Source organism: Gottfriedia sp. NPDC056225, from assembly GCF_042267765.1.
Taxonomy (GTDB): Bacteria; Bacillota; Bacilli; order Bacillales; family Bacillaceae_G; genus Gottfriedia.
In genome coordinates, this window is record NZ_JBHJTJ010000008.1 from 57,672 (window position 1) to 115,342 (window position 57,671).

55 protein-coding genes, 1 tRNA gene and 1 other annotated feature (2 of these 57 cut by a window edge) are annotated in these 57,671 nt (G+C 32.4%); of the genes, 20 read left to right on the top strand and 36 right to left on the bottom strand.

All coding sequences use genetic code 11. The features are described from left to right. From ACFCYN_RS07930 to ACFCYN_RS07965, 8 genes are all read right to left on the bottom strand, one after another. Positions 1–1,857, bottom strand: the beginning of a protein-coding gene (locus ACFCYN_RS07930; RefSeq protein ID WP_375948615.1) for an immunoglobulin-like domain-containing protein. It extends 5,358 nt beyond the left edge of the window; only the first 1,857 of its 7,215 coding nucleotides appear in the window; its start codon is at positions 1,855–1,857; its stop codon lies off the left edge, out of view. 750 nt (positions 1,858–2,607) lie between these two features. Next, positions 2,608–6,153 (bottom strand): S8 family serine peptidase, encoded by a 3,546-nt coding sequence (locus ACFCYN_RS07935; protein WP_375948617.1) that lies wholly within the window; start codon positions 6,151–6,153, stop codon positions 2,608–2,610. A 1,160-nt stretch (positions 6,154–7,313) separates the two neighbouring features. Then, positions 7,314–7,386 (bottom strand) — tRNA-Val (locus ACFCYN_RS07940). Between the two features lie 122 nt (positions 7,387–7,508). Then, entirely contained in the window at positions 7,509–7,703 is a 195-nt protein-coding gene (locus ACFCYN_RS07945) for a hypothetical protein (RefSeq protein ID WP_172445617.1), read from the bottom strand. A 281-nt stretch (positions 7,704–7,984) separates the two neighbouring features. Beyond that, positions 7,985–9,181, bottom strand: coding sequence for a DUF6944 family repetitive protein (locus tag ACFCYN_RS07950; RefSeq protein WP_375948619.1), 1,197 nt, complete (start codon positions 9,179–9,181; stop codon positions 7,985–7,987). Positions 9,182–9,282: 101 nt separating this feature from the next. Further along, positions 9,283–9,939 (bottom strand): potassium channel family protein, encoded by a 657-nt coding sequence (locus tag ACFCYN_RS07955; RefSeq protein WP_172445619.1) that lies wholly within the window; start codon positions 9,937–9,939, stop codon positions 9,283–9,285. Between the two features lie 14 nt (positions 9,940–9,953). Beyond that, positions 9,954–11,267 carry a potassium transporter TrkG gene (locus tag ACFCYN_RS07960; RefSeq protein ID WP_172445620.1) on the bottom strand — a complete coding sequence of 438 codons (1,314 nt, stop codon included), beginning with the start codon at positions 11,265–11,267 and terminating at the stop codon, positions 9,954–9,956. Positions 11,268–11,411: 144 nt separating this feature from the next. After that, positions 11,412–12,326, bottom strand: coding sequence for a DMT family transporter (locus tag ACFCYN_RS07965; protein ID WP_172445621.1), 915 nt, complete (start codon positions 12,324–12,326; stop codon positions 11,412–11,414). 115 nt (positions 12,327–12,441) lie between these two features. Between ACFCYN_RS07965 and ACFCYN_RS07970 the strand changes: the two genes are divergently transcribed. From ACFCYN_RS07970 to ACFCYN_RS07985, 4 genes are all read left to right on the top strand, one after another. Further along, complete coding sequence (locus ACFCYN_RS07970; RefSeq protein WP_172445622.1) at positions 12,442–13,170, top strand: alpha/beta hydrolase; 729 nt, start codon at positions 12,442–12,444, stop codon at positions 13,168–13,170. 113 nt (positions 13,171–13,283) lie between these two features. Then, positions 13,284–13,799 carry a YjcG family protein gene (locus ACFCYN_RS07975; RefSeq protein WP_172445623.1) on the top strand — a complete coding sequence of 172 codons (516 nt, stop codon included), beginning with the start codon at positions 13,284–13,286 and terminating at the stop codon, positions 13,797–13,799. After that, positions 13,796–14,224 (top strand): GNAT family N-acetyltransferase, encoded by a 429-nt coding sequence (locus ACFCYN_RS07980; RefSeq protein WP_216854214.1) that lies wholly within the window; start codon positions 13,796–13,798, stop codon positions 14,222–14,224. Before ACFCYN_RS07975 ends, ACFCYN_RS07980 begins: the two co-directional genes overlap by 4 nt. Positions 14,225–14,441: 217 nt before the next feature. Next, positions 14,442–16,739, top strand: a complete 2,298-nt coding sequence (locus ACFCYN_RS07985; RefSeq protein ID WP_375948623.1) for an ATP-dependent helicase — start codon at positions 14,442–14,444, stop codon at positions 16,737–16,739. 33 nt (positions 16,740–16,772) lie between these two features. Here ACFCYN_RS07985 and ACFCYN_RS07990 read toward each other — a convergent pair whose 3' ends face one another. Together ACFCYN_RS07990 and ACFCYN_RS07995 are read right to left on the bottom strand one after the other, a co-directional pair. Next, positions 16,773–16,967: a hypothetical protein gene (locus tag ACFCYN_RS07990; protein ID WP_172445625.1), complete on the bottom strand. Its 195-nt coding sequence runs from the start codon at positions 16,965–16,967 to the stop codon at positions 16,773–16,775. 68 nt (positions 16,968–17,035) lie between these two features. Further along, complete coding sequence (locus tag ACFCYN_RS07995; RefSeq protein ID WP_172447682.1) at positions 17,036–17,389, bottom strand: DUF1360 domain-containing protein; 354 nt, start codon at positions 17,387–17,389, stop codon at positions 17,036–17,038. 303 nt (positions 17,390–17,692) lie between these two features. On the opposite strand from ACFCYN_RS07995, the gene ACFCYN_RS08000 reads away from it, so the two are divergent. Beyond that, entirely contained in the window at positions 17,693–18,241 is a 549-nt protein-coding gene (locus tag ACFCYN_RS08000) for a CotY/CotZ family spore coat protein (RefSeq protein ID WP_172445626.1), read from the top strand. A 61-nt stretch (positions 18,242–18,302) separates the two neighbouring features. On the opposite strand, the gene ACFCYN_RS08005 is transcribed toward ACFCYN_RS08000, so the two are convergent. Next, complete coding sequence (locus tag ACFCYN_RS08005) at positions 18,303–18,779, bottom strand: CotO family spore coat protein (protein ID WP_375948626.1); 477 nt, start codon at positions 18,777–18,779, stop codon at positions 18,303–18,305. Between the two features lie 241 nt (positions 18,780–19,020). Between ACFCYN_RS08005 and ACFCYN_RS08010 the strand changes: the two genes are divergently transcribed. Both ACFCYN_RS08010 and ACFCYN_RS08015 read left to right on the top strand, forming a co-directional pair. Further along, positions 19,021–19,494: a hypothetical protein gene (locus tag ACFCYN_RS08010; RefSeq protein WP_375948628.1), complete on the top strand. Its 474-nt coding sequence runs from the start codon at positions 19,021–19,023 to the stop codon at positions 19,492–19,494. Between the two features lie 371 nt (positions 19,495–19,865). Then, positions 19,866–20,531: a DUF2642 domain-containing protein gene (locus tag ACFCYN_RS08015; RefSeq protein ID WP_098117250.1), complete on the top strand. Its 666-nt coding sequence runs from the start codon at positions 19,866–19,868 to the stop codon at positions 20,529–20,531. A gap of 129 nt (positions 20,532–20,660) precedes the next feature. Here the strand turns inward: ACFCYN_RS08015 and fabI are convergent, their stop codons facing one another. After that, complete coding sequence (gene fabI / locus ACFCYN_RS08020; RefSeq protein ID WP_375948630.1) at positions 20,661–21,431, bottom strand: enoyl-ACP reductase FabI; 771 nt, start codon at positions 21,429–21,431, stop codon at positions 20,661–20,663. A 382-nt stretch (positions 21,432–21,813) separates the two neighbouring features. Here fabI and ACFCYN_RS08025 point away from each other — a divergent pair, with 382 nt between their 5' ends. Beyond that, positions 21,814–22,977, top strand: a complete 1,164-nt coding sequence (locus ACFCYN_RS08025) for an FtsW/RodA/SpoVE family cell cycle protein (RefSeq protein ID WP_375948632.1) — start codon at positions 21,814–21,816, stop codon at positions 22,975–22,977. Positions 22,978–23,200: 223 nt separating this feature from the next. After that, entirely contained in the window at positions 23,201–23,956 is a 756-nt protein-coding gene (gene prpE / locus ACFCYN_RS08030) for a bis(5'-nucleosyl)-tetraphosphatase PrpE (protein WP_375948634.1), read from the top strand. A 223-nt stretch (positions 23,957–24,179) separates the two neighbouring features. Here prpE and ACFCYN_RS08035 read toward each other — a convergent pair whose 3' ends face one another. Genes ACFCYN_RS08035 through ACFCYN_RS08050 form a run of 4 tightly spaced genes read right to left on the bottom strand, consistent with a single transcriptional unit; the run spans position 24,180 to position 26,910 of the window. Beyond that, positions 24,180–25,067 carry an RluA family pseudouridine synthase gene (locus ACFCYN_RS08035; protein ID WP_375948635.1) on the bottom strand — a complete coding sequence of 296 codons (888 nt, stop codon included), beginning with the start codon at positions 25,065–25,067 and terminating at the stop codon, positions 24,180–24,182. Positions 25,068–25,078: 11 nt separating this feature from the next. Then, a complete protein-coding gene (locus tag ACFCYN_RS08040; RefSeq protein WP_098117245.1) occupies positions 25,079–25,873 on the bottom strand; it encodes an NAD kinase in 795 nt (264 codons plus the stop codon). Positions 25,874–25,888: 15 nt separating this feature from the next. Beyond that, a complete protein-coding gene (gene yjbM / locus ACFCYN_RS08045; RefSeq protein WP_098117244.1) occupies positions 25,889–26,512 on the bottom strand; it encodes a GTP diphosphokinase in 624 nt (207 codons plus the stop codon). 17 nt (positions 26,513–26,529) lie between these two features. After that, positions 26,530–26,910, bottom strand: a complete 381-nt coding sequence (locus tag ACFCYN_RS08050; protein ID WP_375948637.1) for a UPF0738 family protein — start codon at positions 26,908–26,910, stop codon at positions 26,530–26,532. Positions 26,911–27,040: 130 nt separating this feature from the next. Between ACFCYN_RS08050 and ACFCYN_RS08055 the strand changes: the two genes are divergently transcribed. Beyond that, complete coding sequence (locus ACFCYN_RS08055; RefSeq protein ID WP_375948639.1) at positions 27,041–27,631, top strand: CYTH domain-containing protein; 591 nt, start codon at positions 27,041–27,043, stop codon at positions 27,629–27,631. A 581-nt stretch (positions 27,632–28,212) separates the two neighbouring features. Beyond that, positions 28,213–29,085 carry a DsbA family protein gene (locus tag ACFCYN_RS08060; protein ID WP_375948641.1) on the top strand — a complete coding sequence of 291 codons (873 nt, stop codon included), beginning with the start codon at positions 28,213–28,215 and terminating at the stop codon, positions 29,083–29,085. A 343-nt stretch (positions 29,086–29,428) separates the two neighbouring features. On the opposite strand, the gene pepF is transcribed toward ACFCYN_RS08060, so the two are convergent. The 4 genes from pepF to mecA form a co-directional block, all read right to left on the bottom strand. After that, on the bottom strand, positions 29,429–31,246 hold the full coding sequence (pepF, locus tag ACFCYN_RS08065; RefSeq protein WP_172445636.1) for an oligoendopeptidase F: 1,818 nt from the start codon (positions 31,244–31,246) through the stop codon (positions 29,429–29,431). 54 nt (positions 31,247–31,300) lie between these two features. Continuing rightward, entirely contained in the window at positions 31,301–32,506 is a 1,206-nt protein-coding gene (locus tag ACFCYN_RS08070) for a competence protein CoiA (RefSeq protein WP_375948644.1), read from the bottom strand. Positions 32,507–32,714: 208 nt separating this feature from the next. Next, complete coding sequence (cls, locus tag ACFCYN_RS08075) at positions 32,715–34,262, bottom strand: cardiolipin synthase (RefSeq protein ID WP_172445638.1); 1,548 nt, start codon at positions 34,260–34,262, stop codon at positions 32,715–32,717. Between the two features lie 50 nt (positions 34,263–34,312). Further along, a complete protein-coding gene (mecA, locus tag ACFCYN_RS08080; RefSeq protein WP_172445639.1) occupies positions 34,313–34,984 on the bottom strand; it encodes an adaptor protein MecA in 672 nt (223 codons plus the stop codon). 315 nt (positions 34,985–35,299) lie between these two features. On the opposite strand from mecA, the gene ACFCYN_RS08085 reads away from it, so the two are divergent. Beyond that, positions 35,300–35,974 carry a TerC family protein gene (locus tag ACFCYN_RS08085; RefSeq protein WP_172447684.1) on the top strand — a complete coding sequence of 225 codons (675 nt, stop codon included), beginning with the start codon at positions 35,300–35,302 and terminating at the stop codon, positions 35,972–35,974. A 135-nt stretch (positions 35,975–36,109) separates the two neighbouring features. Here ACFCYN_RS08085 and spxA read toward each other — a convergent pair whose 3' ends face one another. Further along, positions 36,110–36,508, bottom strand: coding sequence for a transcriptional regulator SpxA (gene spxA / locus ACFCYN_RS08090; protein WP_056473638.1), 399 nt, complete (start codon positions 36,506–36,508; stop codon positions 36,110–36,112). A 310-nt stretch (positions 36,509–36,818) separates the two neighbouring features. Here spxA and ACFCYN_RS08095 point away from each other — a divergent pair, with 310 nt between their 5' ends. After that, positions 36,819–37,022 (top strand): hypothetical protein, encoded by a 204-nt coding sequence (locus tag ACFCYN_RS08095; protein WP_056473635.1) that lies wholly within the window; start codon positions 36,819–36,821, stop codon positions 37,020–37,022. A gap of 486 nt (positions 37,023–37,508) precedes the next feature. On the opposite strand, the gene ACFCYN_RS08100 is transcribed toward ACFCYN_RS08095, so the two are convergent. Genes ACFCYN_RS08100 through opp3b form a run of 4 tightly spaced genes read right to left on the bottom strand, consistent with a single transcriptional unit; the run spans position 37,509 to position 41,458 of the window. Beyond that, complete coding sequence (locus tag ACFCYN_RS08100) at positions 37,509–38,447, bottom strand: ABC transporter ATP-binding protein (RefSeq protein WP_098117236.1); 939 nt, start codon at positions 38,445–38,447, stop codon at positions 37,509–37,511. Next, the gene (locus ACFCYN_RS08105; protein ID WP_172445641.1) at positions 38,437–39,486 is read right to left on the bottom strand and encodes an ABC transporter ATP-binding protein; all 1,050 of its coding nucleotides are present in this window, start codon (positions 39,484–39,486) and stop codon (positions 38,437–38,439) included. The genes ACFCYN_RS08100 and ACFCYN_RS08105 overlap by 11 nt, the downstream gene beginning before the upstream one ends. A 20-nt stretch (positions 39,487–39,506) precedes the next feature. Next, positions 39,507–40,529: an oligopeptide ABC transporter permease gene (gene opp3C, locus ACFCYN_RS08110; protein WP_375948649.1), complete on the bottom strand. Its 1,023-nt coding sequence runs from the start codon at positions 40,527–40,529 to the stop codon at positions 39,507–39,509. 2 nt (positions 40,530–40,531) lie between these two features. Continuing rightward, entirely contained in the window at positions 40,532–41,458 is a 927-nt protein-coding gene (gene opp3b, locus ACFCYN_RS08115) for an oligopeptide ABC transporter permease (RefSeq protein WP_098117233.1), read from the bottom strand. Positions 41,459–42,236: 778 nt separating this feature from the next. Here opp3b and ACFCYN_RS08120 point away from each other — a divergent pair. Further along, positions 42,237–42,611, top strand: coding sequence for a DUF3899 domain-containing protein (locus ACFCYN_RS08120; protein WP_375948651.1), 375 nt, complete (start codon positions 42,237–42,239; stop codon positions 42,609–42,611). A gap of 58 nt (positions 42,612–42,669) precedes the next feature. After that, positions 42,670–42,892, top strand: a binding site (T-box leader). 62 nt (positions 42,893–42,954) lie between these two features. Then, the gene (gene trpS / locus ACFCYN_RS08125) at positions 42,955–43,953 is read left to right on the top strand and encodes a tryptophan--tRNA ligase (protein WP_375948653.1); all 999 of its coding nucleotides are present in this window, start codon (positions 42,955–42,957) and stop codon (positions 43,951–43,953) included. Positions 43,954–44,099: 146 nt separating this feature from the next. Here trpS and ACFCYN_RS08130 read toward each other — a convergent pair whose 3' ends face one another. From ACFCYN_RS08130 to ACFCYN_RS08155, 6 genes are all read right to left on the bottom strand, one after another. Further along, on the bottom strand, positions 44,100–44,852 hold the full coding sequence (locus ACFCYN_RS08130; protein ID WP_172445645.1) for a YjbA family protein: 753 nt from the start codon (positions 44,850–44,852) through the stop codon (positions 44,100–44,102). A 205-nt stretch (positions 44,853–45,057) separates the two neighbouring features. Then, positions 45,058–45,837 (bottom strand): DUF2268 domain-containing putative Zn-dependent protease, encoded by a 780-nt coding sequence (locus ACFCYN_RS08135; protein WP_172445646.1) that lies wholly within the window; start codon positions 45,835–45,837, stop codon positions 45,058–45,060. Positions 45,838–46,008: 171 nt separating this feature from the next. Continuing rightward, the gene (fabF, locus tag ACFCYN_RS08140; protein ID WP_172445647.1) at positions 46,009–47,247 is read right to left on the bottom strand and encodes a beta-ketoacyl-ACP synthase II; all 1,239 of its coding nucleotides are present in this window, start codon (positions 47,245–47,247) and stop codon (positions 46,009–46,011) included. Between the two features lie 26 nt (positions 47,248–47,273). Next, complete coding sequence (locus tag ACFCYN_RS08145; protein WP_172445648.1) at positions 47,274–48,209, bottom strand: beta-ketoacyl-ACP synthase III; 936 nt, start codon at positions 48,207–48,209, stop codon at positions 47,274–47,276. 352 nt (positions 48,210–48,561) lie between these two features. After that, a complete protein-coding gene (locus ACFCYN_RS08150) occupies positions 48,562–49,368 on the bottom strand; it encodes a hypothetical protein (RefSeq protein WP_375948656.1) in 807 nt (268 codons plus the stop codon). A gap of 44 nt (positions 49,369–49,412) precedes the next feature. After that, positions 49,413–50,138, bottom strand: a complete 726-nt coding sequence (locus ACFCYN_RS08155; RefSeq protein WP_172445650.1) for an alpha/beta hydrolase — start codon at positions 50,136–50,138, stop codon at positions 49,413–49,415. Between the two features lie 163 nt (positions 50,139–50,301). Between ACFCYN_RS08155 and ACFCYN_RS08160 the strand changes: the two genes are divergently transcribed. Continuing rightward, on the top strand, positions 50,302–50,490 hold the full coding sequence (locus tag ACFCYN_RS08160) for a YjzD family protein (protein ID WP_098117224.1): 189 nt from the start codon (positions 50,302–50,304) through the stop codon (positions 50,488–50,490). A 209-nt stretch (positions 50,491–50,699) separates the two neighbouring features. Here the strand turns inward: ACFCYN_RS08160 and ACFCYN_RS08165 are convergent, their stop codons facing one another. Then, complete coding sequence (locus ACFCYN_RS08165; protein ID WP_375948659.1) at positions 50,700–50,882, bottom strand: YjzC family protein; 183 nt, start codon at positions 50,880–50,882, stop codon at positions 50,700–50,702. Between the two features lie 153 nt (positions 50,883–51,035). Between ACFCYN_RS08165 and ACFCYN_RS08170 the strand changes: the two genes are divergently transcribed. Both ACFCYN_RS08170 and ACFCYN_RS08175 read left to right on the top strand, forming a co-directional pair. Next, complete coding sequence (locus ACFCYN_RS08170) at positions 51,036–51,851, top strand: Cof-type HAD-IIB family hydrolase (RefSeq protein ID WP_172445652.1); 816 nt, start codon at positions 51,036–51,038, stop codon at positions 51,849–51,851. A 184-nt stretch (positions 51,852–52,035) separates the two neighbouring features. Further along, a complete protein-coding gene (locus ACFCYN_RS08175; RefSeq protein WP_172445653.1) occupies positions 52,036–52,179 on the top strand; it encodes a hypothetical protein in 144 nt (47 codons plus the stop codon). Between the two features lie 72 nt (positions 52,180–52,251). Here ACFCYN_RS08175 and ACFCYN_RS08180 read toward each other — a convergent pair whose 3' ends face one another. Further along, the gene (locus ACFCYN_RS08180; protein WP_375948661.1) at positions 52,252–53,073 is read right to left on the bottom strand and encodes a BsuPI-related putative proteinase inhibitor; all 822 of its coding nucleotides are present in this window, start codon (positions 53,071–53,073) and stop codon (positions 52,252–52,254) included. Positions 53,074–53,338: 265 nt separating this feature from the next. Here ACFCYN_RS08180 and ACFCYN_RS08185 point away from each other — a divergent pair, with 265 nt between their 5' ends. Then, complete coding sequence (locus ACFCYN_RS08185) at positions 53,339–54,568, top strand: cytochrome P450 (RefSeq protein WP_375948662.1); 1,230 nt, start codon at positions 53,339–53,341, stop codon at positions 54,566–54,568. A 78-nt stretch (positions 54,569–54,646) separates the two neighbouring features. Here the strand turns inward: ACFCYN_RS08185 and ACFCYN_RS08190 are convergent, their stop codons facing one another. Next, complete coding sequence (locus tag ACFCYN_RS08190; RefSeq protein ID WP_172447685.1) at positions 54,647–55,456, bottom strand: YitT family protein; 810 nt, start codon at positions 55,454–55,456, stop codon at positions 54,647–54,649. 217 nt (positions 55,457–55,673) lie between these two features. Here ACFCYN_RS08190 and ACFCYN_RS08195 point away from each other — a divergent pair, with 217 nt between their 5' ends. Continuing rightward, positions 55,674–55,805, top strand: coding sequence for a DUF3941 domain-containing protein (locus tag ACFCYN_RS08195; RefSeq protein WP_098117220.1), 132 nt, complete (start codon positions 55,674–55,676; stop codon positions 55,803–55,805). Positions 55,806–56,053: 248 nt separating this feature from the next. Here ACFCYN_RS08195 and ACFCYN_RS08200 read toward each other — a convergent pair whose 3' ends face one another. Next, positions 56,054–56,905 carry a YitT family protein gene (locus tag ACFCYN_RS08200; protein WP_375948664.1) on the bottom strand — a complete coding sequence of 284 codons (852 nt, stop codon included), beginning with the start codon at positions 56,903–56,905 and terminating at the stop codon, positions 56,054–56,056. Positions 56,906–57,305: 400 nt separating this feature from the next. Then, positions 57,306–57,671: the final stretch of a CvfB family protein gene (locus ACFCYN_RS08205; RefSeq protein WP_172445656.1), read on the bottom strand. Its footprint extends 510 nt past the window's final position; the window shows 366 of its 876 coding nt (coding positions 511–876); its start codon lies off the right edge, out of view; it ends in the stop codon at positions 57,306–57,308.

The window sequence follows — 57,671 nt, forward strand, 5'->3', positions numbered from 1 at the left end:
TTCATTAATTTTAAACTTAATTGACTTTTGCGTGGTTGCATCTAGTGGTCCAATAACTGGTCCACCTCCACATGTGCTAAGTGGGCCAATAACAGGACCATCACCGCCACATGAAAGTATATCGTCTAATGCCTTTCCATCATCATAACTAATAAATGAAAATGGAATCGTTCCGAATCCTTGAGGATCTGGTGCTGGTTGAGAAGAACTTCCGTTATAAACGATTACTCCAGCAGCACCTTTTTCTTTCGCATTTGCTACCTTTTCTGCAAAACTTATTGTACCGCGTTTAATTAAAACAACTTTACCCGTCACATCTAATCCATCGTAATCTGATGGCACACCAATACGTTCATTTCCACTACTGTCTTTTCCTAGCGAAACTAATGTATACTCTTTGTTTTTGTCTGATGGCCAATTCCAGTCATCGAGACCTTCGCCAGAAATATCATTATCAACTTCGTCTGTATGAAATTTATAAGTATGTTTGGAAACAATATTATTTGCAGCTGCAACTGTAAATGAATCTGGATAAACACCTGGATTACCAATTTTATTTAAATCAGGAGTTTGTCCAATTTTTATTGTTTCACCCATACCACCAGATCGATCTGCATATGCATTAGACGCATTTCCAGCTGCCACTACGACCACATGCCCCTCATCTGTTGCATTTCGAATCGCAATTCCTAATGGATCATTAGGGTCTCTTGTATCGAAAGAAGAAGATGAGCCTAAACTCATGTTAATTACATCTGCTCCTAATGAAGAAGCATGGTCGATTCCTTTAATTATATCTTCTGTTAATGCACCGGCTTGATGATCAGAGAACACTTTTTCGGCAATAATTTGCGCTTCTGGTGCAACACCTTGTATAACAGGGCCAGACCCAGCTGCAATTCCTGCCACGTGCACACCATGTGAGCTAGTTGCATTATTTGGATCTTCCACTCGTGGGATGATATCATCATTTTGATCTGCCCAATTGTAGCCATCTACTACTTTTAGTGAGGTTGTGCCATCTAGACGTTTAAATTTCCCCTTTTTAATCCTTGCTTTACTCATATTTTTCGGATCTGGGAATACTTCATGTGTATAGTCAACGCCAGTATCAACTACTGCAATGACCATCCCTTCTCCTTTATAACCAATCGGTTTTCCTAAAGAAGAACCATTCCAAAGATTTTTAATTCCTGTCAAATCATGCTGTTGATTAACAGCTGGTGTAAATGTTTGTTGTAATGTAACAGCTTGTACATCTGGTAATGATTTAATATAATCTATATCTTCGAATTTGATATTATCAATACTAAACCCTTTAAATATATTTTCAAATTCGTGCTTAAACTCTAGTTTATTACTACTCTTCGTTTTACTATTTGATAATTCACTCATGATTTGGTTTTTTATCGTTTTAATATCTTCTTGGACACTAATTGAAGCATTGTTCACAGACATTTTATTGACTCCAACATGATTAGCTGCACTTATCTCAGAAACTGTTTGACCTTTAAGCTGAACAATGACCGAAACCTTCTCATCTGGCTTATGAGCTTCCATATCCGACAATTTCGCCAAATCTGCAAGATTCTTTTTCTTATCCCTTTCAATTGCAGCCTCAATGCTTTTTTTACCCTTCTCATTCAAGGCATCTAGATCTTTTTGAGACAAATTAGGTGAATTCAAGTTTCCTTTACCATTCGTAACAAATATTCCTGATTTTGGTTCGGATTCTTTTACTGTGAATGGATTTTTATGACTATTTTCCTCAGCAAATACAAAATTCATGTTTGACATGACAAGGCCGAAGACCGCCATATACGACATTTTTTTCAACAATCTTTTTCTATACTTCATGTTTCCTCCCCCGTTGACTGAACAATCTATTAGTGAAGTTCACTTGCTCAATCGAAATCCAAGTCATAAACCTTATTATTAAGAATTTTCTAAATAATACGACTTATTGTTTTCATTGTACTTAGTGCAATATTTGCTGTAAATTGGGGTTAATTTTTCATTGTTCATGCTGATTATTATAAGAGGAGACCAACAAAACTTCAGTTCTACGTTTAAATTTTGTAGAAAATTGTAGAAAATTGCAAAATTACGAAGTGAATAGAACATGCATAAAAAAAATTCTATTTTAAACTTGGGGGAATTCGCTAAATAAGATAGTGAAAAGTCATATTGTCAATTTACGATTTTTATAAATTATTTTAGTATAGATTTTGATTTTAATCCTTTTCGTTCATAACTTACTAGATAAACAAAATAGCAGGTAGTTGAATAGAGTATATAAGTAATAGAGTTTGTGCTTTTTCAGACGCGTTATTATTCATACGTGGAACAGACGATAACAGAGGTGTTATCTGCAAAAATATTCACCGATTATTGAAATATGGTTGATGATTTGTTCGATTCGATGTTCATTAGCACATACTTCTATTGATGTAAAAAACCTCTTTATTTCTCCTAATTTGGTGGCAAAGGCGCGGTGTATCAGTTTGTATGCGATGAATGCAAATTTCACGGTCAAATTGGAAGCATCGAATTACCAACAACAAAAAATACAAGCCTAGCTCATTGAAAGCTGGCTTGTACAAAAAATTAACGTTTTACTGTAATTTTTTCTGAATCTGTTGTAACTTTAAATCCATCCTTCGTGGTAACACCAGCAGAAATATAATAAGTTCCGTCTGGGACATTTGATTCAGGTGTCCATTTCATACGTAAAGTATGCTCGTTTAATATTTCTTTCGTTTCAACTATGTTGCCATTTTCATCTTTAACATAAATTTTCCAATCTACACGATTGTTTGCATAACCAGTTATTTGAGCCGGATTATTTTCGTTTACATTTGTTCCAGAAACATAAAACCAACTAAGAACCATATTGTAATCAATATATGATTCGTCACCCCAAACAGTATAGCTTTGATTGTATGCATAATCATAAGCCATTACTACAATACCTTTTGGTTCAGTTGGTACACTAAGCGATGTTTCTCCTTCGTTCGTTTCATAATACTCCCCATTTACAAATACAATGGCACCGTTGTATCCGCTACCACCGGCACTATCAACAGCATTAAATGATATTTCATATTTTCCATTTTTTGGTTGCACTTGAATATCTGATACTTTTACAGCCTTTGAATCAATCTTTACAGGCAGCTTTACATATTGTGGTTTCGCAGATTTATAATCCAAAGTTGATTTGATTACATAATTATAAGTACCATCTGGAACAAACTCACCCTTCTCATTTGTTTCGTTCCATGTATAATTAGGGGCAGAATATCGATCCAACATATAATAGAAATCACCATTAGCCATGTTATTTTTTGTGAATTTAAATGGTGAACCATCCGGTGTGAATTCACTAAGGTTTCCTAACCATTTAACTTTTTTCCCTTTTTGATCTTCAATATACATTTCAGTTTCTTTTAAATTTCGTAGTACTTGAAACGACGGGTAAACACCTGGAGCGAACGTGTTTGGTGAAATCGTCATATGATCTAAATTAAAACTATTTGTCATACGATCAAATCCCAATGGTGCATCAGATACATCATCCCAAAGTACAGTATATCCTACATATACATCATCATTCCACGGAGTAGGATCAATATTTTTTGGTTTCGTCCAATCACCTAAAAAGCCCATATATGGCATTGTTAAAGGAACTGATTTGTCTTTATTCGCACCAGTTGGTATAAGACGTACAAACCCTTCGATAAATGCATCTTTCTTTAAAGTTCTCGGAAGTCGAATTTCAATATTTAAATTTTTTTCTTGCCCTTGCTTAATCTTTAATGCAAGTCCTTGTGAGTTAGTTATCTTTTCACCGTTCACATAGACAGAAGCACCCTCTACACGTTTACTTTGTAACGTTAAATAGTCATTAGAATAATCCTTTTTCCCATCATTGTCGTAGTCAAATTCTTTCGTTTCAGTTCCATCCGTTAAAACGTCTACATATACAGCGTATTCTAAATCATCTTTTAGATTAAGGTTTTTAAATGCTTCCACATTCAAGTTGAAAATCGCTCGATCATTTTTAATTTCTTTTAAAGCTACTGCTCCAGCTTGCTCAAGTGGTGCCCCTTTTTGTGTAATAATTGCCGGGGTCGAAATTGCATTTTGAATTTGCATTAAACCAGATCCTTGAATTCGTGGTGAATAAGGTAATGTATTATTCGTATTAGGATCCATTATAATATTCGAAGTATTCATTAAAGCAATTTTTGATTTTAGTACAGTTTCCTCAGAATGGCTGAATCCTTTATTATATAATGACTGTAATAAAAGTGCTGCTCCTCCTGCTACATGCGGCGTTGCCATTGATGTACCGCTATAAACATCATATTGATTTCCAGGTACTGTCGAATATATATTTCCTCCAGGAGCAGAAATTTCAGGTTTAAAATCTAAAGTATAAGGTGCACCATAAGACGAGAATGAAGACATTTTGTTTTTATTTTGATTATCGACATATACTCCACTTGAGAGTTGCATACTTATTTTTTGCCCTTTAGATAATTTAGTTATTAATTCATCACCTACTACTTTTGATGTTGTAACAGAAGTTAAGAAATATGGTGAAAAATCGATATCAGGATAATCAGGTACATCTGAGGCTGGTACTTGGATTAGTGCAACTGCCCCTTTTTTAGCTGCTTCTTGTTGGAAAGTGACATTCCCTCTATAGCCTGTTGATGGAATTGGCTTTGTTACAACGATTTTACCATTTACATCTTTACCTGCGTAATCAGCAGCTCTTCCTTCACCAACGTAAACAAATTCATAATTTTTCCCTTTTTCTAAAACGTCAATAAGCTTCTTATCAGCTTGATTTTTATATGGAAAAATTTCACCAGTAGTTGATTTCATGGAATCCATATGCACTTTTGAATTTTCATAAGATGCCACAGATAAAGCAAAAGGACTGACACTAGGTGACCCTACTGTTCCGATATCTGGGTTCTCGGCAAATGGTTGTAAAGATCTTTCTAATAGATAATTTTTTGTACTATAAGCGGCATTTCCTCCTGCAACAACAACCAAAGTGCCCTGCTCAGTTGCTTGACGAATCGCTTTTTGTACTGGATCATCTTCTTCGCCAACCCACCCCGAATCACTTCCTAAGCTCATATTAATAACATCTGCACCCATCGTTACTGCGTGCTGAATTCCTGCAATAAGGTCATCCTCATATGCTCCACCACCATAATCCGAAAATACTTTTTCAGCTAACAATTGTACGCCAGGTGCAATCCCTTTTACTCCGTCATTTGTTTCATCTCCATTTGCACCAATTGTTCCTGACACGTGTGTACCATGTGGACTTCCATATTCTCCGGGAATAACATCTGTGTCGTCATCCGCCCAGTCATATCCTGTTGGAACTTTTTCGCTATACCAAATTTCATTCACATTTGTTTCTGCAAATTTTCCTTGAATCTTTTCTTTAGTCCACTTTTCTTGTTGTTTTCCTTTGTCAGTTATCCTCAAATCCTTATGTGTCCAGTCAATACCTGAGTCGATTACTCCAACTACTAAACCTTCTCCTTGATATCCATATGATTCCCAAACTTTTTGAGCTTGTACTAATTCTTTACTGGCAGCCATAGATGGTTGGAACACTTTAGCGATATGAATATTCTTAACGCCTTGAATCGATTTGATTTCATTCACATTTTTATATTCTGTTTCAGTACTAAATCCGTTGAACCCTGTAAAGAAACGATGTTTAACATGTATATTCTTTTTTGTTTTATTAAGGTTATTAATGACTTTATCTTGCTTTAACTTAAACTCTTTCTCTTTTGTTTTTTCAGACATGGTTGATGCATCTACTGGACTATCAACCTCAACTATTATTCTTACTTTCTCGTCTGGTTTAAACTTTTTAATTTGTTCTTTGTCTAAATCGTATAAGTTTTTATCTCCAACATGATTTTTGTCACCGAATCGATTTTGACTTTGTTCAGATAATAATCCTTTTTTTATGTAATCGCTTATATTACGAGTTACTTTTTCATTTGATGAATTATTATTAACTCCTTCAGCAAATACAGTTGTTGAAAATAGTAATACTGATAGACCAATTGAAGAAATTACCTTGTAAGGAAATAGCTTTCTTTTTTTCAAACTCTCCACCCTTTCAAACTATTAAATGATTAGCGGGTAGTCTTTACAAGAAAATTAGAGGATTAAATTGATGGAATACTTCTAAAATTAGTTGAAGTATACAGCGAGAGAGACAGACCCATTTAGCTAGTCAATTTGAGACTACTTTTCTTTTTAGATCTGGTACAAGATTAATTCACTTTAATCTTGTACAGTAAAAATAATGTTACTAAATAATAAAGATCTAAGACTTTCTTTAAACAAAAATATGTAACCCATTAATTCTACTACCTTATGTTTTGTTAAAAAATCTCCCCTTCCAAATTTCATACTCCCATTTCCAAAAAGGAACTTAATAGATATTAAATCAGTCAAAAATTATCAACAAGACAAATCTAATATTCTATCGATTTAGAATGGGAACTTAATTCATATTGTATTTGTACATACATTTACTGTAAATTGGGGGAATTATTTATTACTCAGTTACAAGAATCGACATTTTTCTCATTGTTAATTAACGAAATCCGAAGAATAAAATAGGTTTATGCGGAATATTCTTTAAGTATTTTATTAAAATAAGTAAATTAGGTTGCTAGAGATTGGGGGAAACGGTCCTTAAGACCTATAATATATTGACATTATTTTAATAAAATGGATTATTTAAATATGAACTTAGTCAATAGATTCTAAGTATATAATTTTAAAAACAATCCCCTTTGCAGGAAAATTTTACAAGAGATTTTTTTATGTGCTACTATCAAGAGAATTTAGACATCGGAAATAGTGATTTAGAGGTTTCAGCGATTGGTCTAGGTCTGATAGGAATGTCCCCATGAATTTACGGTACGATAAATGATGAAGAATCAATAAAAACCTACCTCCATTGATCAGATTGTTTCCTCCAATTCCAGTGAGAATGGGCGAGAACCCGAAGATCGTTAGCGAGAGAATGGGCCATTCAAGAGTTGAAACAACACTTGGTATTTAATTACATTCAAATGAAGAAATGCAGAAGAAAACAGCTAACCGATTTGATGAAAAATTTGGTTTAAATTAATAAGCTCGTGAAGTTTCTGTGCAGTCTTTGTGCAATGAATAATATTCATACAAAGAATAATAGAAAACAAAGAAAAAGCTCAAACCCTTGATATACTTAGGTTTGAGCCTTCTCATTTGTATGATCCCAACTGGACTTGAACCAGCGACCCCTACCCTGTCAAGGTAGTGCTCTCCCAGCTGAGCTATGGAATCGTAATATATAGTGAGATTTATCTCTCTGTAAACTCTATTATACTGTTTTCCCCCGTTTACTTCAACCAAATTTTAACAATAAATTTCGAACATGAAGTAATTAAATAGATTTTGATAAGCCGTCATTTATTCGATTTTGCTTCTAAGTTACTAATTGTGTGCATTAAATCTTTCCATCTCATATCGTGGTCACTTGGAATATTGCTTAATAAAATGCTACCAATTACAATTGTTAAGAATAATAATAGGACCCCAATGCCAAAGACAACTGTCTGCACATGATAGTTTTTTACGATTTTAATCATTCTGTTTTTCATAGGCTTCTCTCCTAGTTACTTATTAATATTCCTTAGTGATTGAAGTACACACTCTTTTAATATTAATATTTGCCAGTTTGCCTATTATGTAATCAAAATAATTTTGTAATCGTTAACTTATCTATTTTAGTAGCATTGTATATGCAGTATGATGTTCTTCTTCATATTATTGAAACGTTTTATGTGTTTAATTTTAAATTTTCCAGAGTACATTTTTATTTAATAAATCTCATTCCTATTCTATGTATCTAGAACTAACATTTTCACGTTCCCTTATTTTGTTAGCTCTTTTTCCTGAACACTGAGTACTCAGAAGTTGTATTTTTATTTTGATTAGATTCTAATGGAGTTTCGGAGTTTTTTTTCTTATTATTTCTAGTTCTTTTAGATTTTTTCTTACTATCTAAAGCCTTTTTTTCTTGCTCTTTTTGTTCAGATTTCACTTTTAGTAACTCTTTTTGCTCAGAATATACGGAAACGATTGATCCACCAGCTTGAATCCAACTACCGCTATATTTTAGTAGTAATGCTAGCTCTTCGTATTCCTTAACTAATGGGTTAGTTTCAGTTTCTTCTTCAAATTGTTGAAGTACATCAAAAATTACCCCATCTGATAAGTCACTAGGCATTCCTTGTTCGCTTAAGATTGGTTCTGCCGTTTGACTTGAAATCGATTCATCTGATGCTTCAATCGGTTCGTAATCTGGTATTCTACCAAAAAGCATTACTATTTCATTCATAGTTTCTTCATTAGTTATTACTGCTGTTTTATGATTATTCATTTCTCCATTTGATAGATCACTAGCTTCAGGCAGTCTACCTTGGTATTCTTGAACCTCATCAAATATAATTCCGTCAGAGAGTTCACTAGCCTCATGTTGGTGCGCAATTCCTGGATATTCTTGAAGTACGTCAAATATGACTCCATCTGATAAATCGCTAGGTGCTTCTACTTGCCCACTTTCTTCTAAATAGTCTTTTAAATCCTCAATTTCTAACTCTACTAAACCTCCCAATACTTGTAATGTATTTCCGATCGCTTGTAAAAAATTTCCCATGAAACCAGATACATCAAAATCCTCACTACTTACTTCTTCGAGAGCTGCAATTAGTCCCCCAAATGCTTGTTGTGCATTCCCTGTAATATTTAATTTTATCGCTCGATCTGGATTTTTTGCTTCTTCTATTTTTTCTTCCTCTGCTTCTGCAGCTAATAAACTGAATAATACAGTGACATTACCTGAAGCTTGGATAATTTCACCTGCATCTTCTAATACACTAGGTTCACCTAAGAAAGCTTCTATGATATTTCCGATTGCTTGAAAGGTATTCCCACCAAAATCTAGATGAAAACTTATATCTTCCCATCTTTTTCGGTTTTCTCCTTTTAATCCTCTCATGGGTGTACTACTTATTGCTGAACTGATTGTGCCAATTGCATTCACCCATGAACCAATAACCTCCATCACTTGGCTCATTATAGAAACACCAATCCTTGATTAGTCATTTAGGATTAGTATATTCATCTAAGGCGTTTAAACGTTCCAAATAGGTAAATATAATTAAGCCCGAAATGTATCTACCCAACTTTCTTCTTAAATAATTCAATTTTTGATTTTTCTCCTACAATAAAAATTAAATCGCCAGTTTGAAAAACAACGTCTCCGATTTGAGATACCATTGGCTCGCCATCACGGATGATAAGTACAACTGTTATACCGTACTTCACAGAAAAGTTCATTTCCCTTAATGATTTACCGACTAATTTTTCTGGGATGACCGTTTCTACACCTGCAACATTTTTTGTAATTTCAATGTATTCAATGATTCCGCTCATCGCTTCCATTCGTGCTGCTTTATGTCCTGCCTCCTCTTCCGGATAAATGACTAAGTCGGCACCTATACTTTCTAAAATTCCGCCTACTTCACGATTATTTGCTTTACATATAATTCTTTTTACCTTCCTCTCTTTCAATCTTCTCGTGATTAAAATAGAGGCTAACGAATCCGTTCCAATCGCAACAAATACTGCATCAAATTGACTTACGTTTAAGTCTTCTAGAATGGACTCCTCACGTAAGTCGCCAATTACTGCATATTCTGTGTACTCCTCTAATTGGTCTAATGTCTTTTTTTCTTTATCACAAACAACAACTTCGTGACCTAATCGATCTAATTCTTTTACAATCCCTCGACCAAATCGACCAGCACCAATTACTAAGTATTGCTTTGGCATTTTAACTTTCCTCCTTACCCAACTGCTAAATCTTTTTCAACATATTTCAACTTTTGTTTATCTACTCGAAGTACGAAATAAATCAGTGTGAAAATTCCAATTCTACCAATAAACATAAGTAAAATTATTATTATTTTTGAAATGCTATGTATATTTGTTGTAATCCCTAATGATAATCCAGTATTCGTAATTGCTGAGATCACTTCTAGTAAAATTAAATCTAATTGAAACGGTTCAAAAATCGAAATAATAATAGTTGCAATTGTAATCAAAATGATAAAACTCATCGCTATAACAAATGCACGGTCAACTACTTCTTTCTTTACACTTGTTCTAAAAATAATCGTATCGTCTCGTGACTTAATGACCGCAAACATTTTTGCTGCTAACACCGAAACTGTTGTTAAGCGTATCCCTCCAGCTGCACTCGAGGAAGCTCCACCGATATACATAAGCACTAAAAGAATCAATATTGCAGGTAATGTCAATTCCGCAATATCAAGAGGTGCATATCCTCCATTACGACTAGTAACCGATAAAAACATTGAGTTTGTTAGTTGATCTGAAAAATTTAAATGTTTAAAAGCATGCCCTCTTTCTAAAAGCCAAAAAATAATCGTTCCTATAATCATAAACGAAAAATGTAGTCGCATATTGATTCTCGTAAATAAAGATTTTTTCTTATTATATTTATAGACGTATTCCATTATAGTTGGATAGCCTAATCCACCTATAAAAATTAATGCCGCTGTTACAATTAAGACTAAGTTATTTTTTTGAAATGAGATTAAACTATTGCCAAATAAATCAAAGCCCGTGTTTGTAAAGCTTGCAATTGAATGAAATGCTGTAACTAATAATGTTTCAAATACGGTGTCATATTTCTCCCTAAATTGACTATAAAAAAATAAACCACCTATAAATTGAAAGATTAATGATGTAAATAAAACCGACAAACTTAATCGTTTAATTGACTTTATACTACTTTGATTTTGATCTTTTGATACGACTAATAAATTTGAAATTGTAATCCGAATACCAAGGATCATAAATCCATAGCTAATAAATACAACAATTCCGATTGCACCAATTTCCATTTGAATCATTAATAATATTTTGCCCCACACATTAAATGTCTCAACTAAGTTTACTGTTGTTAACCCAGTCACACTAATCGCACTAGTTGAAACAAATAGACTGTCTATATAGCTAATTGTAGAAATTCTCGTAAAAGGTAGATAGTATAAAAATGAAAATAAAAATGTAATTAATATATAGGAAATAAATATGTAGTGGAGAGGATTTTTTGCTTTCTTCTTTTTCTTCATAAGTAGCTCTTTTTCTCCTTTAAGTTCGGGATAAAAGTTCATGGAATTTTTTACTAATTGCTATTATCTATTCTACCTATTTTTAGTAAAAAAACAAAAAAACTTTCAAATCAATAGAAAGATTTGAAAGTCATGTAACGTTTTTTATGCTGATGAAGAATTATCCGATTTCACTTGTATCGATGAAACTTCTTTTTGTTGTTGATATAAATACAAGAATACACTTACGATTACGATTGTGCCTCCGATTAACTGAAATGATGATAGCATTTCATGAAGAAGGAATACTGCTAAAATAGATGCACCAACTGGTTCTCCAAGTATACTCATCGAGATCGTTGTAGCATTTACGTAATTTAATAAATAGTTATTAATAATATGAGCTAATGATGGAATAATGGCTGATGCAATAAAGATGATCCAATCTTTTGATTGATAATCAAAGAAATTATCCATTGTTACAATATTATAAATTGTTAAAAATGCCGCTGAAAATGCGAATACCCAAAAACTATACACCCAATGAGACGTATTTTTTACGGTTGTTTGTCCAACCATTAAATAGAGCACTGCAGCAATTACACTTAAAAACGAAAGAATATCACCTTTAAAAGCTGACATACTTAAACCAATATCACCGAATCCTATTAGACATACACCAATAATCGCGATAATCATACATATTTTAGATTGCATGGAAGTTCGTTCTTTAAAGACAAAATAACCAAGGATCATTGCTACAAGTGGTTGAAGAGCTAATATAATGGTTGAGCTTGCCACTGAAGTAAACACTAATGAACCGTACCATAAAATAAAATGAATCGCTAACATTAATCCACCTAAAGCGAATGACCTATAATGAGATTTTTTTAAAGCTTTTAACTCATTTTTTCGCTTCAATACAAATGGTAGCATCCATATACATGTAAACCAGAGGCGATACATGCTTAAAACAGATGGAGATGCATTCGTCCATTTAGCTAATATAGCTGAAGTTGAAATGGCAATAATGGACAATATTAATAATGACATCATTGCATTAGGTTGTTTTTTACTCATGTTTCACCTCATTATGACTTAATTTGTAAGCGTTTAACACTTTTTACTTTTCTAATTTTTTTATATAAAGTAACATCTAATTATATCATCCTAGGGAAAAGAAGAGGAGACATTTATGATTCAAACAAATGGTACAAGAGAAGAACATACATTATATAGTGAACACATTCAAAAAGAAGTTACATTTACAATATACTATTCAAGCAAGTACACTCCGTTAATAAAACATCACTTATTAATTACACAAGATGGTCAAGACTATTTTAATTTAGGAAAAGTACATAGAGTTATCGAAAAATTAACGAAAGAAGGATCAATTCAACCTACAATTGTAGTTGGAATTCCATATTCTTCACCAGAAGAACGTTTTAAGCTATATCATCCATCTCAACCTGGCCAAAAAAATTATATTCGATTTTTAGCTGAAGAATTACTACCTTATTTAGATGATCACCTACCACTGCTTGGTTTAGCACATAGTAGAACGTTAATAGGCGATTCATTAGGTGCCACGGTTTCACTACAAGCAGCATTTACATATCCAAATACATTTGGACAAATTATTATGCAGTCCCCTTTTGTTAATAATGATGTAATCGAGTTTTTAAAGAATTCAAAATTAAACTCGATTCTTTCAATTATTCAAACTGTTGGAAAACAAGAAGATAATGTTTTTACCCCAAGCAAACAATGGGTTAATTTTGTCGAAGGTGGATTACAGTTAAAAGAATATTTAGCCAACTTCCCAGTGGAATTACATTATGCTGAATATGAAGGAGACCATACTTGGACTAATTGGGAAAAGCAGTTAGAAGAATTGTTAAAAATTAGTTTGGAGAAATAATTCGCGAAACTTATCGATTTTCAAAAAATTTGGTATAATTAAAATTGGTAGTTTTTAAAATCGTTAATTTTTTAAATTAAAATAAAAAGTATCGAAAACAGGAGGTAATTTTTATGAAATGTGGCGTTGTTATTTTTCCATCTAATTTCGTTCAAGAAAAGGCAAATGAGTATAGAAAACGTTTTGATCCAGCTTATACGTTAATTTCTCCTCATGTTACATTAAGAAGTGGATTTGAGATTAATGAAGATCAACTTCCAAATATTATTTCACAATTAAATGAAATTGCGACTCAAATTGAACCATTTGAATTGGAAATTAATAAAGTTAGTTCTTTTGCACCCGTTAATAATGTCATCTATTTAAAAGTTAATCCTGTTGAAGCATTAAAAGAGCTTCATGAAAAAATGCACACTGGTACATTTCCTGAAACAAAGGAATATGCATTCGTACCGCATATTACAATTGGTCAGCAATTACAAGATGCTGAATTTGCAGATATTCTTGGCCAGTTACGCATGATTCAATTTAGTTATAATGAAGTAGTTGATAGCTTTAAATTAGTTTACCAATTAGAAAACGGTGCTTGGGAAGTATATGAAACATTTAAATTAGGAGCAAATAAATGACAATTCGTACGATCGTTGCAGCAACAGAAAAAGAAATACAAGATGCCCTAAAGGTTCGAGTTGAAGTTTTTGTTGTAGAGCAACAAATTTCAAAAGAGCTAGAATTCGATGGACTAGACGATGAATGTGTTCACTTCGTATCTTACGATGGAGAACAACCGATTGCTGCTGGTCGCCTAAGATTAATCGAATCGACAGGAAAAGTGCAACGAATCTGTGTTCTAGAAAACTATCGAGGAAAAAAAATTGGAAATGAAATCATGTACTTAATCCTTAAAACTGCAAAGGAAAAAGGCTTGAGCCAATTAGTTCTACACGCACAAGAATCTGCAATTCCTTTTTATGAAAAATTAGGTTACGCGATCACTTCCGAAATATTTTTCGAAGCTGGTATTCCACACGTAGAAATGAATCTAAAATTATAAGCTGGTAAAAGATCGGAGTTCTTATAGAGCTTCGATCTTTTTTTTGGAAATAGTTGGAATAATGAACGTTTATCGACATTAAAAGGATAGAAAAAATAACAAAAATAGCGGAAATAAGTCTATTAAATTCTTTTCTTTGAACCTCTTCCCTACCTTCCATTAACCCTGTCTTTCTGTTAACATAGATGAGTCTGCATTAAATTTAAGGGGGAAAATAATGAAAATTGCAAACTATCAAAACCAAACAATCTATTTACCAGAATTCCCTCGTTCAAGATATGAGGAAATATATCAAGCCAGTATTCGCGGTGAAGTGAAATGTGCTAGCTGTCAGCAAAATTTAAGCTTCACATTAACTATTTATGATATTCCTCATTTTTATCATATAAACAAAGATCAAAATCTAGCATGTAAAAACAAAACGATTGAATTAGAAGAAGCAATCATTGCTAGATCTGAAACAGCCGCTACAACTACTACTGAAAATTATCAAGATGGTACGATTAAATTACCTACTAATCGTTCAATCTCAAATACATCTACAATCGATAAAACAGATGAAAATCAATTTATAAATCGGCTACCCTTTTACCACATTCCTCCATATAAAAAAGTTGAGCAAAAAACGGATGACTATGTGATCAATCAAATTCCATTAGATGCACAACAATGGGATGCCGTTACACATACGGATTCTCCATTACTTGTACTTGCCGGAGCAGGAAGTGGTAAAACCCGTGTAATAACAACTAGAGCAATGTACTTAATGAATAAGGGGATACTCCCACACGAAATGATGCTAGTAACGTTTACATCAAAGGCATCGACAGAAATGAAAGAGCGCATGAAAAATCTTGGTTATCCTACGCAACAGATGGAAATTGGAACGTTTCATAGTATTTTCTATAAAATGCTTTTGCGCTTTGATCGTACAAAATGGGATTCAAGTCGATTAATTAAGTCAGATTTTCAAAAAGAAATCATGTTAAAGCAAATTGGACGACGACTTGAAATTGATGAAAAATCATTTGCATATGACCAAGCTATTCAGCAAATCGGCTTATGGAAAAACTCATGCGTTTATCCACATGAAATTAGGTCAAAAGATACTTGGGAAAATCAGGTCGCTTCACTCTATGAAGGATATGAATCATTAAAAAAGGAAAACGGACAATTTGATTTTGATGATATGTTACTTGGCTGCTTTGAAATGTTAAATGAAAATAATGAATTACTGCTGCATTATCAGAATCGATTTAAATGTTTATTAGTCGATGAGTTTCAAGATATTAATAAAATTCAATTTAATATTCTACAAGTTCTTTTTCAACATACAGAGAATATTACAGCAGTTGGAGACGATGACCAGTCAATCTATGCGTTTAGAGGAAGCGATCCTCGATTTATTTTAGACTTTAAGGAGCATTTCACAGGAGCTAAAATTTATCATTTAAGTGAAAATTATCGTTCCACTCACGGAATTGTTTCTTTGGCAAACGAAGTCATTAAACCTAATAAAAACCGTTTTGTAAAATCTATGCATGCACAATATGACTACGATAAGGTACCTTCTTTCTTCTTTCCGTATGATGAAGAAGAGGAAGCTACGATGATTATTAATGATATGAAAGAAAAAATTAATAATGGTGCAAATCCAGGACAGTTTGCCATCTTATATCGTACTAATACTGCCTCAAGGGCTGTTTTTGAGCGTTTAATTGGCACAAGTTTACCATTTACAATCGATCAAGACGGAGACTCATTTTATGATCGACCGATTATTCGAAAAATGATCTCTTTCTTATTGTTAATTGAAGATGAGGATCATCAGTCCGCTTTAAAAGAAATATTGCCTGTCTTTTTTCTAAAACAGCAAGCATTTCAAGATGCAAAAATGAACAGTGTATTGCAAAATCTAACATTCTTAGAAGCATTTACGACGATAAAAAGTGCTGCACCATTTCAAATTAAAAAAATTGAAAACCTAATTAAAATATTGCGTTATTTAAAAATCGCTTCACCATTAGAAGCGATTGAACGAATTGAAGAAAGTCCTGCATTTACAGACTATATAAAAAAGCGCGGAAATGAATCTAATAAAATAGAACGCCCTTCAGATGATTTAAGAGATTTAAAAGTCGTCAGCAAAAACTTTAAATCAATTCGAGAGTTTGTAGAACACGCATTTCATATTTCAGCTAAGTTTAAAGAGTACAAGCAGAAAAAAAACCAATCTTCACAAGGAAATATTTCGCTTTTAACGGCTCACCGCTCTAAAGGTTTAGAATATGATTATGTCTATATATTAGGAGTAGTAGACGGTGGCTTTCCACATGATTATGCTCTAGAGTCGTTAAAGAACGGCAACCTAGATCAATTAGAAGAAGAACGTCGCCTTTTATATGTTGCTTGTACAAGAGCTAGAAAGCAATTATACTTATCGCTTCTTCAAAGAAGACGAGGAAAAAAAGCTAATCCTTCACGATTAATAAAACGATTTATAAATAAAAAATAAAGGTGAGCAGCTAATGCTCACCTTTTTTATGGATTATCGTCTAGTCGTTCTACCACTACAGCCACAACCTGATTTTTTCACATAACCAGCTGGTGCTCCTTGATAATACGGGTTATAGTTTTCTTGATTCATTTGTTGTTGTTGCATTTGTTGTTGTTGCATTTGATACTGTTGTTGCTGTTGAAGTTGTTGCCATTGAAAAGGTGTCATTTGCCCTTGATTATACATTTCTTCCCTCCTAAATAAGTCTATTCATTTTAGTATATGAAAGGAATTTTCAATCGTTCTACCTAAAATTATGAATTCAATCTACTAACAATTGTTTCTATTACGCCTGCTGCTCCAGCAATCGCTAATAAAATGATGATGAACTCTCCCACATGAGGAAAGAACATATATAATAATAGTAAAAATGCAGTACACCAAATCCCACTACACCAAGTACAACTTAATAGCTCACCAAAAAAATATCGTAGTCCACTACCCTTGATCTTTGTATACGTAACGGGCATCCCATTTTCCTCAAGGGTTATCTCATCAATAAAAGGTCTTCTCATAAAAGCTGTTATTTTATCATGAACAACTAAACGGGTTAATCGAAAGCTTGCCAGAATTAATATGAACAATAAAAACCAGCTAATATCCATTATTGTTGCAGGGACTTGGGATAAGTATACTAGGGATCATTAGCAACATAAACGGAAAAACAAACTATTGCTTCGCTCCGCTTCCCTCCCCAGTATATTTTCTCTACCTATCCCTTTTACCCCGTCTCCTCCCCTTATTCTTTTCTACGCTACTGTCCTTATCATCCTTTAACTACTCTCACCTTTACTTTGCTTTATCCCCCTCGCCCATTTATCTAAAAAAGCAACAATCTTCAGTAACCGTTTTTCGCCTGCTTAATATCATATTAATGTAATATCCATCATAAGTGATAAGGAGTGAAAAAGATGAGTTGCAAAGACAACCACGACAAAAAAAGAAACCACTGTGTATGTGACGTTGTAAAATTCATAAATGATCTACAAGATTGCGCAACAAACACTTGCCCAACAGGTTGTGACGTTCCATTTTTAGGTGCTAACCCTAATGTACCACTTGCAAATACTCGCCCTTTCCTATTGTATTTAGCAAACGGTGAATTATTTAGAGTACCAGCATTCAACAATAATATGATGCCAATTATGGCTCAACAAGCTCAAGGCGGAGATGACAACAACAATAATAACAAAAACCCTCAAATCAACAATTGCCAAGATACAGTTGTTTTCCGTGTTGAAAGTGTAGATGATGATTGCTGTGCAGTATTAAGAGCATTAGTTCCTGTAAACAGAAACAACAACAATAACAACAACAAAAATAACAACAACAACAACAATACTTTCTGTGATCTAGTAGACGCTGATATGTTTGTAGCATCAAATACTTGTGTAACTGTTGACTTAGATTGCTTCTGTGCAATCCAATGCTTACGTGACGTACACGTTTCAAATCTGTAAGTTTAATGTAAACTAAAAAACTATGGGTGGTAGATCATGATCTACCACCTTTTTAATGGTTCTAAATCCCAACCATTTGGATACTTAAGATGCTTGCAATATCCAGTTCAATATCGTTAATTTTTGAAGAAACTTTAATTGAAACCTTTCCTTCGTTGTAACCCATAATATAACCAATATATAAATCTTTTTCTGTTCTAATTCGGCATTCCACTTTTGGAATATAATGAGGCTTATTGATCATAAACAAAACCTTCTCTTCATTTGTCATCGCTTTGAATGGTTTTTTCATCCAAGCATTATCTGCTTCAGATTGTTTTTCTAGATTAACTTCCTCTTCTTCTAACACAACTTCTTCCTCTAGTTCCTCCACTTCTTCATATTTAGATTCTACATAATTTTCTTCCTTTGTTTTTTGATCCTGTTTATTTACTTTCACTACATAAGAGTGTTGTACATTTAACTTTGCTTCTTCAAAATCAGGCTGTGCAATATATAATAATGGCTTTACTCCCTCTTTAGACTCTTTACCTGCCATTGTTGTTCCTCCCTCGTAAGTGTGCTCCCATAAATTATATGAACGGACAATATGTATCATGTTAATTTTTTCTCAATTAATTAACCTAGAAAAGTACCTAATATAGAAATAAATGCCTATCAACACTTGACCAATTTTGTACATAATCTTATAAATTGGACAAATATCCTAGTACAAACAATTGACAGGGCACATATAAATACATTGTAACCGCACAGAAAAAACAAGGAGCGATGAAAAAGTGAATAAAGAGTTATTCTCAGTATTCGTAGGTAAAGGAGTTAGAATTGGTCGAGGAGGTCATGAATCTAAAGAAGGTTTATTACTTGGTGCATTTGGAACACATATTGCTCTTTTTACAGAGGCAGACGGTGTAATTTATTTCCCTTACACTCATGTAAAAAGTTTAACTTCATTTGCAAAAGGTAAATTATCTTATGATGAAATGTTCAATACGATTGAATTATTACCTAACGAGAATTTTGTGGATCTATTAAATTCTCAATGCAGACAATGGGTAAAAATTAATCGTGGTGGCCACGACAAAATCGAAGGTATTCTTCTTGATGCAAATCATGATTATGTAGAAATTTCTTTAAACGATGAACTAGTATATATTGCTACTTATCATATCAAGAGTGTAAGTTTCGGAGAAAAATTTGAAGTTTACGAAAGAAGTAATACGACAAGCCAAACATTAAGAAGAAGAAAATAATGTTTAGAACGGTCGTTTTATTCAAATAAAACGACCCTTTTTTTTTAAACGTTGACCTCGATGCCATTCTAATTATGTTTTAAACTAATACTGTAATTTGAAACTATACTTAATTTTGAGTGGTAATCAATAGATCATTGGAAGTATGTTTAATTAACTATTTCAACTATAAATTTTCAACCCAAATAATCTTTTTTCATTCATAATAGACAGGCACTAACAATCTTGCCAATCTTTAAATGAAATGATTGATTTTATTTAGACAAACTATCATTCTAAGATATGCCTAATTAATCTAAAACGAGAATCCTTTTTCAGAAATGATCATGTCTGAATAATAATGATTTATCTTTTTAAGAAAGGAGAAAATCATGGCAAGTTTCAAAAATTTTCTCAACAAACAAGTTACAATAGAAATATCCGGTAACAGTAATGTTGATGGAATCTTAATAGAAGTTGGAAATGATTTATTAGTTGTTTTCAATGGTGAAAATTTTCTTTATATTCCACTACTGCATATTCATAATCTTAGTGAAAGTTTAATCGAAGAATCCTACGGAGTTGTTCCTTCCTTACAGGAATTAGAACACGAAAAAGATGAGTTATCTTTACGTAAAGTATTAACTGCTGCTAAAGGAATTTTTGTTGAAATTAGTCTTTCAAACAATCATTCTTTTCATGGCTTTATTACAACAATCATGAATAATTACTTCGTTTTTTATTCCCCAATCTATAAAGTCATGTATATATCACTACAGCATTTAAAATGGTTGACCCCCTATCTCACTGATAAAACCCCTTATATGTTAAGTAATAATCTTTTACCTGTAAATCCTTCTAATATCCCTTTAGCACGTACTCTAGACGTTCAATTAAATAAGTTGATTGGTGAATTAGTCGTAATGAACAGTGGAGAGCATTATGAATATATAGGTAAATTGAGTTCGATTGACTCAAATTTCATAGAGTTAACGACATCAAGAGGAGAAAGCAAATTAGTAGGTCTTCGTCACTTAAAATCAATTTTTATTCCGTAAAAATCAATTGAGTGTTGCGGGTGTAACTAAAGCAGGAAAAGAGAAGATTAATTCTCTTCCTAATCCCGCATTCCATTTTCTACCATAAAAAAAATAGAAGCTCCTAGAGCTTCTATTTTTTTACTATCTTTATCCCATTATATGGTATCCTGAGTCAACGTGAATGTTTTCTCCAGTAATACCTCTTGCTAAGTCACTAAATAAGAATAGCGCAGAATCTCCGACTTCTTCTTGTGTTACATTTCTACGTAACGGAGCTTTTTCTTCAATCTCTTTTAAGATCGAATTAAAGTCACCTACTCCTTTTGCAGAAAGCGTACGGATTGGTCCTGCAGAAATTGAGTTTACGCGAATATTATATCTACCAAGGTCATTTGCTAAATAACGTACAGAAGCTTCTAAAGCTGCTTTAGAAACACCCATTAAGTTGTAGTTTTGCATTACGCGCTCTCCACCTAAGTAAGTTAGTGTAACGATACTGCCGCCTTCAGCCATTAATTCCTTTGCTTCACGAGCTACACCTACTAAAGAGTATGCACTAATGTTTTGTGATAAAAGGTATCCGTCACGACTTGTATCTACGAAATCGCCTTTTAAATCCTCTTTATTTGCAAATGCGATACAGTGTGCTACACCGTGAATTGCTCCAACTTTCTCTTTAATTATAGCAAAGCATTTTGCTAAATCTTCGTCGCTAGTTACATCACATTGAACAAGAATATTATTTGGATTTTCTAGTGACTCAGCTAGTTCACGTACCCCTTTTTCTAATCTTTCATTTGCGTATGTAAAAATTAAGTTTGCTCCAGCGCTATGTAATGATTGTGCAATTCCCCATGCGATACTACGGAAGTTTGCTACACCCATAACTACATATGTTTTACCTTTTAATGAAATCATATCAATAGTCTCCTTTATTATTAGTTATTAGTACTAGATACTAAAATAGTAGCACAAATACTATCAATTGCAAATAGTAAAGTTTAATATAGCTTTATCCACATAAAGAAAACTCGTCGACTGACGAGCCTTTTAGGCGAAGTCAGAGGCGTAGTTGCACTTATACTTTATTCCTAAAATTGGCTACCACGCCGAGTACGATTCTTCGTTGCCAATTTATACTATTTAAAGTGAAAAACAGAAATATAATAGTTTATTAAAAAGAGTTTATCGTTTTTTAATTCCTTTAAAGACAAAAATAAATTATAATGATGAATGTCGTACATTTAAAATGCTTATTTAAAAGCATACTAATAAAATAAATATATAGAGAGGTGAGGACATGAAGGAAGACCGTACATCTCCCTTTCAAATTGATTTTAAATTACTATTCATTCTATTTTGTATAGCAGTTGTAAGTTATCTTGCAATTACAAGTGCAATGCCAAGCCTTCCTGCAAATCTAAGAAACATCAATTTCGCTGCTCAACAAATTAAATGGTATATCATTGGATTAGTTGGTATTGCAGCTATTATGATAATTGATTTTGATCGATATAAAAATGTAATTTGGTATATGTATGGATTTGGTTTAATCCTACTTCTTGGATTAGAATTACATATCCCAGGTGCTCAAACGATTAAAGGTGCTACCGCATGGTACAGTATACCCGGTGTAGGTAACTTCCAACCATCTGAGTTAATGAAAATTTTTATGATCATCATTTTAGGAACGGTCATTTCAAGACACAATGAAACGTATGCAGTACGTGGAAGAAGAGAGGATATTTTACTTTTAGGTAAAATATTTGGTTTTGCTCTGCCACCATTACTATTAATTGCTAAAGAGCCCGACTTAGGAAACACAATGGTTATGTGCGCAATTATAGCATCAATGATCTTAGTTTCTGGAATTCGTTGGCGCTATATCCTTGGACTAGTTACTTTAACAGTCGGCCTTGGTGCTTTGATGGTTTATCTATACTTTTACCATTTTGAGTTTTTCACATCTCACATACTGGAAGAATACCAGTTAAATCGTTTTTACGGCTGGTTAGCACCATATGAATATCCATCTCAAGGTTATCAGCTTACTCAGGCATTAATGGCAGCTGGTTCTGGTATGCTAACAGGAAAAGGTTTCCATAACGGTGAGGCATACTTCCCTGAGCCGCATACAGATTTTATCTTCACAGTAATTTGCGAACAATATGGTTTTATAGGAGCAAGTATAGTAATCTCATTATTCTTCTTATTAATTTATCGAATGATTCATATCGCGTTAGAAAGTAATGATAAATTTGGTAGTTATATTTGTGCTGGAGTAGTTGGTATGTTCACTTTCCAAGTATTCCAAAATATTGGTATGACAATTGGGCTACTACCAATTACAGGGATCACTCTACCATTCGTAAGCTATGGAGGAAGTTCACTAGCAACCAACCTGCTAGCAATAGGTTTCATCCTAAACGTAAGATCTCGAACAAATAAATACATGTTTGACTAAATATGGCTAATGATAAAGGAAAGCAGGGGCAAAGATTTTTTAAATCTTGCCCCTCTTTTTTATTTCTACTATAGAGAAACAATGGAAGACTTTTTTAGAATTTTTTTGTTACTGCTAGGTTTTGAACGCCGCCATAACATTTAGATTTATTGTTTTTTCTATTATTTACTGTACATACTAATAGAAATTAATTGTTTCAATTTTCTTAATAAGGATTGATAAGATGAAATATGATGTAATAGGAGATATTCATGGTTGCTATGATGAGTTTGTCGCGTTAACTAAAACACTTGGCTATTTATGGGAAAATAATATCCCTGTCCACCCTAATGATCGCAGGTTGGTTTTTGTCGGTGATTTAACGGATCGTGGACCAAAATCTTTAGCAGTTATAAAAGTAGTATATGAATTAGTGATGAAACAAAAAAAAGCATATTATTCACCGGGCAATCATTGTAATAAGCTTTATCGTTATTTTCTTGGACGTAATGTGAAAATTCAACATGGCCTTGAAACGACTGTAGCCGAATTAGAAGCACTAAACGGTAAAGAAAGAAGTCATTATGAAGAATCATTTAAAAAGCTTTATGAAGGCTCACCATTGTATCATGTTCTTGATCATGGAATGTTAGTTGTTAGTCATGCTGGCATTCGTGAGGATATGATCGGTAAGCATTCCAATAATGTAAAAACATTCGTTTTATATGGTGATATTAATGGAGAAGTACTTCCTAACGGAATGCCTGTAAGAAAAGATTGGGCTAAAGAATATAAAGGTAAAGCCTTAATAATTTATGGTCATACTCCTATTAAGGAACCAAGGGAATTAAATAATACAATAAATATCGATACAGGTGCAGTTTTTGGAGGCAAACTTACTGCATTTTCATACCCGGAACGAAAAATTACACAGGTCCAGTCTTCAATGCCTTATATTGAGGAAAAATTTAGCTTTTATGAAGAGGTTAAGAGCATTTAAAAAATAATTAAATTTACATATAAATTTAGAAATAGAACAAAAAAAAGTAGATTTCCAAGTGGAACCTACTTTTTTGCTGATTTAAGCAGGCGTCCACTTATCAGCGTTATATTTTAGTCTCTTCCATCCCCATGGTTGAAACACTACATAATTAAAAATAATCTATTATTCATATATTGTCAATAAATTCTACAAAATTTAGACAAATTTATCCCTTGACATTTTACGATTCCAAAAAGCCTATTAAATCAGGTGGTAAAGCGATTTCATAATTTTTCCTAAAATGGTCAATTGGATGCGTAAATGACAACTTATAACTATGCAACGCCTGTCTCTTTAGCGCATCATTTTTCCCTCCATATAAGTCATCCCCAATTAAGGGATGTCCTAAAGAAGACATATGAACACGAATTTGATGTGTTCTACCAGTTTCTAATTGTAGTTCTACGACTGAATAATTACTATTTGCCAAGAGGACGTTATAATGTGTAATTGCCTCTTGCCCGTTTTCAGATACAACTCTTTCAATAATGCTATCACTTTTCCTAGCAATTTTTGCTCGTATAACCCCTATAGATTCATTCATTTGCCCATGAACAATTGCAATATATTTTCTTTGAACACTTTTTAACTCATTTTTAGAAAATAAATAATGAATATAACGATTTTTTGCAACTAGCATTAATCCTGAAGTATCTTTGTCTAATCTAGTTACAATATGAATTGTAGATTGAAGTCCAATCGATTGATAATAATATAATAAACCATTTGCTAGAGTACCATTAGGATGCTCTCTAGAAGGTATACTCGGTATTCCAGAAGGTTTATTTATGATTAAAACTGCATCATCTTCATAAACAATCTCAAAAGGAATTTCTTCAGCTATTAGCTCTTCACTTGGCTTTTCGATTGGAAAATAGATTTGTACAAGATCTGATTCATTTAATATTGTACGAACAGTTTTTTCTTCATCATTTACTGTGATTTTTCCACCTTGAAATTTTATATCTGTTAACGCACGTTTAGAGAGCTCCTTTAATTTAAGAAACTCTCTAAGTAAAATGCCATTATGTTCTTTTTTTACTTCCCACTTTAAACTAAATTGCTTCATTTTCTTCACCATTATTCTTTAACAAAAGAATCCACAACACGTTTCCAAAATGGAAAAGGTCTGAAACGTGCAAATCGTACTTTTTCATGAGCTACTCTACATTGAATCGATTTAACGTCTTGATGCACAATTGTTTTATGATCTAATGTAATTTGAAAGTTTGCATTTCTCACTGGTTTAAGTAAACAAGTATGATGCTTAGGTAAAACAAGTGGTGAGCCAATAGTACGAAAAACTCGATTATTGATTGATGCCATCTCAGCAATTTGAATCGCCTCAATTGATGGATGAATAATCGCACCACCTAAAGCCTTATTATATGCAGTACTACCTGATGGAGTAGAAATGCAAAGCCCGTCACCCCTAAATGTTTCAAAATGCTGACCTTTTATTTCAACATCAATCACTAAAGTACCTTCAAGTCCTTTTATCGTACACTCATTTAAAGCTAGTGTTTGCATTTCTTTTCTTCCATCCTTGTAACGAATGATAACTTCCAATAAAGGATATTCAACTACTTGAAATGGAGTCTTCGCTATTGCAATAACAAGTTTTTCTACCTCGCTTGGTACCCAATCAGCGTAAAATCCCAAGTGTCCAGTATGAACCCCTACGAAAGATACTTTATCGAGAAGATGAGTGTAATGATGAAAAGCATGAAGTAAAGTCCCATCGCCACCTACTGATATGACTATTTCAGGTTCCTCTTCATCAAATTTAAAATCAAAGCTCTCTAAATAATCTCTCATTCGTTTCATCAGCTCATTGGACTCTTGATCACCCTTAGACATAATTACAAAATTCATTTTCTTGTCCTTCCCTTATTGGTCGTTTTTTTTCGAAAATTCGGCTTGTGCTTCTTGAATCTCACCTCTTATTAGAGACATTTCTTCATCAAGTAAAAACGCTGCTTCAGCTGCTCTTTGTAATCGTTCAAGAATGTTTTTAGGATATTGCCCTTTGTACTTATAGTTTAAAGAATGCTCTATTGTTGCCCAAAAATTCATCGCAAGTGTTCTAATTTGTATTTCCACGAGCACTTTACGTTCACCTTCAATCGTTTGAACTGGATATTCAACTACAACGTGGTATGAACGATAGCCGCTCTGCTTTTTATTCGTAATATAATCGCGCTCTTCTACAATTTTAAAATCCTTCCGTTTACGCAGAAGTTCCACGACATTTTTAATATCTTCAACAAATTGACACATCATTCTTAGACCAGCAATATCTTGTAGCTCAGTTTCCAAATTCGCTAATGGAATACCTTTTCTTATTGTCTTATTCACGATACTATGAATTGGTTTTACTCTCCCAGTAACGAATTCAATAGGGGAATGTTGGTGAGTTTCTTCAAACTGCTTTCTAATCCCTTTTAACTTAACTTTCAATTCATTTACTGCTTGCTCATAAGGTGCTAAAAAACTTTCCCATTGACCATTCATATCAATCACCCACTAACTTACTTCTCTTCTAAAAACACGCTTTGAATCTGCTTAACAAATTCTTCCCCATAGTTAAAATTACCTTCTACATTTTGAACTAAATAAGATAATTCATCATTCCAACTATTTAGTGCCATGTTTTCTTCATCGACTTTTAAAAATACATTTATATTTTGATCACTTGCTTTTTTTAAATCAGACCAATATTCAAAAGGAACCGTAACATATACAAATTCTTCTTTTTCTTCTATTATATACAATAGTGAACTTTCATCTGAGTCTGCAATCATTGTCCCAACTTCACTGCACTGTTCTAAATTCAATTTTGACTGATCAATTAATAAAAATAAACCATCTTCATTTATAATTGTTCCATTTATTTCAAGCATTTTTCTCATCGTAAAACCTCAACCTTTTTAATGTATGTATTTTATTCTAATTTGACCATTTATATTGTAACATATCAAATAGAAAATAGACGACTAGCACAAACGATAACACAAATAATACAAAAAGAAGGAGCTCCTTATGGCTAAAGAAATTGAAATAGAATTTAAAAACTTATTAACAAAAGAAGAATTTGAAAACCTAAAAACCTTTTTTCAAATTAATGAATCTAGGTTCCATTCGCAAACTAATTATTATTTTGAAACTCCTAGTTTTTCAATTAAAGAACATGGTGGAGCTTTAAGAATTCGCAAAAAGTCAGCCACTTCTTACACATTAACTTTAAAAATTAGACAAACTGTCGGTCATTTAGAAATTAATCAAAAAATTAGTGAATCTGATGCATCAAACATGTTAGAAACATCCGTATTACCAGATGGAGAAGTAAAAGAATATATCAACGAAGTAAAGTTAGACTTAAATGATTTAAATTTAATAGGTGAATTAACAACAAATCGAGTAGAATTCCCATATGAAGATGGACTCTTAGTCTTAGACCATAGTACATATTTAAAGCATGAGGATTATGAATTAGAATTCGAAGTAACCGATGAAAACATTGGCAAACAGCAGTTTATCAATCTCCTAATGAATCATCAAATTCCAGAGCGTAAAACTCTTAATAAAATTAAACGCTTTTTTAATGTCAAAAATGAGCTTGATAAAAAGTGATATAATTGGTTTTATAAGCCTTTCAAAAGTCAGACTAACTGATGGATGAGAGGCTTTTTTTAAATTCTAAACGAATAAACGCCAAGCTGTGTGCCTCTCCTAGTCAGCCGAGGGAAGAACTTAGAGGGTATAATTCCAAGTTTTTTAATTCATAATCTATTTTATTGATCCTTCCAATCAAAATTTAACAGATTTTTATCATTTTTTTATATAATTAAAGTAATATTCCAAGTTAGGTATTTGGAAGTAACTGATTTTGGCCAATTTCAGGTGAAAATGCCCCAACGGGTATGGGTATTTCTTTCTCTTATTTGCGATTTTCAAAATTTATTTGCAGTACGACTTTATTTACAACTCCGGCTAATTCTTTAAGATCGACTAAACTTAAATCACTACTTCCTTTCATTAGACTCAAATTAATTAAAAAGATTTAATAGATTATGGAAAAAAAGTGCATCATATTTGAAATATTAACTCTCCGTTGCTACAATACGGTTAGAGATGAAACGTGTTATATCTTACAAATTAATTTTCATGTCTGTTATAGTACGGACATTTGAATTGCATTAAGGGTGAAATATATGAATGACAAACAATATAAAAAGGAATCAATCACGCTTCCCGAGAAGAACTGTACAAAAAAATCGATTGAATTGTATGTATTCATAGATCCACTTTGTAGAAATTGTTGGGATTTTAGTACACTTTTAAAGAAGTTCCACTTAGAATATGGTCAATATTTTTCATCTACTTATATTCCAGTTAATCGATATTACACTACAAAAAAACTATTAGAAAAACGACCATCACAGCTTTCTTTCGTTTGGGAAAAGACAGCTAGCAGGTCTGATATACTTTGTGATGATCACCTTTGGATTGATAATAAGGAGCTTTATCCTTATTACTCGGCTATTGCAATAAAAGCAGCTGAGCTTCAAGGTAGAGTAGCTGGCGTTAATTATTTAAAAAAGCTACAAGAATATTATTTCTTAATGGACTTAGACATTACAGATCAAGAAGTTCTTATTCAATGTGCTAAAGATATAAATATTGATGTCAAAGAGTTTATGGAAGATTTACACAGTACCCACTCAATTAAAGCTTTGCAATGCGATATTAAAGTTACAAAAGAAATGCATGTAACTGAAATACCGAGTGTTGTATTTTTTAATGAGAATATCGAAGAAGAAGGTTTGAAGGTATCTGGTTTTGAGAGCTATCAAACCTATGTAAAAATTTTAAAACTAATGACTAATACAGTGCTAAAAAAAAGAGAACTTCCTGATTTAGCCGAATTTATTAAATTTCAACCTTTCGTTACAATAAAAGAACTTTGTACGATCTATGAGAAATCTACTCAATGCATGGAGTTAGAATTAAAAAAACTAATTTTACGTAGAAAAGTTAAGAAAATTGTTCAAAAAGATAATATTTATTATCAATACGTTGTTTAAACGACAAAAAAAGACCTAGCTTTCGCTAGGTCCTTTTTTTGATGTAATTTTACATCAAGGGGATGGGAGAAATTTTCACGTTCAACAAAGGGGTATTTGTGTTTGTGAAGTAATTCACACCCTTATAATACAATTTATTTTGGCGTTTGGCAACCACTTGAGAAATATTTCACATTTTAGACACAAATACAATTCTAGGATAATGGTTTACGTTCAATCAAAATAACCGTCAAATATACCGTAGGCTTAACGATTCAATTGAGAGTATGAGCAAATGAGAGAATACAAAAAAACCAAACACATATAAGATTTTATCTTACATATGTCTGGTTACTGAAAAATTTTAGTTAAATAGTAATTCTTCCATTTCGTTTAGCATTTCTTCAAAGACTTTTAATGCTTCTACGATTGGTTGTGAAGAAGTCATGTCTACCCCAGCTTTTTTCAATACTTCAATTGGATAATCAGAGCTTCCTGATTTTAAGAAGCCTAAATATCTCTCAACTGCTGGTTCGCCTTCTTCTAAAATTTGTTTAGAAAGAGCTGTAGCAGCACTGAATCCTGTTGCGTATTGGTACACATAGTAGTTGTAATAGAAATGCGGGATTCTGCTCCATTCTAACCCAATTAACTCATCAATTACGATATCCTCACCAAAATATTTTTGATTTAGTTCATAGTATGTTTTTGTTAATAAATCTGGCGTTAATGCTTCACCATTTTGAGCTAATTCATGAATCTTGTGCTCAAATTCTGCAAACATTGTTTGACGGAAAACAGTACCTCTAAACGTCTCTAAATAGTGATTTAATAAATATAGTCTTTGTTTAGGGTCTTCTGTATTTTTTAGTAAATACTCATTTAATATCGCTTCATTACATGTAGAAGCAACTTCTGCTACGAAAATTGAATAGTCTCCGTAAACATATGGTTGATTTTTACGAGTATAATAACTGTGCACTGAATGTCCAAATTCATGTGCTAAAGTAAATAAATTATTTACATTGTCTTGCCAGTTCATTAAGATGTATGGATTCGTACCATATGCTCCAGAAGAATATGCACCACTACGTTTTCCTTTGTTTTCTACAACGTCTACCCAGCGGTTTTCATATGCTTCTTTAAGAATTTCAATGTATTCCTCACCTAAAGGTTTTAATGCCTTTAATAATACTTCTTTTGCTTCATCATATTTAACTTCCATTTTTACTTCTTCAACTAATGGAGTAAATAAATCATACATATGAATTTCGTCTAATTTTAATGCTTTCTTACGAATATCAATATAGCGATGTAATAAGCTTAAATGATCATTTACAGTAGAAACTAATTGATCATAAACAATTTCAGGAATAGCATTATTACTTAATGCTGCATGGCGAGCGTTATCGTATTTTCTTACTTTAGCCTTGAAATTATCTTTCTTAACAGCTCCACTTAAAGTACTTGCAAAAGTGTTTTTATACGCATCATACGTATTGTAAACTGCTTCAAAAGCATCTTTACGAACTCGACGATCTGCACTTTCTAAATAGTGAATATAACGACCGTGAGTAATTTCTACTTCTTCACCATTTTCATCTTCAATCGTTGGGAATTTTAAATCCGCATTATTTAACATTCCAAATGTATTACTAGAAGAAGATAATACTTCAGATGCTTGAGCCATAATTTCTTCTTCAGCTGCTGAAAGAACATGCGGTTTTTGTTTTAAAACTTCCTCTAAAGAATGCTCGTACAATTTTAGGTCATCGTTTTCATCAATAAATTTTTTCAATGTATCATCTGAAATTGTTAGTAATTCAGGCACGAAGTACGACATTGCACTTCCAGCCTTAGTATATAAGTTTTTCGCGCGATCATCTAAAGCTTGATATGTTGAATTTGTTGTATCTTGATCGTAACGCATATGAGAATATGTATACAACTTACCTAATAAGAACGAAATTTCGTCCTGCTTTTTTAATGCATTTAAAAGCGTTTGAGAAGATTCCCCTAATTTGCCTTTAAATTCTGAAAATGATGGGATTAATTCAAGTACTTTCTTGTACTCTTCTTCCCATTTTGCATCAGTTGCATAAATATCTTCCAACTTCCAAGTTAATTCTTCTTGAACTTCATTTCTAGTCGGCAGTTTTTTTACAGCTTTTTGTTCTAGCATGTCTGATCCCCCTAAATTATTATTATTGTATTAATAACCTTCCAACGTCTGATATTAATAATCATTTGAATCGGTTTCTACGTTAAACAATAAATCAAATGCTGTATTAGTGCTCAGACAATCTTCATCCAATGCTTGTTCGAATAATGATGGAATAATAGCATTAGCTATCTTCATTATTTTACCATTTTTACTCCGTTTTACGATTCTAAATTTTACTAAAAAGTCAATATACTTTTCTACACATTTCTCCAAATTACCTATTTCGTTATCCTGAAACTGATTAATCCTCCTATGATTATTCTGTACTTCTAAATTTACATATTGTTTAATATTCTCGACATCAATTCGTTGTCCAATCTCCACCTGATGAAAAAATTTAAAATATATTAGCCCTTGCCATAAGATACAATGTTCCTTAATAATACAGTTACTTTCTAATGGCACACCAATTATAGCCGGAAAATACACCATTTTCGCTTTATACAAATATTGTTTTAAAATTTTAAATTTACCTTTAGTATGCAAATGTTGATAAAGTCTAAAATCTTTTTTTAAACGATTCCATCGATCAATGAATTCCTTTTTATCAATTTTATTTTGGGATAATAATTTCTTTAGATTAAAATGATTTATTGGATAAACTTGCTTTTGTCCAATATATTGGACTGGAGAGAATGCTATAAGTGAGGAAAGGACAATAAATGAATCCATCGTAGGATTATAATACAGAAGAGAATATACATTAACCTTAATTAGAGAATAAACAGAGAGTGAATTTAGATAGAACGATGACCATCTTTTTTGTTTTAATAGCTTATCATTTAAGATCCACATTACTTTCATTCCACTATTCTTTAATGAACTAGTTCTTTTTACCATTAGATCTAACGGTATAATAGAACATTGATACTCAATACATAATTGAAAACTTTGTATACTAACAAACAAATCTGGCCTTTGATTTAATTCTGGTAAAAATTTTTCAACTTCAACATTTAACGCTAATTTTTTAAAAAATTGATATAAAGCAAATTTCCCTTTTATGTGCTCAAGACTTTCTTTTCCTTCATTATCACATTCCGTCAAATCAATATGAGCAAAATGCGGAACATTCTTTAGACCAGCTTTGAGCCTCACCGGTTTTTTACAATTAGGACAATAGTATGGCCCCACTTTTTTCAATCTGACTAATTCCTCTGGAGTTTTCATTTCAAATAAATTAATAATATCTTTCTTCGAATTTAATGCAACGATCATGAAAAAACTACCTCCTTTCCACACTACTTCACTATACTCCTCAAAATATCCTTCAAAAAAATAAAAAGCGATTTTTCAAATAAAAAAGCCCACCCAAAATTGAATTTTCAATTTGGTAGGCTAACTATGTCTATGCATTTATATAAAATTGTTCTTTATAATGAAGTTATTCATAGAAATTTCCAATCTTTTTCAAGTAATTTTGCACTTAAAGTAGTGGTGCCATTAATCTTGATAATGATTCAAATATCCTTTTGTATATAGGTCTCTTTTTAAATTCATTAAATATAATTGCTTCTGATTCAAGGATATCATGTTTAAAATCATTAACTAAGTGATCAATACTTTCTTCCAAATATAAAAATGCAGTTACTTCAAAATTCAAACGAAAACTTCGCATGTCCATATTTGCAGTTCCGACAGAAGCGACTTCGCCATCTACAATTAATATTTTACTGTGTAAGAACCCTTGCTTATATTCATATATTTCTACTCCGGCCTCTAATAACTCTGGAAAATAAGAACGTGAGGCATAGAATACAATCTTTTTATCTGGACGATCTGGCATTAGAATTTTTACTTTTACCCCACCATTTGCTGCCACCTTAAGCGCAGTTAATATATCTTCATCAGGTACAAAATACGGTGAAGCAATATAAATACTTTCTCTTGCACTAGTAATCATTGCAAAAAATAATTCTTTAATGACTTCATGTTTCCGATCTGGCCCTCCAGAAACTAATTGAATTGCTCCCTTTGAGGAATAATTATTTGAATTAATATCAAAATATTCTTTTTCATCAATTAACTCATTCGTCATATAATACCAGTCTTGTAGAAATATGAATTGTAGTGTTCGCACACCTTCTCCATTAAGGTATAGATGTGTATCTCTCCATTTACCAAAATAAAGATCTTTTCCTAAATACTCGTCTCCAATGTTTAAACCACCGACAAAACCGACATTTGAATCAATTACAATGATCTTACGATGATTCCGGTAATTGATGGTATCATTTAATACTGGAATTTTCACTGGAGAAAATGGTAGTATTTCTACTCCAGCTTTTCGTAAATCTTTTACAAAACTTCTTGATAACTTCCAGCTTCCTACAGCGTCATATAAAAATCGAACTTTTACTCCATTCATAGCCTTTTCAATTAGAATTTCTTTAAGCTGTTTACCAATTTCATCGTCTCTTACTATATAAAACTCAATATGAATATGATGCTTTGCTTTTTTTAATTCTTCAATGATTTTTGGAAATGTTTCACTTCCATTCGTTAAAACTTTCGTAAAAGTATTCATTGTGACTGGTGTATTACTTTGTTTTGCAGCGATATTAATTAAATATTCCAATCTTTTATTTTGATAAATAAAATCTTTCACTTCTTCATCATCTGACCCATTGATTAACCCATTTGCATTCTGATCATTAATTGCTTTTTTTCGATAGACCATTTTCTTTTTGTAATTTTGTCCAAAAATTAAATAAAAAACAAAACCAAACAACGGAAATATGGCTAAGAGAATAATCCACGTTAAAGTTCTAGCAGGATTTCTATTTTCTAAGAAAATAATAATCGATACACCTATTGCTGTTATCGAAAACATAATACTTATTAATCTAAAAACAGTAGATTTCTCAAAAAAAGCAAAATTCATTAGCCAAATGAATTTAATAGTCGGAGAAGCAAAATATAAAATGCATACTACAATTGATAAAAATATTAAAATCTTTAATCGAAATTGCATCAATATTCTCCTTTATACAGAAAAGAAACCGATCCCTAAGGCATCGGCTATTACAGTAATGGAAAAATTGATTTAAAATGAGGTAATGCTGTTTTCTCATAAATCAATTTTCCGTATTCCTCTAAAACATGTATAGTTACCTTTGAACGATGGCCATATTCAAGTAACATTGATGATAGGTATTCAACTTGAACTTCATCAAGTAAATCTTCCTCAAATTTAACATAAAGATAGTAATAATCTTGGAAGGAATAAAGTGTACTTTCAAATGATTCTTGATTAACAGAATGAGATAAAGAAATGAGATCTTCAAGATTTTTAAAGGATAAAATAATTTCATTTTCCTCTTCATCAATCGATTCAAAAATATCGTCATCATCATCTTCTTCTGAATCATCGTCATCATCTACAGAAATAAAAGGTATTTCTAAATTCTTTTCTCCTTCACCTAAGTTAACTTCTACTTTCTTACCATCTTTAGAAATTACAGCTTTCGTGACAACTACTTCTAAGCCTTTGTCTAGTGCCTGTACCTGAATCCATAGGGGGCCACCAGCAATGAATTCCTCAGTCAAATGCGCTTCATCAATTAATTCCCAGAAAAGCTCTTCACTTCTTTCTCGGTCTAACCATACTTCATCCTTCGAGAAACCTCTCTCTTCGATGTCTAAGTAGGATATGGAGAATTTAAACGTATTCTCATTAATTCTTTCTATTTCCATTGTTTTCCCCCTCCTTTAATGAACAACAAGTAATTGCGTTAGACGAAATAGAATAAATATAGTTAAAGAATTTTATATTAAATATAAAATTCTGAAATAGTAAATTAGAAAAATACTCTTAAAAATTTAGCTTTAATAAGTAAATTTTTATCTATCTTACCATGAAAAATTATTAAATGCGAATAGTAACTACACTTCTATTTTATGATACAATTTAAAATTTTGGAAATAAAATTCACCTATTTTTTAAAAATCATCATATACCTAGTATTATTAGGACAAACATAATGCAATTGTAAGAGAGGTGAATTCATGATAGATCTTGGGTATATATGGTCCTTTTTAATGATTGTCATCATAGATATTGTTTTAGGTGGTGATAATGCTATTGTCATTGCATTAGCATGTAGAAAATTACCATATAAACAGCGTAACATAGCGATCATTTTCGGTAGTATAACCGCAATTGTTTTACGAATCATTTTAACAATTGGTGCAATTTATGTTTTAAAGGTTCCTTTTCTACATTTAATCGGCGGAATATTACTTTTGTACATAGCATGCAAACTAATTATCCAGGAAGAGGACAATCTTTCTTCCATAAAGGAAAACTATACCGTTTTCCATGCAATCCGTACAATTGTATTTGCTGACCTTGTTATGGGGATCGATAACGTATTAGCAATTGCAGGGGCATCAAATGGAAAGCCTTCATTAGTAATTATAGGTCTTTCGATTTCGATTCCAATTATTATCTGGGGAAGCAAGGTTGTTTTATGGTTTTTAGAACGATATCCTGTCCTTAGCTTTGTTGGTGCTTCAGTCCTTTCAATTACTGCAAGCAAAATGTTAATAGACGAACCAGCTATTAATGCGTATATAAACGGGAGAAACGATATGGAGTTAATTGTCAGTTCATCTTGTGTTATTTTTACGATTATTATAGGTTACTACTTTAATAATATTCGATATCGTAAGCGAACTTCCTAATTGTAAAAAAAAAGCTGTAAAAAGTATTCAGTAAACTTTTTACAGCTTTTTATATATTATTCATAAGTATTTGTTCAATATGAATGAGAATCTTAATCAAGAATTGTAATATTTTTCACAATTCAAATCAAAAAATTACTCATTAACTAAACGTTGTGCTTCGCGTAATTGATATGTGCGAACTGAACGTGGTAAAAATCTTCTTATTTCATCTTCATTATAACCAACTTGTAAACGTTTCTCATCAATAATTATAGGTCTTCTTAATAAACCCGGATATTTTTGAATGATTTCATATAAGTCTTGTAAAGGAAGACTTTCAAGGTCCACGTTTAATTCCTGGAATATTTTTGATCTTGTTGATATAATTTCATCAGTACCACTTTCAGTCATACGTAAAATTTGTTTAATCTCATTAATTGACAATGGTTCTGAAAAAATATTTCTTTCTTTATAAGGAATATTATTATCTTCTAGCCACATTTTTGCTTTTCTACAAGACGTACAACTTGGTGAATTATACAAAATTACCATTTTGCGCTCCCCCTAACTATTCTTTTAAAAAAAGTAATATAGTTATCTGTATTAGTTTATAAGAATTGGTTAATTATAATAAGTTTAATCTACCACTATATGTTCACATTATACAGTATTGCTTAAGATAAATATAGACTAATTTGTAAAAAAATTTAAAAAAACCTATACAAAAGGTGTACAATTTTCAGTAAATTTAAAATCCAATAAATTCAAAATAATTATTTTGAAAATAACCAATTACGCTTTATATTTCACCACTTTTTTAATACAATAATAGTAACGCTTACATTCCTAGGAGGCTAATCTAATGGCAGCTTACATAACTGATTTACTGATTGTTGCAGTGTTAGTAATTGGAATTACTGCACTTAATGGTGTGTTTACAAACGCGATCGGCGAAAAAATATTCGGTAGAAGTAAAAAAAGTCAATTTGTTGAGATGTCTGACAGAATGTCTGCTAACTTCAAACAAGTTGGTGGTCAAGGCAAATTCCGTAAGAAAACTTATTAATAGTGCAGGTATTAGGTAGAACAAAGGTTTTAGGAAAAGGAAGGGCACAAAAGCCCTTTCTTTTTTTGTTTCAAAAAAGGTCGAGTCTTTAGGAGATGTTTAAGGTATAGTTGGTTCAGTATTCTAAGGAATATTAGATTCAGGGGCTTTGAAAATAAATTTATACCGCACCATTATACACTTTTGCTCTTCCTTCTTCTCCACAGCTAGTCCAACCATTCTTCTACCTACCCTTGCCTGCACTGATAATTTTAGAACTTTCATCTTAATTTTCCCTTAATTTCAGAATACCTTGAAATTCATTTGGATTTACCTTTTTTCTAACTCATGAGCACCTTATGAGATTAAAAAATTGATGCTTCTTCCGTTTATTAACTCATGAACCCTATTTTTCTACACCTTAATGTAATTTCCTATCCTATCTTCCCGTCCTACTCCTTAACCCTATAAAAAAATGCCTAGCGAATTATTCACTAGGCACTGTTTTTATTTATACATTTGTTGGTAATTTTTAAATTCTGCTTCAGAGCAAAGTACGAAATGTCCTGGACGAACTTCACGTAATTTTGGTTCTTCGTTAGAATAATCGTGTTGAGATGCATCATAAACGATACGTTTACGGTTGCGCTCATAAACTGGATCTGGAAGCGGGATTGCTGATAATAAAGATTTTGTATAAGGATGCATTGGGTAATCATATAATTCATTACTATCTGCAAGCTCAACGATTTTACCGTGATACATTACACCGATACGGTCACTAATGTATTTAACCATTGATAAATCATGGGCAATAAATAAATATGTTAAGCCTTTTTCCTTTTGAAGCTTTTTCATTAAGTTTACAACCTGAGCTTGAATCGATACGTCAAGAGCTGAAATTGGCTCATCGGCAATGATAAAGTCTGGTTGTACAGCAAGTGCTCTTGCAATACCGATACGTTGACGTTGTCCACCTGAGAATTCATGTGGGAAACGATTAGCATGCTCTTTATTTAAACCTACTGTGTCAAGTAAGTCATATACCATTTTCGTACGTTCTTGTCTGTTACGAGCTAAGCCGTGAATATCAATACCTTCAGCAATGATATCAGCAACTTTCATACGCGGGTTAAGTGAAGCGTATGGATCTTGGAATATCATTTGCATACGTCGGTTAAATTTCTTTAATTCTTTACTACTTTTCTTTCCATGTACATCTTCACCATCAAAAATTACTTGTCCATCCGTCGCATTGTATAAACGAATGATTGCACGTCCAGTTGTTGATTTACCAGAACCTGATTCACCTACTAAACCGAATGTTTCTCCACGGAAGATGTCAAATGTAACATCATCGATTGCTTTAACCGTTGTTTTACCTGTATTAAAGTATTGTTTTAAATTTTTAACTTCGACTAATTTTTCTGCTGTTTTATTTGACATTTACTTCACCTTCCTTCATTCGTTGAATACGCTTCTTAACGGCTTCAGGTGGTTCAACTTTAGGAGCATCCTCATGTAATAACCATGTTGCAGCGTAGTGTGTATCAGACACTTTGAACATAGGAGGTTCCATTTCATAGTCAATTTTTAAAGCATTTGGATTACGTGGTGCAAACGCATCACCTTTTGGAGGATTTAGTAGATCTGGCGGCGTACCAGGAATAGCTACTAATTCTGCTCCTTGTTCATTATCTAAGTCAGGCATTGAAGCTAAAAGTCCCCAAGTATAAGGATGTTTTGGATTGTAGAAAACATCGTCTACAGTTCCAATTTCAACTACTCGACCTGCATACATAACTGCTACTTTATCGGCAACATTTGCTACTACACCTAAATCATGTGTAATAAAGATAATTGCTGAATCAGTTTTTCTTTGAATATCTTTCATTAATTCAAGGATTTGAGCTTGAATTGTAACGTCAAGAGCTGTCGTTGGCTCATCGGCAATTAATAATTTTGGATTACAAGCAAGCGCCATTGCAATAACAACACGTTGTCTCATACCACCTGAGAATTGGTGCGGGTATTGTTTAAAACGAGCTTCAGCCTGTGGAATACCTACAAGGTTGATTAATTCAATCGCAATTTTCTTTGCTTCAGTTTTGCTCATTTTTTGGTGCTTCATTAGACCTTCTGTTATTTGATATCCAATCGTTAATACTGGATTTAAAGAAGTCATAGGATCTTGGAAAATCATTGAAATATCTTTTCCACGAATAGCTTGCATTTCTTTTTCGCTTATTTTAGCTAAATCTTTTCCATCGAATAAGATTTCACCGCTTTTAATTTTTCCAGGAGGGCTTGGAATTAACCCCATTAATGCTTTAGATGTTACTGATTTACCTGAACCAGATTCACCTACAATTGCTAATGTCTCACCTTTTTTTAGGTCAAATGAAACTCCGCGTACTGCTTGAACTTCACCAGCATGAGTATAAAAGGAGACACACAGATCTTTTACTTCTAATAATTTACTCATTGTTCATTCTCCTTTCAAAATTACTTACTCGATTTTGGATCTAGAGCGTCGCGTAAGCCGTCAGCAATTAAGTTGAAACTTAAAATTAACAAACTGATTACAATCGCTGGAATAATCATCATATGAGGGAAAGTTTGTAATGACTTAAAGCCATCACTTACTAAAGAACCTAATGATGCTTTTGGTGGTGCAATACCTAAACCAATGAAACTTAAGAACGCTTCAGAGAAGATAGCACTTGGAATCGTAAACATCATCATTACGATAATTGGACCCATAATATTTGGAATTAAGTGTTTTGCAATTAATTGAGTATTTGTCGCACCTAATGTTCTTGAAGCTAAAACGAATTCTTGATTTTTTAATTTTAACATTTGACCACGTACGATACGTGACATACTTACCCAGCCTGTAATAACCATCGCTAAGGCGATTGAAAGAATACCTGGGTTTTTAAAGATCAGGATAAACAGGATTACTACGATTAAATACGGAATACCCATTAATACTTCGGCGATACGTTGCATGATTGTATCCACTCGTCCACCAAAGAAGCCTGAGATACCACCAAATGTAACACCAATTAACATATCAATTACTGCTGCTAATAAACCGATTAAGATTGAAACACGAGCACCAGACCATGTTCTTGTGAAAAGGTCACGTCCAAGATCATCTGTACCAAACCAGTAATTTTCTTTAATTCCTTTATCTTTATAAACGTCATTTCCATATTGATCATACCCATCAAATGGTAAGAATTTTACATTTGCTAATACACCAATTTTTGGTGGTAATTTTGCTCTTTTTAAATCTTGATCTTTGTAAGAATGGCCACTAATCATTGGACCAAACAAAGTGAAGATTAATAAGATGCCTAGGATGATAAAACCTAACATCGCACCTTTATTTCTCATAAAACGTCTTCTTGCATCTTTCCAGAAAGAATCTGAAGGTCTTGAAATTTTATCTGCATTATTTAAATCTACGTTTGCAGGTTGAAATAAATCAGATGAAATTTTTTGAGCTGTATTATTGTTCATTCTTATTTACCTCCTGCTAAACGGATACGTGGATCAATTACACCGTATAAAATATCTACTACGAAGATTACAATTAATAATAATGCACTATAGAAAATTGTTGTACCCATGATTAATGAGTAATCATTTGTTTGGATTGATTGCACGAATTGAGAACCTAATCCAGGTACAGCAAACATATTTTCAATAACTAATGTACCAGTCATTAAGTTTACAGCCATAGGGCCTAAAATTGTAACAACCGGAATTAATGCATTTCTTAATGCGTGTTTAATAACTACGCCAACTTGAGAAATACCTTTTGCTTTTGCAGTTACGATATATTCAGAATTCATTACTTCGATTAATTCAGATCTTGAGAATCGAGCTACCGTTGCGATAACGAATACTGATAATGCAATAGTCGGTAAAATCGTGAATTTAAAGCTTTCCCAATATGCTACTGGGAACCACTTTAGTTGTACTGCTAAATAATATTGTAAAATGGCCCCGAATACGAATGAAGGTATCGAGATCCCTAGAACTGCTAGAACTGTAGCTCCGTAATCAAAAATTGTATTGTTTTTTAATGCTGAAATGATCCCTAAGATTAATCCTATAAATGCTCCTAATAATAAAGCTTGAGCACCTAATTGAGCTGATGGACCAATACGAGTTTTAATCATATCAGTTACTTTACGGTTATCGTATTTATATGAATCTCCTAAATCTCCTGTTGCTAAATTCTTCATGTAAGTTGCGTACTGAACAGGAATAGGCTTATCTAACCCATACTTTGCAAAAATAATTTGTTTTTGTTCAGGCGTTAATTTCTCTGGGTTTTTTAATGGAGAACCTGGTAACAACTTCATTAAGAAAAATGTAACAGTACAAATCAAAAATAGTGTGACAAACATGTAAATAAATCTCTGTAGCACGTAACGTCCCACAACAGCACCCCCTTATTAATTTTAAAAATTTTTTTATATTTTTTTTGTTAAAAATGAGAGTAGTTAAAATACTCTTATTTTCATTTCTAGACTGTTTCGTTCGTTTTTACTTCTTGTCCATATTATTCTCAAACATGGATTCAATCATTTAGTCCATTTTTTTCTTTAAATGTAAAAAAGGTGTAAAAATTTGCTTAAGCTTTTTTTTCCAATAATGTAAGCGTATTCGCAATGACGTTATTGGTCAATATTTTTTTACTAGAAAATTCAAAATTATTATTCTAGATTGATAATTCTATTAGGAAATTCCTGTTTATTTTAAAACTGGGATCCTCATAAAAAATAGCTCATTCAGATATTTATTCATAAATTTTAGTAAAAAAATGAATAATTACTTTAATTTCAAATTACAATTCCAGTATAACAAACTATTTATCGTAACATATCTCACAATCCATGATGTATACCCCCTAAGATGCAATGCAATGTAGGTTAAAACGCAGAAAGTTAATATACAATTCTGAATTTTTATAGTAGAATTTTCGATAGTAATCGATTTTTTTCTACAAATTTTATTATACATTTTTATTAGAGTTTTACAACAATTTTGACAAAATTAAATTAATAAATTTGTTGAAATTAAAAGAATTCTCTCAAAAATGCTAACAATTAAAATAAAATTGTAAATATTAGTTGAAACTGTTTACAATGTTATTATAGTATAGCAATAATAGGTCAACAATATATAATTCTTTCCAATAGGGGGATCTTAAACTAAATGTCAAAACACTATATTATCAGCGTATTTTCGGGGATATTACTTGCAGCAATCATTTCACTCATCCAGGGAACATTACACTTTTTCCTTCATTTCACCAATGTAACTTTCTATATTGGACTAACATTATTTGTAATCGGCGGATTCTTATTAATCGTCCAAAGTGGATTCTTTAATATTACTCGTTTTGGAATACGTAAAGTTTTTGGTACACGTGACAAGCAAATGGCCGAAATGACAGGTGATGAAACACTAACAGTTGATAAGGATATGATTTATAGAAGATATAATTTTTCAATAACTAAGCCTTTACTATGGACGTCTATTACTTTAGTGATCATCTCTTATCTGTTCAGTTTTATCATTATTTATTAAATGATGTATCAACATCTTGAAAGTTGAATATAATTAAGATATTATCTATAGAAAGTATATAAAAGCTATGACGAAGAGTAGTACACAGAATTGGCATGTTAAGAGAGCTTGTGGATGGTGAAAACAAGTCGTGCCTCCTGTCGAATGGGCTTCTGAGCTTCGAACCGAACAGTTTAGTAGGCTTCGACGTATCTCAAACGATAGATGAGGGCATGATTTCATGCATGAGTGATTCCTTAATGGAATAACTAGAGTGGTACCGCGGTTTAATCGTCTCTATGTAGATAGAGAGATTATGCCGCTTTTTTTATTTTAATTAGCTTTTTTTTAGGAGGATTTTAAAATGCAAACTATATTTAGCGGAATTCAACCAACATCATCTGGAGGTATTACATTAGGTAACTATTTAGGTGCTGTAAAGCAATTCATTGAATTACAAAATGATTATAACTGTTATTTCTGTATCGTTGATCAACATGCAATTACAGTACCACAAGACAGACTAGCATTACGTAAAAACATTCAAAGTCTTTCTGCAATCTATGTTGCAGCTGGACTAGATCCAGAAAAATCGACAATTTTCATCCAATCAGAAGTGCCTGCGCATGCACAAGCTGGATGGATGATGCAATGTGTTTCATATATCGGCGAGTTAGAGCGTATGACACAGTTTAAAGATAAATCATCTGGAAAGGATAGTGTATCGGCTGCATTATTAACTTACCCACCTTTAATGGCTGCAGATATCCTTTTATACGGTACTGACTTAGTTCCAGTAGGAGATGACCAAAAGCAGCATTTAGAACTAACACGCGACCTTGCAGAACGTTTCAATAAGAAATACAACGAGATCTTCACAGTACCAGAAGTTAGAATTAGTAAAGACGCTGCTAGAATAATGAGCTTGGCTGAGCCTACTAAAAAAATGAGTAAATCTGATGAAAATCAAAAGGCTACGATCTTTGTTTTAGATGAACCTAAAGTCATTGAAAAGAAAATTAAAAGTGCTGTAACTGACTCTGAAGGAATCGTTAAATACGACAAAGAAAATAAACCTGGTATTTCGAACCTACTAAGCATTTACTCAGCATTTACCGGCGAAACAATCCAAGAACTAGAAAATAAATACGCTGGTAAAAATTATGGTGAATTTAAACAAGATGTTGCGGATGTAGTTGTAGATGGCTTACGACCTTTACAAGAACGATATAAAGAAATCATTTCATCAACTGAACTAGATGATATTTTAGATGCTGGTGCTGAAAAAGCAAATACTGTTGCAAATAAAATGATTAAAAAGATGGAAAATGCAATGGGATTAGGTCGCAAAAGAAAAAAATAATCACTAATTTAAAAAGAGTTATCTTAAAGTTACAGAACTTTAGATACTCTTTTTTTCTTTGATAATCTAGTTGAAAACAAAGAAAACCCACAAGGATTTTTATCTCCTTGCGGGTTTGTTCTTTGAGATCTTTTAAGGACCCCGTTTTAATTTACTTTTTGCTCGTGTTCCATTTCCCATAACTTTTCAAAGAAAGGCTGACCTTTGACGATTCTTCCACATAATTGCTCATGACGATCTGACCATCCACTTTTTATTTCATCATATAATTGAGACCAAATATCCTCAAATGTCAAATCCTGTATTTGTTGATACGATGTTGGATTCCACTCAGTGTACCAATATCGGATTTCCGAAGGATTTTTTGACGAATGCAGTTGATCTAATGCCATAAATAATAACTGTTTCAGTTGTCTTTCTTTTCTTGTTAGTCCGCTCATAATAATTGGCGACGGTGACAGTATATGATGTTCTTTATTTTCTTCTGCCATTAAATTATGAAGACTATAGTGACTTTCCTCAATCTCAGCTGTCATATCATATACCATTTGTTCTTGCCTTGGAATTAAACGGCTTTTTCTAATCGGAATATTATATCCAATTGTGTCCACCGCAATAATTCCATTACCATCTGTTACTACAAAGCAATAATCTAACTGAATACGCTCATGGTTCTTTCTTACATAGGACTTTTGAAACACTTCTGTTAATAGACCGGATGGAAGCTCTAATAGTTCATTTTCAATATACTGATAGATCTCTGGAGTAACTTTAATGACTGGAACTTGGTCTAATAATTCAACACTATCATCTTTTCTCCACTCAAAAAAATGACAGACATTGTAACCATTTTCTTCACCTTCAAACCAATTGACCCATACATCATGTAAATACAACATTTACTACCCCTCACTTCACAACTGTATGTAACTTTCAGTATGGTCAGTGATTCACTAAATTATTCCATTTATCCACTGAATTACAAAAAGTGTTTTAACAAATTGAATAAATAATGGTCAAAAAAGCATTAAATATCAATATTTAAGATATTTTTCATGATTTTTACAAGTCGATTCAATACATCTAATTTGGAATCGTTTGCACTCAAAGTGTAATATATTGAATCGCATTTTCCTTAATCTTTTTACTTGGCGTTCGTAAAAGAATTTCAGTTGACCATTCTGTTTGTTCTGTACAACTTTTAACAATGTCATATCCAACACTGTAACCCAATAATTTTGGAATTCCGTTCCCACCATACAAGTATTTTGAAAAGTCATCATCATTACTTGTTAAATCAAGTTTATCAATTAAATATCTTTTATAATAAATTTCACATTGCGCAGAAGAATACTGATTTGTCCATGGCGCTTGTACCGCTTCACCGTACTTATCTAAAACTGCGGTTTCTGCTAACCCTTCTAAAATCATTGCATCTAGTAATGTGACTTTTTTGTTTTTATATAACTTAGTCAATCTTACAATATGATGATACTCATGTAATAATACTGCTTTATGTTGCAAAATTCCTTCTAATGGAGATAAAAATAAACAAATACAATTTTTATATGCTATTCCACCTCTATGATAAGTCTTGTTTTTAAACATACTTCTCGTTTGGTGACAAGGTAAAATAAAAATAGGTAAGTCAGGTCCATTAAATTCTCTTTTTAATTTCTCAAACTCATCCGATAGGCTTTTCCATATATTTTTTTCATACAAACTACTTAGATCATCCTTACTTTCAATTGTCAGCTTTGATAAACCATGGGAAAGAAGATACTTATACAAACTATCCTCATCATATTTTGGGAAATAAGGTAGTAGTTTTTTCATAACTTCTTGTTTACTTCCAATAAAATCAATCCATTTATACGTTGGCATTATCCCAAGTTAATCACCTCAATTTATATAAAGTATGATATTTACCTACTAAAAGTTACAAAAACAAGGGCATGAAAATAAATAATGAACGAATTTACCATTCACTTATTTTTTATCCAAATAAAAAAAAGCTCAGGTAAAAACCTAAGCTTCTTCAAATGATTGATTAATTTATTTAGTAAACTCTTTAAATGCTAATGTTACGTTATGTCCACCAAACCCTAGTGAATTTGAGATAGCCGCTTTTACATCAAATGGTCTAGAAACATTTGGTACATAATCTAAATCGCATTCGCTATCAGTTTCTTGGTGGTTAATTGTTGGAGCAATTACTTTATTGTGTATTGTTAAAGCCGTAATAATTGCTTCAATACCACCAGCTGCTCCAAGCATATGACCAGTCATAGATTTTGTTGAACTAATCGGTACATTGTACGCATGTTCTCCAAATACTTCTTTAATCGCCATTGTTTCAAATTTATCGTTTAATTCAGTACTTGTTCCGTGTGCATTGATATAATGTACGTCTTCAACTGATAAACCTGCATCATCTAATGCCATTTTCATTGCACGTGCTCCACCTTCTCCGCCTGGAGCTGGTGCTGTAATGTGGTGTGCATCACCTGTTGTACCATATCCAACGATTTCTGCATAAATTTTCGCACCACGAGCTAACGCGTGTTCTAATTCTTCAAGGAATACAATACCTGCACCCTCACCAATAATAAAGCCATCACGAGCATTGTCAAATGGACGACATGCTGAAACTGGATCTGGATTTAATGATAAAGCTCTAGCAGCACAGAAACCTGCAAGACCCATATCAGTAATCGGTGCTTCTGCACCACCAGAAATCATTCCAACTGCATCGCCACGTTGAATAATTTTAAATGCATCACCAATCGAACTTGCACCAGAAGCACAAGCAGTAACTGTACATCCGTTTGGACCTTTAGCTCCTGTTAAAATCGAGACTTGTCCAGATGCCATGTCTGGGATTAGCATTGGAATGAAGAATGGACTTACACGACGAGCACCTTTTGACTTGAACGTATTAAACTGTTCTTCATAAGTTTCCATTCCACCGATTCCAGAACCGATCCACACACCAACTTTAGGAGCGTTCTCTTCATTGATTGTAAAGTTAGCATCCTCTAACGCCATTTTCGAAGCCGCGATTGCGTAGTGAGTAAAACGGTCCATACGTTTTACTTCTTTTTTATCAATATATTTTTCAGGATCAAAGTCTTTTACTTCTCCTGCAACTTTTACTGGAAAATCATCTGGATTTTTTCGAGTTAAAGGTCCAATTCCACTCTTTCCATTCATTAAACTTTCCCATATTGTATCTATATCATTACCGATAGGCGATACCGCACCTATTCCAGTGATAACAACTCGTTTTTTCATATCAAAAAATCTCCCTTCAAACTAGATTATCTTCCGAATCGAAGTGCAATTGCACCCCATGTTAATCCGCCGCCAAATCCAACTAATACTAATACATCGTCTTCTTTAATATTACCTTTTTTATACTCCTCTACCAATGCAATCGGAATTGAAGATGAAGAAGTATTACCATGACGATCGATAATCACACTCATTTTTTCCTTTGGAAGCTGTAATCTTTCTCTTGCTGCGTCCATAATTCGTGTGTTCGCTTGATGCGGTATTAAGAAATCTACTTCTTCTTTAGTTAATCCAGCTAACTTTAATACACTCTCACAAGAATCTCCCATTTGACGAACTGCAAATTTAAAGACTTCTCGTCCATTCATTACTAAGTGATCTCCACCTTTATAAAGATGTTTTCCACCTGTACCATCTGCACCTAGTTCATAAGAAAGAATTCCTCTTCCATCACTTACTGGTCCGATAATCGCTGCACCTGCACCGTCACCAAATAAAACCGCTGTATTTCGATCTTCCCAGTTAACAATTTTAGTTAACTTTTCAGCTCCGATTACAAGAATTCTACTATATGTACCAGTATTTACAAACTGAGCTGCAGTAACAACTCCATAAATAAACCCAGCACATGCAGCACTAATATCCATTGCGGCAGCATTTTTCGCGCCAAGTTTTTCTTGAATTACACATGCAACAGATGGAAACGACTTATCTGGCGTAACAGTTCCAACTAAAATTAAGTCAAGTTCTTCAGCTTTAACATCCGCATCTTTCAATGCCGCTACTGCAGCTTCATATGCTAAATCAGAAGTGTCTTGTTCGTCACTAGCAATTCTTCTTTCTTTAATACCCGTACGACTAACAATCCACTCATCTGAAGTATCCATCATTTGTTCTAAATCATAATTTGTTAATTTTTTTTCGGGTACGTATGAGCCAATACCTAAAATTCCAGCATTCATAATAATATCCCGCCTTAGTTTTTATTTTTTTATGTCTTATTATTATTACCTGGTACTAATTTTATGAAATAAAAAGTACTTTGTCTACATTTTTATCTCTTAAAAGCTAGAGTAAGTTAAAAAGAGTGATCTTTCATATAAAAACACGGCATATAGTACAGTTGTCATACTTTGCACTATAGAAAATTCATCGATTTCCAATCCTTTAGATGAAATTTGACGTGTAATTGCACTTATTACTTATACCTAAAATTGGAAAATACGTCAATTTTTCTTCTACAAAAAAGGAAACAGTTCAGAAAGAACCATTTCCTTCGATTCAGCCTTTTGAATTTATCACAATTCATTTTAATTAGTAAAGATGAAAATGCTGTTGAATTTGCTGCTTTTGTTTTTGTATACCTTCTTCTATTGAAGTAGTATTAATAATTACAAAAGGAGTTGCACCTTTATAATTTCTCATCTGTGAGAACTTTATTCCATCAACCATATTTTGTATTCCAGTGAAATTTCCGTCTTCTGGTAAGTACATACATTGTTTTGCCGTAATAAAATATTTCTGTTCCTTTAATTCTTTCTCAGAAATAATTCTTATTGCTTTTCCTACATCTTCTACAAATAGAATTTCATTCGATCCGTATACATTTTTCTTTGAATCATTTCTTTTGCCTAAATCTTGAACTATTAATTCATGTACTAAACCGGAAGATGGCTCCCAAGGTCCATATAGAGATGGAATTTCAATAAACGTAATATTACTATTCAAATTCTCACTTAAATCATTTATATTTCTTTCAAATGTTGATAATTCATTTTTGGCAGATAATAAGATAATTAGGTCTTTGCATTTTGTACTAATATTGTTAAAGATTGTATCTTTTATCTCCATATCTTTTGTCGTACCCTTTAACTTTAATTCGTCATAATAATGGCAAATAAAAATGGTATCATATTGCTCATTCTCTGACAAAAATTGTTCCTCATCTAAAAAAACAACTCTTGCGTTTCTACCAATGGAGAAAATCTTCTCTTCACTAATTAGTTCACTTTCATTCCCTCTATCCACCAATACTGCTGTTACATCAGTATACTCCATTAATTGACAGACCAACTCATATCCTATAAACCCACTAGAACCAATAACCGCACACCTTTTCATTATTAACCTCCTTCTTTTCAGAAATTTACATCAATAAAATTATCTTATAAAATAGTCTGATGTTTCTTCAAAAACCTAATTAAGTTCTTTCCACAGTCATATTTCTTCTCTTCTAACGAAATCAAAATCGAAATAGGTAAATTATTTTTATTCCGCTCTTCTTCTAGTAGTCGAATATCTCGTTTCCATTTAAAATGATTTCTTGTAGTTGAATAGATTTTAATTGGTGAGATGGTTTCGTAGAAAAAACATTCTCTATCTATAACCATATAGAGGTCCGAGACTTTATATGCTTTTAAAATTTCATGAACTGTTCTCTTATAGAAAAATTTATTTTCTCTTTCTAAATCCAATTCATTTTTTAAATTTAATGATGGATTTAATAATGAAATACTTCTAACTTTACCTTTTAAATAACCAAGTAATTTACATACGACTAATGCGCCTGTACCTTCCCCAATTATATGAATAAATGGATTCAATATTTCTTTTCTTAAAACTGAATGGTATAAGCTTTCGGCCAATTCGACAGCATCATCGGAACCCCAATTTTTTCCATACAAATTTGAAGTGAACACTGTATACCCTTCATCTGTTAATGTTGATAATAACTTCTTTTTATCAAAATGCTGCAATAAGCAACTGTGACTACTATCCACATAGTGCGTATTCCCACCGATATAGAGAACTCCGAAACCATTCGGTCTAATAGGTAGATGAATAACTGCATATTGATCTTCTTGTTTAAAAAATCTCTCAGTTACAGGCATTCCTATCACCTTATTATTAATGTATTATTTTTGGGGAATTATAAAATAGGCATAAAAATATCCCTAAGTTATTTTTTTAATTAAAACTTTTTAATTATAACTTCAATTATCAATTTTCTAGGTATATAATATGATAAGAACCAACTAGATAGGAGTGATTAAAGTGCGTTTTATTATGACATTGTTCTGGAGCTTTATTTTATGCCAAATGGGAGCTTATGTTTTAAGTTCAATGACTGGCGGAGAATATAATTTCACTACTGCTTCAATTATGGCTGTTGTATTATCAGTAGCGATTTCAGTTATTAGCGAAGCATTAATTCCAAATGAACCTGTTGCAAAACACCACTAAAATCTATATATAACATATGTTGTAGCACCCAAAAATGTTCAACTTGGTACATACATATGCCACCATTTATGGTTATAGATTATTAATAGAATCCAAAAATCCCGACTACTTTTTTTGAAATTTTGGATGTTGTGAACTAAAAAAAAGCGCATCGATCGAATAATCGAAAGCGCTTTTTTATTACCTTTTTTAACACATTACTTACTAAATTATTTAAATTTTGATTTGTATGTCCATTTTCTATTATGGTTTTGTGTATCAGGAAAAACTTCTCCGGCTTGAAGTTTAATTTGCTTAGGTCGATTTACGTTGCTTCCAGTTTCACCGATTTCTACATATATCCCATTATTCGGTGCTTTATCGCCTGGTCGAAATTGATGCGCTTGTCCCATGATCCATTCCTCCTTTTATTTAGGTTCTTATTGTTCCTCTAAAATAAAAGTTATTTCTTTTAAAAAGATGGTATCATTAGTAAATATTGGCGTAAAATCCAATTATATTTTTTCTTTAATAGATCAAAATTAAAAAATAAAAAGGTGATGAATATGAAAACAAAACACTTAATTGCACTCGACTTAGACGGCACCTTACTAACGGATGAAAAAACAATATCCGAACGAACTTTAAAAGCGATTCAAAAGTTGAAAAATGCAGGTCATGAAGTATGCATTTCAACAGGAAGACCTTATAGAGCAAGTAAAATGTATTACGAACAATTGAATCTTACAACTCCAATTGTAAATTTTAACGGTGCTTATGTTCATCACCCATTAGATCATTCATGGGGAGTTTTTCACGAATCTCTACCATTAGACGTTGCAAAAGAAGTTATAAATTCTTGTAAAGAGTATGAATTAAAAAATATGTACGCTGAAGTAATGGATGATGTTTATGCACATAAACATGAAGAGGAAATCATCCCACTTTTCCATTATTTAAAAGAAGATATTATTCACGGCGATTTAGTTAAAAATCTTATACATGCACCAACTTGCCTTTTAATTGATAGTGAAGAGCATCATGTCGCAAGCATTCGTAACCATTTATCGGATGTACATGCTGAAGTAATTGATCATCGTCGCTGGGCTGCGCCACATCATATTATAGAAATTGTTAAAGCTGGTATGAATAAAGCGATTGGCTTGCAAAAAGTAGCCTCATATTACAATATTCCCCGAAAAAATATTATTGCTTTTGGCGATGAAGATAACGATTTAGAAATGATTGAATATGCTGGACATGGGGTAGCTATGGAAAATGCTATACAACAATTAAAAAACTTAGCAAAACACACAACCCTCTCTAATCAAAATGATGGAATCGCTATTTTCTTGGAAGATTTTTTTAATTTAAAATCATAACAGAACTTAATAAGTAATTAATAACAATATCAGTAATATTAACCAATCATATTAATTTACAATTTGTGCAACCTATTAAGGACTTCAACAAAAGGATTATCTAATTTTTGATATCGATCAATTACTATTGGAAGTTCTTAATGAAGTCACAAAAAAAAGCTTTCCTATTTTGGAGGGATTTCTCATGGGCAAAAGTAATAAGTCTAAGCGCTTTATTCAACAAAGTTCTGATTCTGTTACAAAATACTCTGAAAAGTTCCCTTATCACTTCACATTAGCTGAAGCTGAAGAGCGAAAAGCGAATAATAGTCAAAGCTTCAATGCGTAAGCATTAAAATAGAAACAACCGTGGACTATTCCATGGTTGTTTTCTATTTTCTTTTCGACCTTTACCGCTGCTCTATTTAAATTGTTGCAATGTAATTGACATTGATTTTGAAATTTGATCATCATTGCCTTTTTCGTAAATCTCAAGTATAACAGTACCATTAGAAGGTAAATCCTCTTTTGGAATATTTACATTAAAATCAATTAAATTGACTGTACCAGATTTCATTTTAATTGGTAGCTTTGTTTCATCAATTAAATTATTATGTCCATCCTCAACTGAGTAATAAATTGTATCCTCGTCTGATAGATACATCCCTTTAACAGCATATTGACCATTTTTGCCACTTACAATAATCTTCGAGTCATCTTCGTTCACAGCTGAACTTTGATGATAAGAAAAAGTTTGTGAAACAGGTTTAATTCCACCATTCAGATCCTCATCATTAACTTTTGTTGAAACAAAATTTGCGATTATCTCGTAATTACCATACGGAAGTTTATTATGAACGAAATTTACTTTCTCTTCCCAAACCTGTGTCTTACCTTCTGGAATAGTTATATTAGTAAGCACTTGAGCATACATCATATCTTTTGAAGATTGATAAACAACTTGCCCACTTTCATCTTTAATTGTAAAATCGACTATTTGTGATGATGAAAATGAAAAATTTGCAGGGATTGTATTCCCGTTGTGAAGTGAGTATTTCATTGTAACTTGTCCATTAGCTTCAGTAACTTCTAGCTTTGGTGAAAATTTTTCCACATCTATACTATTATTTTGAGTTACTGTTTCTTTTGTACTTGATGCTGGTTTTACTTCCTTTTCACTATTTGCACCACATGCCGAAAGAAGCAGTGTACAAGCTAAGAAGAGAATCGCTCCCTTTTTCAAAATAATCCCCACCTTTTTAAGATCCTTTTGCTAAATTATACCAAACAATCTAGAAAATTTTTTTAACAATTAAGTGAAATCTTTTAATTAAATCTCGTTCAGCCACAAAATAAAACTCCTACTAATGCCACTGAAAGTATTTCCATTCATATTCCATGTCCTACTACCATGTCCTCTATAAAAACTACTCTGATTACATTAATGTAGATTAGGGAGTAAAAAAATAAAAAATGGGTTATGTAATCCTTTTTCTAGGAGGAATAAAATGAATAAAGAAGTCATTCCAGTAAAAGAAATCACAAATTTCAAATCACGTTCAGACGAATTTTTTCCAATTGAATGGTATAAGGAGATGCTACAACATCATCCAATTTATTATCATGAAAGTACAAAAACTTGGAATTTATTTAAATATGAGCATGTAAAACAAGTGTTAAGTAACTATGAATTCTTTTCAAGTGAAGGTACTCGAACGACTATTTTTGTCGGGGCTAAAAACAAACAAGAACAATCTTCAATAACAAACATTACAAATATAGATCCTCCCCACCATAGAAAGAGCCGCTCTTTATTAGCAGCAGCTTTCACTCCCCGCAGTTTAAAAGCCTGGGAACCGCGTATTCAACAGATCGCAACCGAACTTGTAAATGATATTCAAGAAAACTCTATTGTAAATATTGTTGAAGCTCTTGCATCCCCATTACCGAGTCTAGTTATCGCTGATTTATTTGGGGTACCAATTCAAGATCGATATCAGTTTAAAAAATGGGTAGATATCCTTTTCCAACCATATGACAAAGAAAGACTTGAGGAAATTGAGTTACAAAAACAACAGGCTGCAAAAGAATATTTCCAATTTCTATACCCAATTGTCGTTCAAAAAAGAGCGAATCTTTCTGATGATATTATCTCAGACTTACTCCAAGCTGAGGTTGATGGTGAAAAATTTACAGATGACGAAATTGTCCAGGTTACAATGTTACTTTTAGGTGCAGGAGTTGAAACAACAAGCCATGCGATAGCGAATACTTTTTATTCATTGCTTTATGATGATGAGTTATTATACAAAGAGCTAAGAAGTAATATGGAATTAGTACCAAACGCAGTCGAAGAAATGCTACGATATCGCTTCCATATGTCTAGAAGAGATCGCACAGTCAAACAGGACAATAATTTACTAGGTATAGATTTAAAAAAAGGAGATGTTGTTATAGCTTGGATGAGTGCATGCAATATGGACGAGAGTATGTTTGAAGACCCTTTCTCTATACATATTCATCGTTCAAACAATAAAAAACATTTAACTTTCGGAAATGGTCCTCATTTTTGTTTAGGTGCACCTCTTGCGCGATTGGAAATGAAAATTGCATTAGAAGTCTTCTTAACAAAATTTTCTCGTATTGAACCTGTGGAAGGGTTTGAATTAGAAAACAATTTAACTGCTTCAGCTACCGGGCAGTCTTTAACTTCTCTACCAATGCAAGTCTTTAAATAAGAAGTTAAAATCTAAAAGAGAAAAGAGATATAAAAAATGACTAGCAAATTTAACTTTTGCTAGTCATAACATTCTTATTTAAATCTTTCTAAATTCCCCAAGCACATCAACAGTTTGTACTACGTTTGTAAAAGCTTTTGGGTCTACCTTTTTTATAATACGTTCTAAATCGTATAATTCGTAACGAGATAAAACAATCATTAATATATCTTTATCTTGTTTCGTAAACGCCCCAGTAGCGTTCATTTGCGTAATTCCACGAACAAGTTTCGCATGAATTTCTTTTCTTAGTTCTTCACCTTTAGTTGTAATAATCATTGCCGTTAGCTTAACATGACTCGTATGAACACTATCTATTACACGTGTAGTAACATATAAGTTGATTAAAGTATAAAGAGCTTTTTCCATTCCATATAGCTGACCAGCAGTAATAATAATGATTGCATTAAACAAGAAGAAATACGTTCCTACTGGTTTACCTTTTGATTTCGAAAGAACTAAGGCAATTATATCTAGCCCACCAGTAGAGCCACCAAATTTTAATGTAATACCGATTCCAATCGCAGCAATTAAACCACCGAACACGGCATTAAGTAAAATATCACTAGAAAAAAGATGTTTAACAGGTAATATTTCTAAAAATAATGTCATAACACCTACACTAAAGAAACTGAAATAAGTAAATGAACGACCAACTTTTTTCCAAGCTAAAACGATAACTGGAATGTTTAATAACGCCAATAAGATCCCCGTTGTTACTGTAAACGGCGTGTAGTCAGTAATAATATTTGAAAGCAATTGCGCAAGTCCCGCAAACCCACTTGAATAAACATTAGCAGGAATTAAAAAACAATTCATTGCAAATGCATTTAAGAAACCACCGACCATTACTACGACTAACTTAAATAAAAGCTCTTTATTTCTTGCCACCAACTCTGTTTCCTCCTAAAAACAAAATAACTAATCTCTCTATATAAAAAAGTTGAAACCATAAAATAATACCTTACTTACATTTACATTGTCAGACTGTTAAAAACGTACGATCATACATAATTCAAATGATATGGGCAAACCTAACATTATCATTTATAAAAGGAGATTCGATATGCCACATACTAGTGATAATGACAAAAAAGCAAAAGATAATAACGCAATAAGAGAAAAGAAAAATGCTCAAGAAAGAAAAAATGCACAAGCTGGTAAGAAATCTTTTTCTAAAAGTGTCGATCATCTTTAATTTTAATTCCTAATTTAATCAGTTTAAAAAACATCATTTTCAACGTAGAATTTCATCCAATAGTTTAAGTATATTTATTTATTTCTGAAAGACAATAAGAACTTTAAAAACTAGAAAAAGCCTTATTATTGATAAGATTCAAAAAATAAAACTGTTCAACTTTACGAGTCAATTTTGTAAGGTTGAACAGTTTTTTTAACTATTTATTTCAAGAATTTAGACAACTTTCCAACTCTTACTTCTCACCTCTAAAACTTCCTAAATTCTCCAAACACATCAATCGTTTGAACAATATTTGTAAACGCCTTTTCATCAACTGACTTAATAACTTTTGATAAATGATATAGTTCATATCGTGATAATACCATCATTAATATTTGTTTATCTTGATTCGTAAATGCACCTTTTGCATTAATCGCCGTAATCCCACGAACTAGTTTTGAATGAATCACTTTACGTAATTCATCACCTTTCGTTGTAACAATAAAAGCAGTCACCTTTATATGACTAGTATGAATCGCATCAATGAACCTAGATGTTACATATAAATTTATAAGTGTATACAGAGCCTTTTCCATCCCATAAATATAACCGGCCGTTAAAATAATTAACGCATTAAACAAAAAGAAATATGTACCAACCGGTTTTCCTTTCGAACGCGATAACACTAGCGCAACAATATCTAAACCACCAGTTGATGCACCGAATTTTAATGTATATCCAATCCCAACAGCAACGATTAAACCTCCAAAAACTGAGTTTAGTAAAATGTCATTTGAAAATAAAGGTGTTACTGGTATAATCTCTAAAAATAAAGTTGTAATACCAACGCTTAAAATCGTGAAGTACGTAAAGGATGGACCTATTTTTTTCCATGCTAAAATGATTACAGGAATATTTAATATCGCAAGTAACATACCAGTAGAAGCCGATAAAGAAGTAAAGTCATTCAATAAATTTGAAAGTAATTGAGCAAGCCCCGAAAAACCACTTGAATAAACACTTACAGGGATTAAAAAACAATTCATAGCAAACGCATTCATTAATGCCCCAAATATTACAACAAGAACTTTTATAAACAATTCCTTTTTGTCACTCACTTATAAGTTGCCTCCTAATTATTCATAAACTTAGTATGCCTGTAAGTTGTAAAATAATAGCAAAAAACAACTTCAATTAAAGAAGTAGGTTTTCACGCTGTTGAGAACTAATCTTCTCAATCATATACAAATTCCCGTAAAGGAAGCCCTTTGATGTTGATTTCCAAGCAAATAAGTCTACAATAAAAAACTATTTTAATATCCTTTACTTAGAGAAGAATAACAATTGTTAATCCGTTTGGTCTTCAATGAAGATCGAAAAGCAACTATTAATGTCTTTATCCCACTTCCACTGTTAATTAAGCCACTTTCCCTAGTATTCAAGCTATGTTCAAAAAAGACTCCGTTCATGTTTTCATAACAAAAAACCACTTCTCTTATTGAAGTGGTTTAAATATTATTATTGCTCTTTTTTCTCAAAAAGTTCTTTTGCGTATGTCCAGCCGTCTTCTTGATAGATTTTATTTTCTTTTAATAATCTACCCATTGCTCGTTTAAAAGCAGCTTTGCTAAGTTTAAATCGCGCTTTTATATCCTCTGCATCACTTTTATCCCAGTACGGCATTGCCCCACCGCGACTCATCATATATTCATAAATTTCATTTGCCTCAAGATCTAAACCTTCATGAGCCCTAGGTAATAGCGAAACGTTAGTGCTACCATCTTCTTTGACATCGATAATGCGTCCGCTAACTCTTTCACCAATACGTGGCTCAGTTTTTCTTTGAGATTCATGGATAAAACCGATAAATCGTTCATCCGTTAA

Bases quoted from the DNA above. Each gene is read 5' to 3' on its own strand.
- ACFCYN_RS07945 (WP_172445617.1), bottom strand. From the start codon at position 7,703: ATGAAAAACAGAATGATTAAAATCGTAAAAAACTATCATGTGCAGACA.
- ACFCYN_RS07950 (WP_375948619.1), bottom strand. From the start codon at position 9,181: ATGAGCCAAGTGATGGAGGTTATTGGTTCATGGGTGAATGCAATTGGC.
- ACFCYN_RS07955 (WP_172445619.1), bottom strand. From the start codon at position 9,939: ATGCCAAAGCAATACTTAGTAATTGGTGCTGGTCGATTTGGTCGAGGG.
- ACFCYN_RS07960 (WP_172445620.1), bottom strand. From the start codon at position 11,267: ATGAAGAAAAAGAAGAAAGCAAAAAATCCTCTCCACTACATATTTATT.
- ACFCYN_RS07965 (WP_172445621.1), bottom strand. From the start codon at position 12,326: ATGAGTAAAAAACAACCTAATGCAATGATGTCATTATTAATATTGTCC.
- ACFCYN_RS07970 (WP_172445622.1), top strand. From the start codon at position 12,442: ATGATTCAAACAAATGGTACAAGAGAAGAACATACATTATATAGTGAA.
- ACFCYN_RS07975 (WP_172445623.1), top strand. From the start codon at position 13,284: ATGAAATGTGGCGTTGTTATTTTTCCATCTAATTTCGTTCAAGAAAAG.
- ACFCYN_RS07980 (WP_216854214.1), top strand. From the start codon at position 13,796: ATGACAATTCGTACGATCGTTGCAGCAACAGAAAAAGAAATACAAGAT.
- ACFCYN_RS07985 (WP_375948623.1), top strand. From the start codon at position 14,442: ATGAAAATTGCAAACTATCAAAACCAAACAATCTATTTACCAGAATTC.
- ACFCYN_RS07990 (WP_172445625.1), bottom strand. From the start codon at position 16,967: ATGTATAATCAAGGGCAAATGACACCTTTTCAATGGCAACAACTTCAA.
- ACFCYN_RS08000 (WP_172445626.1), top strand. From the start codon at position 17,693: ATGAGTTGCAAAGACAACCACGACAAAAAAAGAAACCACTGTGTATGT.
- ACFCYN_RS08005 (WP_375948626.1), bottom strand. From the start codon at position 18,779: ATGGCAGGTAAAGAGTCTAAAGAGGGAGTAAAGCCATTATTATATATT.
- ACFCYN_RS08015 (WP_098117250.1), top strand. From the start codon at position 19,866: ATGGCAAGTTTCAAAAATTTTCTCAACAAACAAGTTACAATAGAAATA.
- fabI (WP_375948630.1), bottom strand. From the start codon at position 21,431: ATGATTTCATTAAAAGGTAAAACATATGTAGTTATGGGTGTAGCAAAC.
- ACFCYN_RS08025 (WP_375948632.1), top strand. From the start codon at position 21,814: ATGAAGGAAGACCGTACATCTCCCTTTCAAATTGATTTTAAATTACTA.
- prpE (WP_375948634.1), top strand. From the start codon at position 23,201: ATGAAATATGATGTAATAGGAGATATTCATGGTTGCTATGATGAGTTT.
- ACFCYN_RS08035 (WP_375948635.1), bottom strand. From the start codon at position 25,067: ATGAAGCAATTTAGTTTAAAGTGGGAAGTAAAAAAAGAACATAATGGC.
- ACFCYN_RS08040 (WP_098117245.1), bottom strand. From the start codon at position 25,873: ATGAATTTTGTAATTATGTCTAAGGGTGATCAAGAGTCCAATGAGCTG.
- yjbM (WP_098117244.1), bottom strand. From the start codon at position 26,512: ATGAATGGTCAATGGGAAAGTTTTTTAGCACCTTATGAGCAAGCAGTA.
- ACFCYN_RS08050 (WP_375948637.1), bottom strand. From the start codon at position 26,910: ATGAGAAAAATGCTTGAAATAAATGGAACAATTATAAATGAAGATGGT.
- ACFCYN_RS08055 (WP_375948639.1), top strand. From the start codon at position 27,041: ATGGCTAAAGAAATTGAAATAGAATTTAAAAACTTATTAACAAAAGAA.
- ACFCYN_RS08060 (WP_375948641.1), top strand. From the start codon at position 28,213: ATGAATGACAAACAATATAAAAAGGAATCAATCACGCTTCCCGAGAAG.
- pepF (WP_172445636.1), bottom strand. From the start codon at position 31,246: ATGCTAGAACAAAAAGCTGTAAAAAAACTGCCGACTAGAAATGAAGTT.
- ACFCYN_RS08070 (WP_375948644.1), bottom strand. From the start codon at position 32,506: ATGATCGTTGCATTAAATTCGAAGAAAGATATTATTAATTTATTTGAA.
- cls (WP_172445638.1), bottom strand. From the start codon at position 34,262: ATGCAATTTCGATTAAAGATTTTAATATTTTTATCAATTGTAGTATGC.
- mecA (WP_172445639.1), bottom strand. From the start codon at position 34,984: ATGGAAATAGAAAGAATTAATGAGAATACGTTTAAATTCTCCATATCC.
- spxA (WP_056473638.1), bottom strand. From the start codon at position 36,508: ATGGTAATTTTGTATAATTCACCAAGTTGTACGTCTTGTAGAAAAGCA.
- ACFCYN_RS08095 (WP_056473635.1), top strand. From the start codon at position 36,819: ATGGCAGCTTACATAACTGATTTACTGATTGTTGCAGTGTTAGTAATT.
- ACFCYN_RS08100 (WP_098117236.1), bottom strand. From the start codon at position 38,447: ATGTCAAATAAAACAGCAGAAAAATTAGTCGAAGTTAAAAATTTAAAA.
- ACFCYN_RS08105 (WP_172445641.1), bottom strand. From the start codon at position 39,486: ATGAGTAAATTATTAGAAGTAAAAGATCTGTGTGTCTCCTTTTATACT.
- opp3C (WP_375948649.1), bottom strand. From the start codon at position 40,529: ATGAACAATAATACAGCTCAAAAAATTTCATCTGATTTATTTCAACCT.
- ACFCYN_RS08120 (WP_375948651.1), top strand. From the start codon at position 42,237: ATGTCAAAACACTATATTATCAGCGTATTTTCGGGGATATTACTTGCA.
- trpS (WP_375948653.1), top strand. From the start codon at position 42,955: ATGCAAACTATATTTAGCGGAATTCAACCAACATCATCTGGAGGTATT.
- ACFCYN_RS08130 (WP_172445645.1), bottom strand. From the start codon at position 44,852: ATGTTGTATTTACATGATGTATGGGTCAATTGGTTTGAAGGTGAAGAA.
- ACFCYN_RS08135 (WP_172445646.1), bottom strand. From the start codon at position 45,837: ATGCCAACGTATAAATGGATTGATTTTATTGGAAGTAAACAAGAAGTT.
- fabF (WP_172445647.1), bottom strand. From the start codon at position 47,247: ATGAAAAAACGAGTTGTTATCACTGGAATAGGTGCGGTATCGCCTATC.
- ACFCYN_RS08145 (WP_172445648.1), bottom strand. From the start codon at position 48,209: ATGAATGCTGGAATTTTAGGTATTGGCTCATACGTACCCGAAAAAAAA.
- ACFCYN_RS08150 (WP_375948656.1), bottom strand. From the start codon at position 49,368: ATGAAAAGGTGTGCGGTTATTGGTTCTAGTGGGTTTATAGGATATGAG.
- ACFCYN_RS08155 (WP_172445650.1), bottom strand. From the start codon at position 50,138: ATGCCTGTAACTGAGAGATTTTTTAAACAAGAAGATCAATATGCAGTT.
- ACFCYN_RS08165 (WP_375948659.1), bottom strand. From the start codon at position 50,882: ATGGGACAAGCGCATCAATTTCGACCAGGCGATAAAGCACCGAATAAT.
- ACFCYN_RS08170 (WP_172445652.1), top strand. From the start codon at position 51,036: ATGAAAACAAAACACTTAATTGCACTCGACTTAGACGGCACCTTACTA.
- ACFCYN_RS08175 (WP_172445653.1), top strand. From the start codon at position 52,036: ATGGGCAAAAGTAATAAGTCTAAGCGCTTTATTCAACAAAGTTCTGAT.
- ACFCYN_RS08185 (WP_375948662.1), top strand. From the start codon at position 53,339: ATGAATAAAGAAGTCATTCCAGTAAAAGAAATCACAAATTTCAAATCA.
- ACFCYN_RS08190 (WP_172447685.1), bottom strand. From the start codon at position 55,456: ATGGTCGGTGGTTTCTTAAATGCATTTGCAATGAATTGTTTTTTAATT.
- ACFCYN_RS08195 (WP_098117220.1), top strand. From the start codon at position 55,674: ATGCCACATACTAGTGATAATGACAAAAAAGCAAAAGATAATAACGCA.